We start from the raw sequence: 57,671 nt of genomic DNA, 5'->3' as shown, positions 1-57,671 counted from the left end.
GCCGCGAGGCCAAGTTCGACCTGCAGTTGCACAGCGAGGAAGATCACCAGGGGCGCCTGTCGCTGTCCTTCGACTATGCCAGTGAGTTGTTCGATGCTGACAGCGTGCAGCGTCTGGCAGCGCACCTGATCAGCTTGCTGGAACAAGTGTGCGCAGCGCCGAGGCTGAGCATTGGTGACGTGCAGTTGCTCGATGTCCAAGGTCGCGAGCAGCTTCTGCAGTGGGGGCAGGCTCCGGCTCCGGCGGCACAACAGTGGGTGGTGGAACAGCTCAACGAGCAAGCCCGCACGACACCGCAGCGCGTTGCCCTGGTGTGGGACGGCGGCAGTCTCGACTACGCCAGCCTGCATCAGCAGGCCAACAGGCTGGCGCATTATCTGCGCGACAAGGGGGTCGGTCCGGATGTGTGTGTGGCGATTGCGGCTGAGCGTTCGCCGCAATTGCTCATTGGTATCCTGGCCATTATCAAGGCGGGCGGTGCCTACGTGCCGCTGGATGTCGACTACCCACCGGAGCGTCTGGCCTACATGCTGGCCGACTGCGGCGCCGGATTGTTGCTCAGTCATAGCGATATGCTGGAACGCTTGCCGCACGTAGCAGGCGTCAGCACCCTCGCCATGGATCAGCTCAAGCTCGACAGCTGGCCGAGCCAGCCCCCGGGCCTGCACCTGCATGCCGAGAACCTCGCCTATGTGATTTATACCTCAGGCTCCACCGGGCAGCCCAAGGGCGTGGGCAACACCCATGCAGCATTGGCTGAACGCCTGCAATGGATGCAGCAACGCTATGGGTTGGATGAAACCGATGTGCTGATGCAGAAAGCCCCCATCAGTTTTGATGTGTCGGTGTGGGAATGTTTCTGGCCACTGATCAATGGCTGCCGGCTAGTGCTGGCAGGTCCCGGCGAACACCGTGACCCGCAGCGGATCGCTGCCTTGGTGCGTGAGCATGGCGTGACGACTTTGCACTTCGTTCCCGCTTTGCTGCAGGTGTTCATTCAAGAACCGCTGGCGGCCGCCTGCACTAGCCTGCGTCGATTATTCTCCGGTGGTGAGGCGCTGTCTGGCGCCCTGCGTGACCGCGTGCTGCAGGTGTTGCCAGAGGTGGCGCTGGATAACCGCTATGGCCCGACCGAAACGGCGATCAACGTTACTCATTGGCGCTGCAATCAAGCCGATGGTGCGCGCTCACCGATCGGGCGGCCGCTGGCCAACGTCGTGTGCCGGGTGCTGGATGAACAACTGCAACTTAGCGCCGTCGGTGTGCCAGGCGAGTTGTACCTGGGCGGGGCGGGGCTGGCGCGAGGTTATCTTGCAAGGCCTGGGCTCACCGCCGAGCGTTTCGTGCCGCAACCAGATGGCGATGGTCAGCGCCTCTACCGCAGCGGCGACCGGGCACGTTGGGTGGGGTCACTGGGCGCCCTGGAGTACCTGGGTCGGCTGGATCAGCAAGTGAAACTGCGCGGCTTTCGCGTAGAGCCTGAAGAAGTCGAGGCCTGTCTGTTGAACCAGTCGGGAGTGGACCAGGCCGTGGTTGTGATTCGCCAGACCACGGCTGGCGCGCAATTGGTGGGCTACTACAATGGCAGTGAAAACAACGCCGGGCTGATGACTGCATTGATCCAACAACTGCCGTCCTACATGGTTCCTGCGTTGCTGATGCACATCCCCCAGATGCCCCTTGGCCCGAGTGGCAAGGTCGAGCGCAAGGCGCTGCCGGAGCCGGTCTGGACCACCGGCGAGCACATCGAACCGAGTACTGCACTGGAACAACAGATAGCCGCGATCTGGCGTGAAGTATTGGGGTTGCAGCAGATCGGTCTGCAGGACGACTTCTTTGCCCTGGGTGGGCACTCGTTGCTGGCTACCCAGATCGTTTCCCGCACGCGTCAGGCCTGCAACGTCGAGGTACCGTTGCGGGTGCTGTTCGAGGCCAGTCAACTGCGCGCATTCGTGCGCGAAGTCGAGGCCATCCAATGCAGCGGCTCACACAACCTGCAAGGCGCAATTGCTCGCGTCGATCGTCACCAGGCGGTACCACTGTCGTACTCCCAGCAGCGCATGTGGTTCCTCTGGCAGATGGAGCCAGACAGCCCAGCCTACAACGTTGGCGGCATGGCACGGTTGCGTGGTGTGCTGGATGTCAGCCGCTTCGAGCAGGCGCTGCAGTCCTTGATCGTACGCCATGAGACCCTGCGCACCACCTTTCCGAGCATCGACGGGGTGCCGTACCAGTGTGTGCACCGCGACAGTCAACTGCACATGGACTGGCAGGATTTCTCGGCCCACAACCCGGCACAGCGTGAATCGCTTCTACAGGTATTCGCCGACCAGCAGGCGCACCAGCCGTTCGATCTGGAGCGCGGCCCGCTGCTGCGAGCGTGCCTGGCCAAGACCGGTGAGCAAGAGCACTACTTTGTGTTGACCCTGCATCACATCGTGACCGAAGGCTGGGCCATGGACATCTTTGCCCGCGAACTGGGTGAGCTGTATGAGGCGTATGTCGATGAGCGCGAGTCGCCGTTGCAGGCTTTGCCGGTGCAATATCTGGACTACAGCGTCTGGCAGCGCCAATGGCTGGAAGGTGGGGAGGGGCAACGTCAGCTTGATTACTGGAAGGCCAAGCTGGGTGCAGAGCATCCGGTGTTGGAACTCCCCAGCGACCGCCCTCGGCCTGCGGTGCAGAGCCACCGTGGTGAGCTGTATCGCTTTGACTTGAGTCCGCAACTGGCCGCGCAGGTACGTCAGTTCAATGCTGAGCGCGGCTTGACGCTGTTCATGACCATGACTGCGACCTTGGCGGTGCTGCTCTATCGCTACAGTGCCCAGCATGACCTGCGTATCGGTGCGCCGGTGGCCAACCGTATTCGCCCGGAAAGCGAAGGGCTGATCGGCGCCTTCCTTAATACCCAGGTATTGCGTTGCCAGCTCGATGGGCACATGCGCGTCAGCGAGCTGATCGACCAGGTGCGCCAGACGGTGATCGAAGGTCAGTCACATCAGGACTTGCCCTTCGATCAACTGGTCGAAGCACTACAGCCTGCACGCAGTACTGCTTATAACCCATTGTTCCAGGTGATGTGCAACGTTCAGCGCTGGGAGTTTCAACAGCACCGGCAATTGTCGGGCATGCAGGTGGATTACCTGGTCAACGATGCCCGGGCGACCAAGTTCGATCTCAACCTCGAAGTCACCGACCTGGACCGACGTCTGGGCTGCTGCCTGACCTACAGCTGCGACCTGTTTGACGAGCCACGGATCGCCATGATGGCTGAGCATTGGCAGAACCTGCTGGCGGCAATGCTTGATAACCCAGAGCAATATCTGTGCGAATTGCCGATGCTGGCCAGCGGCGAGCAACGCGCCTTGCGAGCAAGCCTTGAAGGGGACCTTGAGGCAGACCTCGGCCAGACCATCGAAGGCTTGTTCAGCGCCCAGGCGTTGCGGGAACCGCAAGCGATTGCCCTGACTTTTGCCGGCGAGCATTTGAGTTACGCTGAGCTGGACGCCCGATCCAATCAGTTGGCCCGTGTACTGCGCGAGCGTGGTGTCGGCGCGCAGGTGCGAGTCGGCCTGGCACTGGAGCGCTCACTGGAGATGGTGGTGGGCCTCCTGGCGATTCTCAAGGCCGGTGGGGCCTATGTGCCGCTGGACCCGGAGTACCCGCGGGAACGTTTGCTCTACATGATCGAAGACAGCGGCATCAGCATATTGCTGGGCCAGCGCAGTCTTTTCGAGGCATTGGGCGAACTGTCCGCTGATCTTGTCTGCTGGTGCCTGGAAGATGACGTGGCAAGCCTGGCAGAGGTCAGCCGCGAGCCGCTGCGCGCTACCAGCCTGCCGGGGCATCAGGCTTACCTGATATACACCTCAGGTTCCACCGGCAAGCCCAAGGGGGTGGTCGTCAGCCGGGGTGAAATCGCCATGCATTGCCAAGCGGTGATCAACGACTTCGGGATGCGCAGCGATGACTGCGAACTGCACTTCTATTCAATCAACTTCGACGCTGCCACGGAGCGCCTGCTGGTGCCATTGTTGTGCGGTGCGCGGGTGGTATTGCGGGCGCAGGGGCAGTGGGACGCGCAAGAGATCTGCACGTTGATTCGTGAGCAACAGGTATCGATTCTTGGTCTTACCCCAAGCTACGGCAGTCAACTGGCGCAGTGGCTGGCCAGTCGCAACGAAACCTTGCCGGTGCGCATGTGCATCACCGGTGGCGAAGCGCTGACCGGCGAGCACCTGCAGCGGATTCGCCAGGCGTTTGCGCCACAGCAGTTCTTCAACGCCTACGGGCCAACCGAAACCGTAGTCATGCCCCTGGCATGCCTGGCACCTGATCAGTTGCAAGCCGGCCTCGCTAGTGTGCCGATTGGTCGCGTGGTCGGTGCCCGGGTGGCGTACATTCTCGATGCCGATCTGGCCTTGCTGCCCCAGGGCGGCATTGGTGAGCTGTATGTCGGTGGCGCCGGCCTGGCCCAGGGGTACCACGAGCGCCCGGGGCTGAGCGCAGAACGCTTTGTCGCCAACCCCTTCGCCGCTGACGGTGGGCGTCTGTACCGTACTGGCGATCTGGTTCGCCAACGTCCCGATGGACTGGTCGAGTACATGGGTCGTATCGACCATCAGGTGAAAATTCGCGGTTTCCGCATCGAACTGGGCGAAATCGAAACGCGACTGCTGGAGTACCCGGCAATCCGCGAGGCAGTGGTGCTGGCGCTGGACACGGCCGCAGGCAAGCAACTGGCTGCTTATCTGGTCTGTGATCAGGCGCTCGCCGATACCGCCACTCAGGTTGCACTGCGTGATGCACTCAAGGCACATCTACGTTCGCACCTGCCGGACTATATGGTGCCAACCCACCTGATGTTGCTTGAGCAAATGCCCTTGATGGGCAATGGCAAACTCGACCGAGGCGCACTGCCGCCAGCGCATCTGGAACACGCTCATGAACATTACCAGGCACCGCGCAGCGCGCTGGAGCAGCAATTGGCCAATCTCTGGCAGGATGTCCTGAATGTGCAGCGCGTTGGCCTGCAGGACAATTTCTTCGAGCTAGGTGGTGATTCTATCCTGTCGATCCAGGTGGTTAGTCGCGCTCGCCAGTTGGGGCTGCAATTCACCCCGCGTGACCTGTTCCAGCACCAGACGGTCCAGACCTTGGCCTCCGTGGTTCGGTGCAGTGACGACAGTCAGGTTGATCAAGGCCCGTTGAGCGGCCGTGCTGCGTTGACACCCATTCAACACTGGTTCTTCGACAGCGATGTAGTGCAACCACAGCACTGGAATCAGGCTGTACTGCTGGCTCCGACCGAGCGCTTAGTAGCCAGGGTGTTGGAGCAGGCCTTGCAGCGACTGGTCGAGCATCACGACGCATTGCGCCTGCGCTTTACTGTGCAGGATGGCCAGTGGCAGGGCGAATATGTGCTGGGCGGCAGTCGCGAATTGCTCTGGCAGGTGTCGGTGAGCAGTTTTACCGAGTGCCAGGCGTTGTACAGTGATGTGCAGCGCAGTCTCGACCTGGGCAACGGGCCGCTGCTGAGGGCCTTGCTGGTTGAAGACAGCAGCGGCGAACAGCGTTTGTTGCTGGCAATACATCACCTGGTGGTCGACGGTGTGTCGTGGCGGGTGCTGCTGGAAGATTTGCAAGCGCTGTACCGCGCACAGACGTTGGCGGCCAAGACTCGCGCCATGAGCGATTGGGCCGCGCGTCTGCAGGCGTACGCCAGCAGTGACTCGCTGCGTGACGAACAACGCTGGTGGCAAAGCCAACTGGGCGCGGCTCACCAGGAGCTACCATGCGATCATCCGCAAGGAGCGAACCTGCACAAGCAGGCGCGTAACCTCAATGTGCGCCTGGATTCGAACCAGACCCGACAACTGCTCAAGGACGCACCGGCGGCCTACCATACCCAGGTCAATGACCTGCTGCTGACGGCACTGGCACAGGTATTGTGCCGTTGGAGCGGTCAGCCGTCGGTGCTGGTGCAGCTTGAAGGCCATGGCCGCGAACACCTGTTCGACGACATGGATCTGACCCGCAGTGTAGGTTGGTTCACCAGCGCTTATCCCTTGAGCCTGAGCCCTTCGACGGCTGAAGGAGAAGCTGGGCAGGGGGCCTCGATCAAGGCCATCAAGGAGCAATTGCGCCAGGTGCCACACAAGGGCCTGGGCTATGGCGTGCTGCGCTACCTGGGCGATCCGTCGGTACGCGAAAGCATGGCCGCTTTGCCACAGGCGCGGATCACCTTCAATTACCTCGGCCAGTTCGACCAGCAGTTCCAGGGTGATGCCCTGTTCCTGCCAGTGGATGAATCGGTCGGCGAGGCCCATGACCTGGACGCGCCACTGCCTAACTGGATGAGTGTCGATGGTCAGGTGTACGGGGGTGAGCTACAACTGCGCTGGACCTTCAGTGGCGAGCGCTACGACGAGCACACCATCGAACATCTCGCCCAGGCTTACAAAGTGCAACTGCTTGCTCTGATTGAACATTGCCTGGACGATAACAACGGAAGCTTCACGCCTTCGGACTTCCCGCTTGCGCAACTGTCCCAAGAGCAGATCGACAACCTGCCCGTGCCGGCGGCACACATCGAAGATGTGTACCCACTGACGCCGATGCAGGAGGGTTTGCTGCTGCACACCCTGCTTGAACCCGGTACTGGCATTTACTACATGCAGGACCGCTACCGGATCAACAGTGCCCTGGATCCGCAGCGCTTTGCCCAGGCCTGGCGGGCCGTGGTCGGGCGTCATGAAGCGCTACGTGCGTCGTTCAGTTGGAATGCTGGCGAAGCCATGTTGCAGATCATTCATAAACCAGGCACTACAGCGCTCGATTATCAAGACTGGGCCGACCTTGGCGATGACGAACAGGAAGCGCGCTTGCAGGCTTTGCATAAGCAGGAGCGCGAAGCAGGTTTCGATCTGCTGCAGCAGGCACCGTTCCACTTGCGTCTGATCCGCGTGGGTGCAGACCGGTACTGGTTCATGATGAGCAACCACCACATTCTCATCGATGCCTGGTGCCGCTCGCTGTTAATGAATGATTTCTTCGAGCTGTATATGGCCCTGGGCGAGGGCCGCGAAGCTCAACTGGCAGTACCGCCGCGTTACCGCGACTACATCGGCTGGCTGCAGCATCAGAATCTGGATGAAGCGCGCCAGTGGTGGCGGGAAAACCTCCAGGGCTTCGAACGCAGCACGGCGGTGCCGAGTGATCGTCCCCTGCTTCGGGATCACGGTGTCGAAAATGCCGGGATGATCGTCGGCGATTGTTACACCCGCCTGGATGCAGCCGACGGCGCGCGCCTGCGGGAGCTGGCCCAGGCCCATCAACTGACCATTAATACGTTCGCCCAGGCGGCCTGGGCGCTGGTATTGAGCCGCTACAGTGGCGAGCGTGATGTACTGTTCGGGGTCACCGTGGCCGGTCGTCCGGTCAGCATGCCGCAGATGCAGCGCACGGTAGGGTTGTTTATCAACAGCATCGCCTTGCGCGTGAAGTTGCCAGCGGCGGGTGAGCGTTGCAGCGTGCTGCATTGGCTCAAGGGCTTGCTCGAACACAACATGCAATTGCGCGAGTATGAATACCTGCCATTGGTGAGCATTCAAGAGTGCAGCGAGCTACCGAAAGGACAGCCGTTGTTCGATAGCCTTTTTGTGTTCGAGAACGCGCCCGTAGAAGTCTCGGTGCTGGATCGGGCGCAAAGCCTGAATGCCAGTTCCGACTCGGGCCGTACTCACACCAACTTCCCACTGACTGCGGTTTGTTACCCGGGTGATGACCTGGGCCTGCACCTGTCGTTCGATCAGCGCTATTTCGATACCGCGACGGTCGAACGCATGCTGGCCGAGTTCAAGCGTCTGCTGCTGGCCCTGGCCGACGGTTTGTTCGCCGACATCAGCGAGCTGCCATTGCTCGGTGAGCACGAACGGCGCTTTTTGCTCGATGAGTGCAACCGCAGCGAACAGGCCTACCCCCTGGAGCAGAGTTATGTGGCGTTGTTCGAAGCCAGGGTTGCGGCCCATCCGCAGCGTACGGCGGCCCGCTGTCTCGAGGCGACGCTCAGCTATGCTCAACTCAATCAGCAAGCCAATCGTCTCGGGCATGCGTTGGTTGCAGCTGGGGTGACGCTGGACCAACCGGTGGCGCTGTTGGCAGAACGTGATTTGTCATTGCTGGGCATGATCATCGGGAGCTTCAAGGCCGGTGCCGGTTACTTGCCTCTGGACCCCGGCCTGCCGACGGCACGCCTGCAACGCATCGTCGAACTCAGTCACACGCCGGTGCTGGTGTGTACCCAGGCCTGTGCCGAGCAAGGGCGAGCGCTACTGGATGAACTGGGGTGTGCGGGGCGTCCGAAATTGTTGATCTGGGAGCATGTGCAGAGCACGCAAGGGAGGGATTTCGATCCGGGTATCTATAGTGCTCCGGACAACCTTGCATATGTGATCTACACCTCCGGTTCTACCGGCTTGCCCAAGGGTGTGATGGTCGAGCAGCGCGGCATGCTCAACAACCAACTGAGCAAGGTGCCGTACCTGCAATTGGACCAGCAGGATGTGATTGCCCAGACCGCCTCGCAGAGTTTCGATATCTCGGTCTGGCAGTTCCTTGCCGCACCGCTGTTCGGCGCGCAGGTGGCGATTGTGCCCAACGCCATTGCCCACGATCCACAAGGCCTGCTTGAGCATGTCCAGGCCAGCGGCATTACGGTGCTGGAAAGCGTACCGTCGCTGATTCAGGGCATGCTCGCCAACGAACATCGGCAACTGGACAGCCTGCGCTGGATGCTGCCGACTGGAGAAGCGATGCCGCCGGAGCTGGCCTGGCAATGGCTGCAGCGTTACCCGCAGGTTGCGCTGGTCAACGCCTATGGCCCGGCGGAGTGCTCGGATGATGTCGCCTTTTTCCGCGTCGATGCTGATTCGACCCGTGGCAGCTACTTGCCTATTGGTACACCGACCGACAATAACCGTTTGTACCTGTTGGATGACGATCAGGCTCTGGTGCCTATGGGGGCGGTAGGTGAGTTGTGCGTGGCAGGTACCGGCGTCGGTCGAGGCTATGTCAGTGATCCGCTGCGCACGGCCCAGGCGTTTATTCCACACCCCTTCGGCGCGCCTGGGGAGCGTTTGTACCGCACTGGCGACCTGGCGCGTCGACGCGTGGATGGCGTGCTCGAGTATGTGGGGCGTATCGACCACCAGGTGAAGATTCGCGGCTATCGCATTGAGCTGGGTGAAATCGAGGCGCGTCTGCATGAGCAGGCCGAGATTCGCGACGCCGCCGTGGGTGTGCAGGAGGGCGTCAACGGCAAGCACCTGGTGGGTTATCTGGTGGCCAGCGATGCAGGCGCCTACCTTGCGGCAGTGCTGGAACGGATCAAGCAACGTCTGCGCGCCGAGCTGCCTGAGTACATGGTTCCATTGCACTGGGCCTGGCTCAAACAGCTACCGCTCAATGCCAACGGCAAGCTCGATCGCAAGGCACTGCCGAGTATCGATTTTGCAACTCAGCAGCGTCAGGACTACCTGGCGCCGCGCAGCGAGCTGGAACAAACCCTGGCGCTGATCTGGGCCGACATACTCAAGGTTGAAAGGGTGGGTGTGCGCGACAACTTCTTCGAGTTGGGCGGCCATTCCCTGCTGGCGACTCAGATCGCCTCACGGGTGCAGAAGACATTGCAGCTAAATGTGCCATTGCGGGCGATGTTCGAGTGCAGCTCGGTCGAGGAGTTGGCCATCTATGTCGACGGTCTCAAGGGCAGTGAGCTGAGCGATGACAAGGTCGACCGTTTGAGTGATCTGATGGCGGCGCTGGAATCGTTGTAAGGGCTGAAAACCATCGTGGGGCAAGCCTGCTCCCACCGGGTGTGATGATCCCGGTGGGAGCAGGCTTGCCCCGCGATCGCGTTCGCCGAAACCTCAGCGTTTGCCCAGAATTTTCCCCAGCATGTCTGGCCGTGGTGCACCTTGCTGCGCCTGCATTTGCTGTTGTTCATCCAGATAGAAAATCGCCGGCGTTGCCGACAAGCCCAATTCCTCCATCAACGCCAGGTTGGCGTCGAGTTTGGCTTGCACTGCGGTAGGAATCTTATCCAGTGCCTTGAGTGTGCTGGCCTTGCCGGCGCTCTCGTGCTTGTGCAGAGCCTGGGCCGGGTCATTGCTGGCCATCAGCGCTGCCGATTTGCCCGGGCTGTCTTCGCGAATGATGCCGACCATGATATGGCGCAACTGTACTTTGCCCGACTCCACCCATGGCCGGGCCTGTTGCCAGAACATGTTGCAGTACGGGCAGTTAGGGTCGCTGAACAAGTAGACGATGCGTGGCGCATCAGCCTTGCCGTCGGCGATCCAGGCGGTCTTTTCCATTTTTGCCCAGGCTTGCTTGGCCATCGGCGCATACACCAGCTTCTGCAGTGGTGCTTCACTCAGGTCCTGGCCTTGTTCATCGAACAGACTGCCGACCAGCACATGCTTGCCGTCGGGCGTCAGGTACAACGCCATGCCGCGGTTCTGATATTCGGCGGCGTAACCACGCAGGCCGTTGGGAGCATCGAAGCTGCCTTTGACTTTTACGCCCTTGGCCTCGATTTGCTGCACAGCCTTGGGCAGCGGTTCGGCCGCGATGACCTGGCTGGCCAGCAGGCCGAAAGTGAGGCTAACAGGCAGTTTCAACAATGGGTGCATGCGTCGTTCCTTGAGGAGTTGGAGACGGCGGGCGCAGGTGCGCGCTCGAAGGATTGCAGGGCGTGACTGAGGCTGGCCCGCGACAGCTCGCCCAGGTGGCTGCCGACAAGACGGCCGTCGGCGTTGTAGAACAGCGTGGTAGGAAGCGCCATGGAGCCGACTTTCTGCGCCAGTTGGCCACCGCCATCAAACAGCACATGTGACAGGTTGAGGCCGGTGGTGGCGAGAAAGGTGCTGACGGTCTGTGGGGTTTCTCCCTGGTTGACGAACAGGAAGGTGATGTCCGGGTGTTCATGCTGCGCTTGTTGCAGTACCGGCATTTCTCGACGGCACGGTGGGCACCAGGTAGCCCACAGGTTGATAACCAGCGGCCGGCCACTGTAGGTGGTGAGTTGCACCGCTTCGCCGTTGGCCTTCTTCAGGCTGACTTCGGGCAGTTGCGTGCCTTGTTCGTAGAGGTGACTGGCCAGGCTGCCAAGCAACCAGAACAAGGCGCCGCTAAACAGACCCCAACCCAGCGGTCGGCGCAGCGCGGTGCGGCGCCAGCCTTGCCACAGTGCACCGATGATAACCACCAGCAGGCCCGGCCAGAGCAGGAAACCGCCATCGCGCAGGTCGATGATCTGCAGGGGATCTTCGCGGTACATCGACCAGTAGCTCAGTACAAAGCCCAGGCGAGCCCCCAACAGGCCGAGCAGGAACAGGCTGAACAGCACCGACTCCGGGTTGTCGCCGCCGCGCTTGGCAACCCGCCAGCCAACAACGGTGGCCAGGGTCAAGGCACAGATAAGCAGCAAATGGTCGACGGCCATGGTCAACGGCCCGAGGTTAACGGTCAGCATCAGCCTTGACTCCGGGTCTGGGCCCACTGTTCGAGAAAGTTTTGCGCATCGATTTCGCCGGTGATACGGCGGCTGCGTCGCTCGTTACCTTCTGGTCCGATCCAGATAATCGTCGGTGGGCCGGGTACCTGGTAGCGTTGCAGCAATTGGCGGCTGGACGCTGCATCGGCGGTCACATCCAGGCGCAGCAAGCGAATGCCGTTCAATGCGTCCAACACATCGGCGCGGCCGAACACTTGTTTTTCCATGACTTTGCACGACACACACCAATCGGCATAGTAGTCGAGCATCACCCACTGGCCTTGGGCTTTGGCGCTATCGAGTTCGCGTTGCAGGTCGGCCGGTTGACTGACGGTGATGAAGGCATCCTCGTGGACCGCACTGGCAACAGTGCCGCTGCCTGCGCGGAAGGGTTGCAGTGGCTGCCAGGGATCACTGCCGCCGGCGGCTGCGCCGATCACTAGCAGACTGCCCCAGAAACCCAGCAGTACTGGCAGTGCGCGGATTGCCTGCAGTCCATGCAGTGCAGGCCAAGCGGCCCAGGCCAGAGCGATCAGCCAGGCCCCGCCCAGGCCCAGCCACAGCGAAGGTTCGAGTACCGTGCGCAGGGTATACAGCGCCATGGCCAGGAACACGAAACCGAACAGGCCTTTGACCAGATTCATCCACGGGCCCGGACGTGGCAGGTAGCGATTGCCCAGAGTGACCAGGAGCAACAGCGGCAAGCCCATGCCGATGCCTAAGGTGAACAACACCAATGCACCCTGCACAGCATTGCCGCTTTGGGCGATGTACAACAAGGCACCGGCCAGGGGCGCGGTCATGCATGGGCCCATGAGCAGACCGGAAAGGGCGCCGAGCAGCGCCGCCCCATAGACATTGCCGCCACGAGTGCCGTGCCCCGCGCGTTCCAGGCGGTCGCGCAACCACGCCGGCAGTTGCAGCTCGAAGGCACCGAACATCGGCAAGGCGAGCAAGATGAACAGGCCCGCCAGGGTGCCGAGCAACCAGGGTTGTTGCAGCCAGGCCTGCAGACTTCCACCCAGCAAAGCTGCAATTACACCGAGCGCGGCATACACCAGGGCCATGCTCAGCACATAGACGCAGGCCAACAACCAGCCGCGCCGCGCACTGACGCCGTTACCCAGGACCAGTCCGGCGAGAATCGGCAGCATCGGAAGCGAACACGGTGTAAATGCCAACAGCAAGCCCAGGCCGAAGAAGGCCAGCAGGCTCCAGGCCAGAGTCGATTGCTGCAGGTTGCCCGCCAAGGCCTGGTCGCTGGCTTGCTCATCCACAGGCACATTGCTCAGACTGACCAGATTGGTCTGCGGCGGATAGCACAGGCCAGCATCAGCGCAACCTTGCCAGCCCATGCGCAATTGGCCACTGGCGTCTGCCGGCAATAGCAACTCAAGTTCACCTCGATATACCTGGGTATCGCCGAAGTATTCATCATGGTAAGGCAAGGCGTTCGGCAGGGTCGGGTGCTGTTCAGGCGGCAGTCCGTCGAACTTCAGGCGTTTCTGATACAGGTAATAGCCATCGGTTATTTTCCAGTGCAGGCGCATCTGTCCCGAATCCAGCCGCTCACTGCTGAATACAAAGGCCTTTTCTACTGGCAGGAAGTCGCTTTGGGTAAAGGGATTTGCCTGAGCCAGACCGCTGAACAGAAGCATCAGGGCAATCAATAATCTACGCATGTCGAAACCTTGGCAGTGCGATAAGTGTTCGATCCTGGCCGAGCGCGATTAACCGAGTGTTAACCCATGAGCGTCAATTGTCGCCCCGGCCGCGACGATCCGGCGCTGGCACGGCATAATCCTGAGTTAATCCGCCTGCGCTTCACTGTCACTTTTAGTATTGAGACCCATCATGCACGTATTGCTCTGCGAGGATGACGACCTGATTGCCAGCGGCATCGCTGCGGGCCTGACTGCTCAGGGCATGACTGTGGACAGGGTAGCCACGGCAGCTGCGGCGCAGGCCATGCTCCAGGCAGCGGCCTTCGATGTCATGGTGCTGGACCTGGGACTGCCCGATGAAGATGGGCTCAAGTTGCTGCAGCGCCTGCGCCAGCAAGGTGAGAGCCTGCCGGTGCTGGTGCTTACCGCGCGCGATGCAGTCACCGACCGGGTCGATGGCCTGCAAGCGGGTGCCGATGACTATTTGCTCAAACCCTTCGACCTGCGTGAGCTGGCCGCACGCTTGCATACCTTGTTGCGCCGGTCTGCAGGTCGGGCGGTGAATACCATTGAGCACGGCCCGCTCAGTTACGACCCCAGCAGTCGTGAAACCTGCCTGGGCGGCATACCGGTCGACCTGTCGCGCCGCGAGCAGGCATTGTTGCAGGCGCTCCTGCACAACCGCGGTCGAGTGTTGTCCAGCGAGCAGTTGAAGGACAGTGTCTATGGCTTCGGTGACGAGGTGGAAAGCAATGCCCTTAATGTGCATATCCATCATCTGCGGCGCAAGCTGGGCAACGGGATCGTCGAAACTGTGCGCGGGTTGGGCTATCGCCTGGGGCCGGCGCAGTTGCCAGGGGAAGCACAGCAATGAGTTTGCGCGTACGCCTGACGTTGATTCTGGGCACCGCCTTTGTGCTGATCTGGGCGCTGGCGGCAGCCTGGATGCTGCGCGACCTGCGTTACCAAATGATGTTCTCTCTGGACCAGCGTCTGGTGGCTTCGGCACGCATGGTTGCCGGGCTGATCGATCAGTTGCCACAACCACTGGTTGCCAAGGGCGAAGGCACGCAACTGAGTGCCGATCAGCTCAGCGTCCCGGATGGCATGGCCTGTCAGGTCAGTTCCCTGCGCGGTGAGATCATTGCCCGCAACCACGGTCAGGAGCACGCCCTCAATGATGACCGCAGCGGCTTTCGTGACCAGACTATCGAAGGCGCGCGGTGGCGCACCTTTACCTACTACCGCGGCGATGTGCGCATCACCACCGCGGACCGTCATCAGGAGCGCGAGGCTTTGAACCGCTCGATCCTGCTGGCGGCCTCGGCACCGGTGCTGGTGGCATTGCTCGGCAGCCTGGGCTTGCTGTGGATCGGTATCGGCAAGGGGCTGGCGCCGCTCAATCGTATGCGCGATGCCTTGCGCCGGCGTCGGCCGGACGCTCTGGAGCCCTTGCAGGTGCGTGCCTTGCCCAGTGAGCTGCAACCGCTACTGGACACCCAGAACCAGTTGTTCCTGCGTATTGCCCAGACCATCGAGCGCGAACGGCGTCTGACCGACGATGCCGCCCATGAGCTGCGCACGCCGTTGACCGCTATCAAGACCCATCTGCAGGTAGCGCGGATGACCGACGGCGCGGCGCGCGAGCAGGCCTTGGAACATGCAGAACAGGGTGCTGATCGCTTGCACCGGACCTTGGAACAGTTGCTCTTGCTGGCCCGGGTCGAAGGCAGTCTGTCTTTCGAAGACGGTGTGCAGTGCAGTGCCGAGCAGGTGGCGCGTCAGGCCATCCAGGACACCGGCTTGGGTGATTCGCAGCGCATAGCCCTGCAATTGGCCCCGGAGGCTGCCCAGGCATATCTGGATATGCCTTCACCCTTGGCCGTGACGGCCTTGCGCAACTTGCTCGACAATGCGTTGCGCCATACCCGTGGTCCCGAGCCTGTGGATCTGGCGGTGCAGATGGAAAAAGGACAGGTGGTCTTTCAGGTGCGCGACCACGGCGCGGGCATTGCCGAACAGGATCTGGAACGACTCACCGAGCGTTTCTGGCGTAACGGACAAAGCGGCGGTTGTGGTCTGGGCCTGGCCATTGTCCAGGCCATTGTCCAGCGTTGCGCGGGCTCGCTGCACTTCGACAATCGTAGCGACGGCCTACGGGTACAGTTGAATATCCCTACGCGCGCTGTGTAACCCATCGCGGGGCGGGGCAGATCGACGTTTCATTGCTGAAGCGATCGCAGCCCCGCGATAAAAGTATTTTTTTGGCCTAAATCCACTCGCACCTGAAGCGTTTTTCAAGCGATAACACCCCGACACACATCTGCGAGCAGGCGCGTGACGGGTACATCCGCTTGCTTGCGAGGGTTTCCCCCGATGTCAGTCGCTATCAGCCTTGCCCAGCCGTTGTCGGTGTCTTCAGACGTGGCCGCGGTCGAAACGCTTTATCACTTCCAAGAGTCGCCCTTGCTGACTCGCCAAAGCCAGCAGGAGTCCAATGCCCGTAGCTACCCGCGACGCATCCCCCTGGCGTTGAAAAAAGCTCGCGGCCTATATGTCGAGGACGTTGAAGGCCGGCAGTTCATCGATTGTCTGGCGGGTGCCGGGACGCTGGCCCTGGGGCACAATCATCCGGTAGTGATCGAGGCCATCCAGCAAGTGCTGGCCGATGAATTGCCCCTGCATACCCTCGATCTCACCACACCCGTCAAAGATCAATTCGTCCAGGATCTGTTCGGACTGTTGCCACCGGCCTTGCGTGATGAGGCAAAGATTCAGTTCTGCGGACCGACCGGTACCGATGCAGTGGAAGCGGCCTTGAAGCTGGTGCGTACCGCCACCGGCCGCAGCACGGTGCTGTCGTTTCAAGGCGGTTATCACGGCATGTCCCAGGGTGCGTTGAGCTTGATGGGCAGCTTGGGGCCGAAAAAGCCATTGGCGGCACTGTTGAGCAATGGCGTGCAATTTCTGCCCTATCCCTACGATTACCGCTGCCCGTTCGGCTTGGGCGGCGAGGCGGGGGTCAAGGTCAACCTGCATTACCTGGAAAACTTGCTCAACGATCCGGAAGGCGGCGTGCAACTGCCGGCGGCGGTGATTGTCGAGGCAGTGCAAGGCGAAGGCGGCGTCATTCCGGCTGATCTGGAATGGCTGCGCGGGGTGCGACGCATTACCGAGAAGGCCGGCGTGGCATTGATTGTCGATGAAATCCAGAGTGGATTTGCCCGCACTGGTAAAATGTTTGCCTTCGAGCACGCAGGGATCATTCCTGATGTCGTGGTGATGTCAAAGGCTATCGGCGGCAGCCTGCCGCTGGCCGTAGTGGTCTACCGCCAGTGGCTCGATACCTGGCAGCCAGGCGCGCATGCCGGTACCTTCCGCGGCAACCAGATGGCCATGGCCGCAGGCTCGGCGGTCATGAAGTACATCAAAGAACACGACCTGTGCGCCCACGCCCAGGCAATGGGCGAGCGCCTGAGTGGGCATTTGCGGCGTCTACAGGCGCGCTTTGCGCAATTGGGGGACATCCGGGGTCGCGGCCTGATGCTGGGTGTCGAATTGGTCGACCCGGCAAGTGCGAAGGACGCTCAAGGGCATCCGGCGGCATGTGCGCGACTGGCTCCCCTGGTTCAGCGCGAATGCCTCAAGCGTGGGTTGATTCTTGAGCTGGGGGGGCGCCAGGGTGCTGTCGTGCGTTTCTTGCCGCCTCTGGTTATCACTGCTGAACAAGTTGACGAAGTGGCCGTTCGATTCGAGCGTGCTCTGGGCGCGGCGGTGGCAAGTCTGTAGTAGATCGCTGGGCAAGCCCGCCCTACCAAACGGTGCACAACCGGTAGGTACGGGCCTGCTCCCGAATTTGAGAATCTGCTGGTCGATGTCCTTGCCTAGAAAGAATTCACCTTGGAAACCCATGCTCGTGCGTATGGATTAGCTGTCACCCCGGCGCTTAAATTTCCTTCGGCTCGATACGTTCTAGCTTGGATACCGCCTGCTTTGATGGCGCAAACGGGTAGAACAATGACGATATCGCGGCGAGGTTTCATGGCGGGGCTGGCAGTAGCAGGCGCAGCGGTGCCCGCAGCCTACTATGCGCATAAGAAACTGAACCACGATCCTGAGGACGATATCGTTACCCCAGGTGAAGCCAGTGTCGAGTTGGCCGACCTTGCCGGCCAGCAATTGGCAGATCAGTTGCGTGGCGTGTGGGACTTGCGCTTGTCCGGCAGCCAGGCTGCGATTGCAGGCTTGCCCGAACACGGCCTGCAACTTTACCTGGACGTTGCCACCAAAGGTCGAGGTTTGCGCGGCTTCGTCGATGAGAAGAGCCGTCTGGAAGGGCCGGGGCCAGTGGCTTACCGAGTGCTGGGCGATCTGGTTGGCGCCTCCAGTGCGCAGATTCGTTGGCGTCTGTTGAGTAATCAGGGCGGCCCAGGCTATGAGTGTGTCGCCACGTTGGATGAAGTGTGGGGAAATTTCGCCAATGCCGGCAGCGCCAGCTTGAGTGGTCACCTTCAGCCTTTGCAGCGTTCTCTGGCGTTGCCGCTGTTGGACAGCCATTTTGTCGCGGTCAAACGGCCGTTTCCCGAGGCGCGCGAGCGGTTGCCCTATACCCCGGAACTCCAGGCTTGGGTGGTGAGTGCCGAGCATCGTTTGTTTCACCAGCTCTGGCATGCGACACGTGACAAGTGGCACAACCTTTCTGAACGAAAACAGGGGGCCTTGCGCGGGCTGGGATGGCAGCCCGGACCGCGCGACCATGAGCGCGATGCCCGCGGGCCGCGCAAGCATCGCAACGGCTCGGGTATCGATTTTCTGTTCATGCACCGGCATATGCTCGGTGCCGCGCGCACCCTGCAGGATTTGCCATCCTGGCCACATTTCCCCAGGCCAAGGCCTGCGGTCGAGCAGGACCGCCAAGGTTTTGCTCGCTACTTTGACAACCATGACGGAAATTGCGTACCGCCCACCTGGCTTGCGCCGGACGATGAGGCGTATGGGCAATGGGTATCTGCGATCAAGGCCGGGGAAACCTACTGCAGCAATTTTCAAGTCTGGGAATCCCAGTATCAGGATCCGCACTACCTGTCGAAGCTGACACTCGGTGCGTTTGGTTCGGAGCTGGAGATGAACCTGCATGACTGGTTGCACATGTGCTGGGCCTCAGTGCCCCGTGATCCGGTCAATGGTGCGCCAGTGCCGTTTGCGCGTGATCCTTCCGATTTCGGTTCACGTTGGTTCGCAGCGCAGAACGACTTTCTCGGCGACCCGTTTTCGTCCCATGTGAGTCCGGTGTTCTGGGGCTTTCATGGCTGGATCGATGATCGTATCGATGACTGGTATCGCGCCCATGAACGCCACAATCCAGGCCAAGTTCAACGGCTTGAGGTCAATGGTGTCCAATGGTTTGCCCCTGGGCGTTGGGTCGAGGTGGACGACCCGTGGCTTGGGCCCGTGACTCATGGTTGCAGCACTGTGCCAGGAACGTTCCCGGGCAAGTCGGTGGAGATGGATGTGGAAACCATGAAGCTTGCCTTGCGCATCACCTTTGGCGATGAGGACAATATTGGCAATTGGGTCCGGCGTGTGCCGCAGCGCCCGTGGTATGCCCGCCACTTGTCACTGCGCGGGATCGTTTCCTGAAGCAATTGCGGGGCACAGGTTTGCCCCGCGAAGGTCTGTCAGCGACTGACTTGCCAACCGCCTCCCAACGCTTTGTACAGCGCCACGCTGCCTTGCAGCCGGGCCAGGTGCAATTGCACTTGTTGGTCTTGCGCCTGGTAGAGCGTGCGCTGCGTTTCCAGAACAGTCAGCAAGGTTTCGGCCCCGGCCTGGTAGCGGCTTTCGGATAGCGTGAAGGCGGTGCGTGCCTGTTCGACTTCCTGATCCTGCCACTGGCGCTGCTCGTCTACACCGCTAATGCCATTGAGCGCCTTTTCGACGTCTGCAAAGCCGGCAACGATGCTGCTGCGATAGTCCTGCAACAACTCCTCTTGCCTGGCGCTGGCCTTGTCCCGTTCGGCGCGCAGGCGGCCATTGTTGAAGATCGGCGCGGCCACGCCCGCGGTCAGTGCGTAGTAGGGGCTGCGCAGTATCTGTGAAAAGGTTTCGGCTCCCGAGCCAAGGTCGGCACCCAGGGTAAGACTGGGCAGCATGGCTGCGCGTGCTACCTGGACATTGGCCTGGGCTGCAGCCAGGCGCGCTTCGGCTGCGGCGATATCGGGTCGGCGGGCTAACAGTTGGCTGGGAACGCCGCTTCCAATTTCGGGCCAGCGCACCGCGTGCAACGACTCCTGAATCGGTGCCAGCTCTTGCACAGGCTCGCCAAGCAAGGTGGCCAGGGTGATGCGCGCTTCCTGCAATTGCTGCTCGAACAATGGCACCTGACGTGCTTGACCGGCCACCAGGCTGCGTTGTTGGGCCAGTTCCAGGGCCGTGGCTGAACCTGAGTCGTAGCGGGTCTGTACCAGGCGCAGCACGTCACGAGCGTTGGCCAGGTTGAGCTGGGCAATACGTACCTGTTCGGCCAGCGCCAAACTCTGCAGGTAGCTGTCTGCAACCCCGCTCAGCAGGGTCAGTTCCACCGTCTCACGGTCGTATTGGCTGGCATCCAGATCGAGCAGGGCGCTGTCGCGCGCGGCGACTTTGCCACCCCAGAAGTCGACTTCGTAGCTGGCACTCAGGCGAGTGCTGAACGTGGTGCTGGTGCGTTCACTGTTATTGCCATCGTCCTGGTTGAAATCTGTACCGCGCATCTGGTGCTGACGACGGCCGTCCAGGCCAAACTTGACCTCCGGCAGCAGCGGTGCGCCAGCGATAACCGCCGAGGCCTGTGCCTGGCGAACTCTGGCCACTGCGGCGGCAAGATCGAAGCTGTTGTGCCGCGCGTGTGCAATCAGTCGATTGAGCGGGGCGCTGGAGAATTGTTGCCACCATTGCTGTTGCGGCAGCGACACAAGCAGATTGCTGCTGGGGCCTTGCCATTGTTTGGGTGCCTCCAGGCCGCTTTGCGGCGGTGTGCGGTTGTAGCTGCAGGCAGCGATAAGCAAGCTGATGGACAACACACTGAGGCGGCTGGGCAGGTTCATTGATTATTCGCTGGTAAGGGCTTTGACTGGGTCGAGACGGGCGGCCTTGCGCGCCGGCATGAAGCCGAACACCACGCCAGTGGCCACTGCGCAGGCAAAGGCGCCGAGTACGGCCGCCAGGGAAAAGGCCACGGCAATGTTGCCAAGCAGCAATACGCCACCAATCATCAGGGCCAGGGCAATACCGGTAATGCCGCCGACCATTGACAGCAGTACCGCCTCGCTGAGGAACTGACGCAGAATATCGCGCTGCCTGGCACCAGTGGCCATGCGGATTCCGATCTCACGCGTGCGTTCGCGTACGGTCATCAACATGATGTTCATCACACCAATGCCGCCAACCAGCAGCGAAATCGCAGCAATCGAGCCGAGCATCAGCGACAGAGTGTTCTGGGTTCGCGCTTCAGCCTGGATCAGAGCGGCGTCGTTGCTCAGCTCATAGTCGTGCTTGCCGTTGTGCAGCTTGCGCATCAGTTTGTTGATTGCAGCTTCGGTTTGCGCAACGCGTTGGGAGTCGCTGGCAGCGATGGTGACGTATTCCGGGTTGCGGCTGCCGAACAGGCGAATGGCAGCCGCGGAGTAGGGCACCACGATACGCTCGTCGCTGTCCTGGTCGCCGGAGCTGGCGCCTTTGCCTTTGAGGATGCCAACGACCTGGAACGGTACGTTCTCCACCAGGATGTACTGGCCGATCGGGTTGATCTGCGTACCGAACAGCTTCTCTTTGACCTTCTGGCCGATCACGGCGACAGCCGCGGCGGCGCGTTCGTCGGCCTCGGTAAAAAAGCTGCCCTCGACCACCGGCCAGTTGAATATTTCGGAGAAGTAGGTGTTGTTGCCACCCACATAAAACTGTTGGTTGTTGTTGCCGTAACGCACCATCAGGGTGTTGCCGATCACCGGCATGATCATCTTGACCTGGGGCAGGCTACCAACCGCAGCCACATCGTCGAGGGTGACGATGCCGGCAGGTTCGCGTAGGGTCGGTGCGCTGCCACTTAGGTAGAGAATGTTGGAACCAAATGCGGCCATTTGCGCCATGACCTGGCGCTTGCTTCCTTCCCCAACCGCGAGCATGACTACAACCGAAGCCACGCCGATAACGATGCCGAGCAAGGTCAGCGCGGTGCGGAAGCGATTGATCCACATGACCCGCCAGGCGGCTTGCAGTGACTCGAGCAGCTCGCCTTTCCAGGCACCGCTGTGGGTAGCACCTTGATCCAGGCGTTGGCGCAGGTCTTCGGCCTGCAAGCCTTCGTGATGTTCCTGTGCATTGGAGTTTTCATGGGCCGAATCGCTGAGGATCAAGCCATCGCGGATCTCGATGATCCGTTTGGCCCGTGCCGCCACTTCGCGATCATGAGTAATCAGGATAACTACATGGCCTTGGCTCGCCAGTTCATCCAGCAACGCCATGACCTCGGCACCGCTTTGGCTGTCGAGGGCGCCGGTAGGTTCGTCGGCAAGAATGATGTGGCCGCCGTTCATCAATGCCCGCGCAATCGACACTCGTTGCTGCTGACCGCCTGAGAGCTGATGCGGACGGTTGCCGGTACGGCTGGCCAGGCCCAGGCGTTCGAGTAAGGCCGCTGCGCGAGCGTGACGTTCATCAGCGGGGGTCCCAGCATAGATGGCCGGCATCTCGACATTCTCCTGAGCCGAGCCCGAGGCAATCAGGTGGTAGCCCTGGAAGACGAAACCGAAGGCTTCGCGGCGAAGCCACGCCAGTTCATCGCTGTCCAGGTCGGCAACGTTCTTGCCGGCGAACAGGTACTGGCCTGATGTCGGCCGATCAAGACAACCGAGGATGTTCATCAGCGTTGACTTGCCGGAGCCGGAGGCACCGACGATGGCGACGAACTCTCCGGGATGGATGGCCAGGCTGATGCCACGGACCACCTCGACCTTGGGCGTATCGACGCCGCCGTAGGATTTGCGAATGTCGCACAGCTCGATCAGCGGGGTGCTCATTCAACCTCCGCTGGCAGCAGGTGCGCCGATCAACAGTCGCTCACCTTCATTCAAGCCCTCCAACACCTGTACCCGCAGACGGTCGCTCAGCCCCGTGCGAACCTGGCGTTGCTCGACCTTGCCGCTGGCATCGAGCACCTGGGCAATCTGCAGGTTCTCATTGCTGGCGTCTTCGTCGAGGGCTGCCACCGGTACGGTCAGCACTTTGCTGGCGCGACCGGCAACGAAGAATACCTGGGTGGTCATTTCAGCCATCAGCGCGTTGTCGGGGTTGTCGACGTCCAGCAGTACGGTGTACAGCACCACTTTACCGCCGGCGCTACCACCACTGGCGCTGGCCGGGCTGCCGCCGCCTTGATTGGACTGGTCCAGGGGTTTGGGCGGCACGGGAAGAATCTGGCGCACAGTGCTGGTCCAGCGCCGCTTGCCGCCGGCGAGGGTGGTGAAGTAGGCCGCCATGCCGGGTTTGACATGGCCGATGTCGGCTTCGGACACTTCGGCCCAAACAGTCATTGGCGACAATTTGGCAATACGCAGTATCAATGGTGTCTGCTGCTGGGCGTTGAGGGTTTGACCTTCGCGGGCATCGACAGCGACGACGGTGCCGGACATCGGTGCATAGATGCGCGTGTACCCCAGCTCGGCTTCGTCACTGCGCAGACTGGCCTGGGCCTGGCGGATCTGCGCGCGGTACATGTCGATACGTGCTTGGGTCACCTTGAGCTGTGCCTGGGCGCTTTGCACATCTTCTTCGCGGGTCGCGCCGCCGGCAGCGAGATTGCGCTGGCGCTTGTACTGTTGCTCGGCGAGTAGGTACTGGGCTTGCTGTTCTGCGAGCTGCGCCTTGAGGTTGTCGATCGAGAAGCGCCCTGCATCGAGCTTCGCTTGCTGGGTAGAAGGATCGATCTCGACCAGCAACTGGCCAGCCTTCACCTGATCGCCCACCTCCACATGCAATTTGCGGATCTGTCCGGAAGCCTGTGCACCGACGTCCACATAGCGCCGAGGTTGCAAGGTGCCCAAAGCCGTGACACTGCTTTCGATGTCATTGCGCGTCACGCTGACAGTGCTGAGCGGGTCGGCGCCGGGGGAAAGGATTTTCCATGCAAGCAAGGCGCTCAGGCTGAGCAGGCCGAGGCCGCAGAGTATCAGCCGGCGTTTTTTTGAAGGACGTCTCATGCAGAGTTCCAGCCAAAGGGATGGGGCGTGGCGTCGTGTTGCCAGGCAACCACGACATACACGTAAAGCTTCAGGTAAACGAGATTCTCGCGACAGAATTTACCGCGACGGGAAGGCACGACAGCAAGGCTTGGTTACGAATAATTATAATTTGTATTTGGGTTTAGTGCCATCACTCAAATTTCTCCCAGGCTGTCCTTGATTTATGCGGGTTTCCCTACAACTATCAATGAACACCTTGTGTCTGGCGAAGTGCCTGCCACCAGCCTGAAGTTGATTTATTGGCGCAGTACGGTCGAGGAGTGCCTTTAACGCTTATTTGCCTTGGTCAATGACGATGCCAGACAAATCCCTGCGGATACTGATTGCCGATGAGCATCCGATGCAATTGATGCAGTTGGAAAAAATGCTCAATGGCATGGGCTACTACCGCATAGCGCCTGTGGAGTCTTTCGAGGACTTGCAGCGATTGGTGCAGGGCGCGTTGCAACCATTCAATCTGCTGGTTGGCAATATCGACCTTGCCAGTCATGTCGGGGTCGATCTTGAGCGTTATTGCCAGGTTAATACGCAGATTCAGCACGCCTTGCTTTATGAGTCTCAGCACCTGAAGGTTCCGGCCATTCCCAGTGGTCAGCGCCAGTCGGTCAATGTCAGCCTGCCTAAAGTGCCAGACAACGAAACCATGCAAAGCTTCATGGCGATCATTGATATGCCCAGGGTGATCGGGCAGTTGCCGGGGGTCTATGAGCATGGAAACCATCGCGGCTATGCACCGCGACGGGCAAGCTTCGCGCATTCTATTTTCTCTCGCTGATCGATAGCCGTAGCCTCCGCCAGCACATCCCGATGGGGTGTTTTGCTATCCTCTTGCGTTTGCCCTCGCGCCAGCAAGCGTGCGGATGCCTATCGATTGACGGATTGCTTCTATGACAGCCACCTCGCCTGCGCCTGCGTTACGCCTGACGCGCAGTCATCACAAGACCCTGAGCCTGGCAGCATTGGGCGGTGCCCTGGAAATCTACGATTTCATCATTTTCGTGTTTTTCGCCCTGACCCTGAGCCAGTTGTTCTTCCCGCCAGAAATGCCGGAATGGCTACGTTTACTGCAGAGTTTCGGGATTTTCGTCACCGGCTATCTGGCGAGGCCGTTGGGCGGCATTCTCATGGCGCATTTTGCGGATCACCTGGGGCGCAAGAAGGTCTTCAGCTTGAGCATCCTGATGATGGCGTTGCCTTGCCTGCTGATCGGGGTGATGCCTACTTATGCCGATATCGGCTATTTCGCGCCGCTGATTCTGCTGGCACTGCGTATTTTCCAGGGCGCGGCAGTGGGTGGCGAAGTGCCAAGTGCCTGGGTGTTCGTTGCCGAGCACACTCCGGCCGGCCGCCGCGGCTATGCCTTGGGCTTCCTCCAGGCAGGTCTGACCTTCGGCTATCTGCTCGGTGCCTTGACTGCCACGCTGTTGGCGCAGATGTTTACCGCCCAAGAGATCCTCGATTACGCCTGGCGCTTTCCGTTTCTGTTGGGTGGGGTATTTGGCGTGATCGGGGTGTGGCTACGCCGCTGGTTGAGTGAAACCCCGGTTTTCCTGGCCATGCGCGACCGCCGTGAACAGCCGGTGGCCTTTCCGCTGCGTACGGTGTTGACTGAACACCGCCGTGCTTTGCTTCCAGCGGCGCTACTCACCTGCGTGCTGACATCGGCAGTGGTGGTGTTGGTGGTGATAACCCCGACCGTCATGCAGCAACGCTTTGGCATGAGCGCTGGTCATACCTTCGCCTTGAGCAGTATGGGGATTGTCTTTCTCAATATTGGCTGTGTATTGGCCGGGCTGCTGGTCGACCGCATCGGTGCATGGCGGGCACTGATGATCTACAGCCTGCTGCTGCCGCTGGGTATCGCGGCCTTGTATACCAGTCTGGTGAGTGGCTGGCAGTGGCCTGGGTTGGCCTACGCGGTAGCCGGTCTGGCTTGCGGGGTAGTGGGAGTGGTGCCTTCAGTGATGGTCGGGTTGTTTCCGGCGCCGATCCGCGTTTCGGGCATCTCCTTCACCTACAATATCGCCTATGCACTATGGGCCAGTACTACGCCGCTGATGCTTATAGCGCTGATGCCCTGGAGCCCCTGGGTATGCGTTGGGTTCAGTCTGATTATGGGCGCTGTGGGACTGCTCACGGCATGCTACTTTGCGACACGAGAAACATTGGACTACGAGGCAGACGCGGTGCGCTGCTGAGTAGGCGGGCGTAATACGCAGTCGGAAAAAAGCCCCCTGGCCGCAAGGCGAGGGGGCTTTTTGTTGGGTGCTGACTTACATGTTCGGGTAAGTCGGGCCACCAGCGCCTTCCGGCGTTACCCAGGTGATGTTCTGCGAAGGGTCCTTGATGTCACAGGTCTTGCAGTGCACGCAGTTCTGGGCGTTGATCTGGAAGCGTTTGTTGCCGTCTTCCTGGGTCACCACCTCGTACACACCTGCCGGGCAGTAGCGCTGGGCGGGTTCGTCGTAGAGCGGCAGGTTGGTGCCGATCGGAATTCCTGCGTCGGCCAGTTTCAGGTGGCACGGCTGCTCTTCTTCATGGTTGGTGCTGGAGAGGAACACCGAGCTGAGCTTGTCGAAGCTCAGCTTGCCGTCTGGCTTGGGATAGTCGATTTTCTTCGAATCGGCGGCAAGCTTCAGGCAGGCGTAGTCCGGCTTGGTGTCGTGCAGGGTGAACGGCAGCTTGCCACCGAACCAGTTCTGGTCGAGGTAGTTGAACGCAGCACCGAGCATTGGGCCGAACTTGTGCATTGCCGGGCCGAAGTTGCGGCTGGCGAACAGTTCTTCGTGCAGCCAGCTGGCTTTGAAAGCCTCGACGTAGCTGTTGAGCTGATCGCCACCTTCACTGCCCGCGAGCAATGCATCGGCCACCGCTTCAGCCGCCAGCATGCCGGATTTCATCGCAGTGTGGCTGCCTTTGATCTTGGCCACGTTCATGGTGCCCAGGTCGCAGCCGATCAGAGCGCCACCAGCGAAGACCATTTTCGGCAGCGAGTTCAGGCCGCCTTTGGCCAGGGCGCGAGCGCCGTAGCTGATGCGCTTGCCGCCTTCGAGGTACTGGCTGATCACTGGGTGGTGCTTGAGGCGTTGGAACTCGTCGAACGGCGACAGGTAGGCATTGCTGTAGGACAGGTCGACGATCAGACCGACTACTACCTGGTTGTTTTCCAGGTGATAGAGGAACGAACCACCGGTGTTCTCCTTGGCCATTACATCCAGCGGCCAGCCAGCGGTATGCACAACCAGGCCTTGCTCATGCTTGGCCGGATCGATTTCCCAGATTTCCTTCAGGCCGATGCCGTAGTGCTGCACGTCGGAGTCGCTGTCCAGGTTGAAACGCTTGATCAGTTGCTTGCCCAAGTGGCCGCGGCAGCCTTCGGCGAACAGGGTGTACTTGCCACGCAACTCCATGCCTGGGGTGTACAGGCCGTCTTTCGGATTGCCTTCACGGTCGACACCCAGGTCGCCCGTGATGATCCCGCGCACGACACCGTTTTCGTCGAACAGCGCTTCCTGGGCGGCGAAGCCTGGGTAGATTTCCACACCCAGGTTCTCGGCCTGCTGGGCCAGCCAGCGGCACAGGTTGCCCAGAGAAATGATGTAGTTACCTTCGTTGTGCATGGTCTTGGGCACGAACAGGTCAGGCACCTTGACCGAGCTGCCGGCATCCTTGAGCACGTAGATGTCGTCGCGTTTGACTTCGGTGTTGAGCGGGGCGCCGAGTTCTTTCCAGTCCGGGAACAGTTCGTTCAGGGCGCGTGGTTCGAACACCGCGCCGGAAAGGATGTGGGCACCGACTTCCGAGCCTTTCTCGACCACGCAGACGCTGATTTCGTTACCGGCTTCGGCGGCCTTCTGCTTCAGTCGGCAGGCGGCGGACAGGCCCGCCGGGCCAGCGCCGACGATGACCACGTCGAATTCCATGTATTCGCGTTCCACAGGTTCTCTCCTACTCAAGGCTCATCGGTTTTTCTTTGTTGGCGGGTGTCAGGCGGTCATTATTCGGTACGCTTGAGCTGTAGCTCGAGTGCTGACGGACTACACCGCTTTCTCTTGGCCGCGCATTATATCTACACCACTGGCGGGGTCCAATACAAACGTTTGTTTGAATTTGCCGCAGGCCAGTAAAATCAAAGACGCGCGGCGTGAATCTGGCCGGATTGCCGTATTGACCGGATTGGGCGTTACGGTCAAGATACGAGCGGTTTTGCGCTCGCCGTAGGCTGACCGCAGGATGCAGGTACACCCCTAAAAACCAGGCGAAAAGCAGGGCAGCAGGGCTTCGGCCCGCTTTGTAGTGGAGTTTACACGCCACGACAGAAAATGACCCATGGGTTTTGCTGCGACATGGTCGAATTGAGACTGCTGGGTCAGGGTTAAATTCTATCGGCTGCAATCGTTTTTAGAGGTGCCCTTGTACCCACGCGCAATCGCCGGGTTTGCCCCAGGCGACATTCTTTTCACCGGAGAGTAACGAGGAATCCATGAAGGTTCTTGTAGCTGTCAAACGAGTGGTCGACTATAACGTCAAGGTTCGCGTCAAGGCGGACAACTCCGGCGTCGACCTTGCTAACGTCAAGATGTCCATGAACCCCTTCTGCGAAATCGCCGTAGAAGAAGCCGTACGCCTGAAAGAAAAAGGCGTGGCGAGCGAGATCGTCGTCGTTACCGTCGGCCCTGCCACTGCCCAGGAGCAATTGCGTACTGCCCTGGCACTGGGTGCTGATCGTGCGGTGCTGGTCGAGTCGGCAGACGAGCTGACCTCGCTGGCCGTGGCCAAGCTGCTCAAGGCTGTCGTCGACAAGGAACAGCCTCAGCTGGTGATCCTTGGCAAGCAAGCCATCGACAGCGACAACAATCAGACCGGCCAGATGCTGGCTGCGCTGACTGGTTTCGCCCAGGGTACTTTCGCCTCCAAGGTTGAAGTCGCTGGCGACAAGGTCAACGTCACCCGTGAAATCGACGGCGGCCTGCAGACTGTAGCGCTGAGCCTGCCTGCGATCGTCACCACCGACCTGCGCCTGAACGAGCCGCGCTATGCGTCGCTGCCGAACATCATGAAGGCCAAGAAGAAGCCGCTGGAGACCGTTACTCCAGACGCGCTGGGCGTTTCCACCGCCTCCACCAACAAGACCCTGAAAGTCGAAGCGCCAGCTGCACGCAGCGCGGGTATCAAGGTCAAGTCGGTTGCTGAACTGGTCGAGAAACTGAAGAACGAGGCGAAGGTAATCTAAATGACTATCCTGGTTATCGCTGAACACGAAAACGGTGCCGTAGCCCCGGCCACTCTGAACACTGTTGCTGCCGCCGCGAAAATCGGTGGTGATATTCACGTACTGGTCGCAGGCCAGAACGTGGGTGGTGTTGCTGAAGCCGCCGCGAAAATCGCTGGTGTTGGCAAGGTGCTGGTCGCCGACAACGCCGCCTACGCCCATCAACTGCCAGAAAACGTCGCACCACTGGTCGCCGAATTGGGCAAGGGCTACAGTCACGTACTGGCGCCTGCCACCTCCAACGGCAAGAACATCCTGCCACGCGTCGCCGCGCTGCTGGACGTTGACCAGATTTCCGAGATCATCGCGGTTGAATCGGCCGACACTTTCAAGCGTCCGATCTATGCCGGTAACGCCATTGCCACCGTGCAATCGAACGCTGCGGTCAAAGTTATCACTGTGCGTGCCACCGGTTTCGACGCCGTTGCTGCTGAAGGTGGTTCGGCTGCGGTCGAGGCTGTTGCTGCTGCTCACGACGCTGGCAAGTCGGCGTTCGTTGGTGAAGAGCTGGCCAAGTCCGATCGTCCTGAACTGACTGCTGCCAAAATCGTCGTTTCCGGCGGTCGTGGCATGCAGAACGGCGACAATTTCAAGCATCTGTACGCACTGGCCGACAAGCTGGGCGCTGCAGTAGGTGCTTCGCGCGCCGCGGTCGACGCCGGTTTCGTACCGAACGACATGCAGGTCGGCCAGACCGGCAAGATCGTTGCGCCACAGCTGTACATCGCCGTCGGTATCTCCGGCGCGATCCAGCACCTGGCCGGCATGAAAGACTCCAAAGTGATCGTTGCGATCAACAAGGACGAAGAAGCGCCGATCTTCCAGGTTGCCGATTACGGCCTGGTCGCTGACCTGTTCGAAGCAGTACCTGAGCTGGAGAAGCTGGTTTAATCCAGCCGCTTCACTTATAAAAGAGCCCGATCCATTCGGGCTGTGCGAGCAAGCCTTGCACAGCCCGGTCGATCGGGCTTTTTAATTCAGGGTAAAAAGGGTAGGGAGTTGTTGCATGGGATGGCTTGGCCGAATGACCCCGGCGCTGATGGTCGCTGCGTTGCTGACGCCATTGCAGGTTTGGGCGGTAGGTAAATGCGAGCGTCTGGTGGCCACTGGCAGCCCGGATGCTCCGCCTTATTCATGGCGCGACCCGCAAGACCCCAAGCACCTGATCGGCGCTAACGTCGACCTTTTCAAGCAGGTCGCCAGGGAACTGGGCCTGAAGGTCGAGGTGCTCGACAGCGGTACGCGCAGTGATGCGCTGGAAGAGGTACGCAGTGGGCGCGTGGACCTGCTGATCGATTCGCCTTTCACGGTGGCCGAACTCACCGCTGTGGATTACATCCACCCTTCGTTGCTGAGCAACGAGTATGTGGTCTGGACTCGCCACGATTCGTCGGTTGTCTACGATACGTTGTCCGACCTGCAGCACTACCAGGGCAGTGTTTCGGAAAAAGCGCGCATGACCCCCGAGTTTTCATCCTATGCCAAGAGCCAACTGAAAATTGCGCCGGCGCAGAACCTGACCCAGGCGTTTCAGCAGTTGTTGCTGGGGCAGGTCGACTACGTATTGGCTGGACGCTACGCCGGTATGGCAATGGCCCAGAGTCTGGGCATGAGCAACGCGCTAATCGCTCGCGGTTTGCCTTTGGACCGACCCGGGCTTTATCTGGCGCTATCGCATAATTCCGCATGCAATGACGCCTGGTTGCGCGGACAACTGGCAAAAAAACTGACAGAATTGCCGGCCTCCGGCGTGTCCCAAACGGTACTGCAACGCAACGTCGAGCGCTGGAAGGCGCAGATGCAGGCACCGTTGGATGCCCCTAAACAGTAGGAAGATTGTGTGAGAATTCATTCACTATTTGCCGCCGTGGCGCTGCTGGCCCTGGCTGGATGCGCCAATGACCCGGCTCCTAATGAACAGTTGCGCCTCTCCGAGCAGGCGCTGGCGCAAGCCAAGGCTGTCGGTGCGACCGATGAGGTACCAGAGCTGAAGATGGCCGAAGACAAAATGGCCCGAGCTCAGGTCAACATGAGCAACGAATCCTATCGTGATGCGCGCATGCGCGCTGAACAGGCCGAACTCGATGCGCGCCTGGCCGAAGCACGGGTGTTGACCAGCAAGAGTAAAGAGCAGCTCGATCTGCTGCAGTCGCGGGTCAATCGCCTGCGTAAACAGTTGGGAGAGCAACCGTGACTGCAATCAAACCTATGGCAGCCTTGCTGCTGGTCGGACTTGTCGGCCTGCAAGGTTGCGCCAGCCAGCGCAGCGAGTCGGCACTCGACGAAGCGGCGGCCAAATTCCAGACGGTCAAGGACGACTCCGACGTGTTGCGCAGTGCGCCGCGTGATGTCATTCGCGCGGGTGAGTCGTTGGCGCGGGCAGATCGCTTGTCCAGTTATCTGGGAACGGGATCCGATGTTCGCCACTATGCTTACTTGAGCCAGCGCTACAGTGATATCGCGCGTGAGCACAGTAACCTGGTACTCAACCAGGAGCGCCTGGCCAAGCTTGAGCTGGAGCGTCAGCGCCTGCAGTTGGCGTTACGGGAGGCCAAGCTTGCCAGTGTACAGCAGCAGGGCAAGTGGCTGGAGGCGCAGATCGTCAGTCTGGCGACCACCCAGAGTGATCGCGGATTGGTCATGACACTGGGTGACGTGCTATTCGATACCGGTCGTGCGGAGTTGAAAAACTCGGCCAATCGCACCGTCCTCAAGCTGGTGCAGTTCCTGCAACTCAACCCTAAGCGCGTTGTGCGCATCGAAGGGTACACCGATAGCACCGGTGCTTCGGACGACAATCTCAAGTTGTCCCGTGACCGCGCGCAGGCTGTTGCGGATATGCTGGTCGATCTTGGGGTGGACGAGAAACGTATCCAGGTTGAAGGGTACGGCGATCAGTACCCGGTCGAGGCCAACGCTTCGGAGCGGGGCAGGGCGCAGAACCGTCGAGTGGAAATCGTTTTTTCCGACGAAAAGGGCAAGCTCGGCGCCGCGCGCTGAACCCCTTGAGAAACCCGGTGGGCTTTCCCTCACCGGGTTTTTTTGTGGGCGTTCGAAACGAACAGTGGGGCTGTCACGCAACTGTATTGTCGACTATTCTGCAATCTGTCCCAGTACACTTTGCAACTGTTACGGTATTCTGGCTTGATATTCGAGTCATACAACAATAACTACATCGCCTGCGTGTCGAGAACCGATCATGACCAACCTGCTGCTTTATCAGCGTATCGCCCAGCAACTGGCCGAAGACATTCGGCGTGGCGTCTATCAGCCGGGTGAGCGGGTGCCGTCAGTGCGAAAAATGAGTTCGCAGCTCAATGTCAGTCACGCCACGGTGCTGCAGGCATACGCCAACCTTGAGGATCAGGGGCTGATCCGTGCGCGCCCGCAGTCTGGTTATTACGTTCACCAGACCCCCGCATTGACTGCGCAGACCCCGGACATCGCTCGCGTAGAGCGACCCGGCCTGGTCACGCGCAGCAGCATCATTCAGCAAGTATTGGCTGAAGCGCGGCGCGACGGCGTGTTTCCCTTCGGTGCGGCGGTGCCTCACGTTGACTATTTGCCGGTGCGAGCGCTGCACCAGCAGTTGGCCAAGGTCACCCGGTTTCACAGCCCTCGGGCCTTCAGCTACATGTTCAGTCCTGGGTTCGAGCCCTTGCGCCGGCAGATCGCCATTCGTATGCGTGATGCGGGCGTGGTGGTCGACCCCAGTGAAGTGGTGGTTACTCACGGCTGTGTCGATGCGTTGCAGATGTCGCTTCGGGTGTTGACCAAGCCAGGTGACCTGATTGCTGCCGAATCGCCAACTTATTATGGGTTGTTGCAGCTGGCCGATCTTCTCGGGCTCAAGGTCATCGAAATTCCAAGTGATCCATCTACAGGGATCAGTTTGGAGGCCCTGCAGTTAGCGGCGAATCAATGGCCGGTCAAGGCGTTGGTGTTGACGTCCCGGTTGAGTAACCCGCTCGGCGGCACGATTCCTGAAGATCGGCAGAAACAGTTGCTGCGTTTGGCGTCGGACTTCGACATTCAGATCGTGGAAGACGACATTTACGGTGAACTCATGTTCGAGCAGGGCAAGACCAAGGCTCTCAAGGCGTTCGATCGCCTGGGCCGGGTGATCTATTGCTCAAGTTTTTCCAAGACGTTATCGCCTGGCGTGCGCATCGGCTGGATGATTGCCGGTAAGTACCAGGCCGAAATCCAGCGTTTGCAGACGTTCACAACACATTCCGCCTGCAGCGTTACCCAGATGGGTGTTGCTTCCTACCTGGAGAATGGTGGCTACGACCGACACTTGCGATATATCCGACAGGAGTACCGAAAAAACCTCAGTGCCTATCAGCTGGCGGTGCAGCAGCACTTTCCTGAAGGTACGCAGATGACCCGGCCGACAGGAGGTTTCATTCTGTGGGTCAGCCTGCCTGGCCGGGTCAATACCCAGGAGCTGCATGTGCGCGCGCTGCAGCAAGGCATCAGCATTGCACCTGGGTTGATTTTCAGTAATACCGAACAGTTCAACCACTGTATTCGCCTGAACTGCGGTATTCCCTGGAATCGTGAGGCGGAGCGAGCTCTGATGACCCTGGGTATGTTGGCCAGCCAGCTGTGTCAGGAGTCGGGTGCGGCCAATTATTTCTAGCTTGCCAGCCCTCTCGGGAGCGAGGAGCATATGCATATTTTGCGGACGATGTTCGGTAACTATGAAAGCCTTGACTCGGGTTGTCCTCCTTTGTCTGCTGGGGCTTATGCCTTGCGCCGGTGCTGTGATGGCCCAGACCTCACCTGCCGATGGGGTGACGAAGCACGCAAACACTGCAACTAAAGCCAAGCCTGCCCCGGTGACTAAAAAGCAGGTGAAGCCAGTCCACCATAAAGCTGCAAAAAAGGGCAAGGCAGCTCCAGCACCGCTGCCAGAGGCAAAACTCGATCTGCGATTACCGACTGAAATGGTCAAGGATCTCAAGCCGGTAACCCAGGATACGGTGACCACGCCCAAGCCACTTCTGCCGTACCTGTTTGGTGAAAAGCCGCCTTCAGACAGCCCGTTCCAGCTCAACGGCAGGCTGCTGAGTAACGAAATGCAGCTACAGTTGCGTAACGATGCCCGCCAGGATATCGAAGGCGCCGCGATCGAATTCGAGTTCCGCCAGTAGTTGCCGAACTGACTCGTTGGTCATGAGTGACGGCGTGATTTTTCATCTTGCCAGTAATTTCAAACGACCGTTTAAGCGGGTACTATCCGGGTTCATTCATCATTTGCTGTACCGAGGATTCTGTTTTCATGAACTGTCGTGAAGGATGTGGCGCTTGCTGCATCGCACCGTCCATCAGCTCTCCGATTCCGGGTATGCCCAAAGGCAAGCCGGCGGGGGAGCGCTGTCTGCATCTGTCCGTGATCAATCTTTGTGGGTTGTTTGGCAAGCCTGAGCGCCCCGCGGTATGTGGCGGTTTCAAGGCCGATGTGGATGTCTGCGGCAGTGATCGCGATGATGCGATAAGAATTCTTGGGTGGTTGGAGCAAGTGACGGCAGCTTGAAACGCAGGTCTTCGACAATAAGGAACAACACAATGGGATCGTTTAAGCGCATTGCAGTGATTTTCGGGTTGAGCGCTATGCTCGCGCCTATGGTTCAGGCCGAAGATTGGAAGGTGGCCAAGGACGAAGACGGCATCAAGGTCTCGCTGGGCGAAGTTGCCGGTTCCGAATACAAGGCGTATCGCGGCGTGACGCTGATCAAAGCGCCATTGGCAAAAATCAAAGCGCTGCAGGAAGACGTCGTAGGTGCTTGCGCCTGGATTCACGAGTGCAAGTCGCAAAAGCTGCTCAAGGCCGAGGGTGACCAGAGTTGGACCTACACGCAGTTCAACACCCCATGGCCGGTTACGCCGCGTGATTCCATTTTGCACGTCACCACCACCGAAGACGCCGATGGCAGCTTGACCCGTAAGCTCGAAGGGGTGCCCAAGTACCTGCCGGAAGAAAAGGGCTTCGTACGTGTAACCAAAGTCGAAGGCTTCTGGAAGTTGACACCTAAAGACGGCGGAACCGAGGTGACCTACCAGGTTCACACTGAGCCAGGTGGTAGCGTGCCTTCAATGGTTGCGAACAAATTCGTCGTGGATGCGCCTTTCAATACCTTGAAAGCGTTGAAGGCTAAAGCGGAAAGACCCTGAAACAAGGTAGTCCTGGCCCCATCTGGGGGCCAGGCGCGGGATTATGGCGAAGGCGTTTAGTCGATCCGTTCGATCTCCTGTGTGCGGTGGCTTCCCAGTTTGGTGATGACCTCGTTGCGTATCGATGAGTAGTCAGCTACAAGGGTCAAGGTGCTGCTGTTTACTCGAATGTACGCCGATTGATGGGGTGATGCGCTGTGTTTTTGGTTAAGCCAGTCGCCTGTAAAGACATCATCGTCATCGAAGCTCACGGTGTTGAGTAGTAGCTGATTGGTCGCAAGCGCTACGGCAACGCTTATTCGAGCTTCCGTCATGTGCGGGCGTTTCCTCAGGCAGTAAGGCTTAAGGGAGTCTTTGCATGCTTGTGATAGCTGCATAAGCGCTGCCTCCAGTTGTATGCCATCCGGTTTGTCCAGGGTCGCGGAGGCGACCGAGTTGAGGGAGAAAGGCGCTTTGGCAACCTCTGTGGTGCTCTCAGATCCAGTGACGATCCAGCCCAGCTGATTAATGGTTTTGTTAGCGATTTTTCGCCAAAGTTCAGGGGTGTCGAAGGGGTCGTACTGCTTGTTGGCGTAGAGTTGTGCGAGTAGGACACAGTCAAGCATGTCCCGCAGGTTTGTCGCGTTCGGGTTGGGTGGGGTGATAAATATCGTGCCTGCAACTCTGAACAGTCTAGCGGTGACCTCGTTCATGATGTCCCCTCGATAACCGGTGGGTCATCATAGTTTGATGTTTTCAAAGAAACTGTTGGAGCTTTCGCCCAGCGCTTTTTTGATCCCCGCCTCGACTTGCTGATAGTGCGAATAGTTCAGTGTCCACTCGTTGGCTACGTGTTGAAGATCAACTTCTTTCAGTGACCAATCCCAGAACAAAAAACTGCCGCTTGTGGTTGAGTGCTCGAAAACCATTGAGTGGTCATACATCACAACGTCATCATCGCGCTGCAAGCAGGGCAGAATGTCGAACGTGCCTGATTTGCCGCGGACCGAAGCCTTCTGCAATTTCAGCGAGAGCTCGTTGTCGCCCTTGAGCGTGCTGATTGCAGCATTGGTGATTTCCAGCAGCAGCGCTGCGTTGGGGCCGGCTGCCAATTGGATGAGTTCGAGAGCCACTGATTCCATGGTTACGTCGAGGTCGGCGCCATGATACTCAGTCAGTTTGTTGTCAGAGCCAATCCACCCTGCATGGCGTAAGGTCTCGATGTAAGTGTTATACCAGTCCATGCGCTCGGTCAGCATGTCGTGCTTGGCGTTGGCCGCGCGTTGTGCAATCTGGGTTGAGTATTTGACGACTTCTTTGTATTTGGTGTCGAGGTTGGATGTAAAGGTGATCAGTTTGTTGTCTTGGATGCCTGCGGCGCTGTCGACGGTATCTGCTTGTAATGGCGCTGCATTTCTAGTGCTCTGCAGTGCCGACCTGGTTAGGCGCGGCGCTGGCAGATGCAGTTGCTCCAGGTAGTTCAGGCTGGTTTGGATATCCATTTCTGCGTTCCTTATATCGAGGAGATTGAGTGCGCGTTGACGTTGCGCGGGACAATGCTCTCGATTTGGCGAAAAGGCCGGCAGCTGGAACGCTTTCCGTGATCGAATAAGAATGAATTAATCGGTACAGTTGCCAAAAATCTACGGGCACTTCGAAACTGTGTTTCATTGATGAAAAAATCAAGCACATAAAAAAGGCTGCCCAAGGGCAGCCTTTTTCGTGTTCGGCGCGAGGCTTACTTACGGTCTTCCAGCTTGACGATGTCGCGTTGCTCGTAGCCGGTGTACAGCTGGCGAGGACGGCCAATCTTGTACGGGCTGGAGAGCATTTCTTTCCAGTGCGAGATCCAGCCGACGGTGCGCGCCAGGGCGAAGATCACGGTGAACATGCTGGTCGGAATGCCGATTGCCTTGAGGATGATCCCCGAGTAGAAGTCGACGTTCGGGTACAGCGAGCGTTCGATGAAGTAAGGATCGGTCAGGGCGATCTCTTCCAGGCGCATGGCCAGTTCCAGCTGCGGATCGTTCTTGATGCCCAGCTCGCGCAGAACTTCGTCGCAGGTCTGCTTCATCACGGTGGCACGTGGGTCGCGGTTTTTGTAAACGCGATGACCGAAGCCCATCAACTTGAACGGATCGTTCTTGTCCTTGGCCTTGGCGATGAATGTGTCGATGTTCGAGACATCGCCGATTTCATCGAGCATGGTCAGTACTGCTTCGTTGGCACCGCCGTGAGCGGGGCCCCAGAGAGCAGCGATGCCGGCAGCGATACAGGCGAACGGGTTGGCACCCGAGGAGCCGGCGAGGCGCACGGTGGACGTCGAGGCATTCTGTTCGTGGTCGGCGTGGAGGATGAAAATCTTGTCCATCGCCTTGGCCAGCACCGGGCTGATCGGTTTGATCTCGCACGGGGTGTTGAACATCATGTGCAGGAAGTTTTCTGCGTACGACAGGTCGTTGCGCGGGTACATCATGGGTTGGCCCATGGAGTACTTGTAGACCATCGCTGCCAGGGTCGGCATCTTGGCGACCAGGCGAACCGCGGAAATTTCGCGATGCTGCGGGTTATTGATGTCCAGCGAGTCATGGTAGAACGCCGAAAGTGCGCCAACCACGCCGCACATGACGGCCATTGGGTGAGCGTCGCGGCGAAAGCCGTTGAAGAAGGACTTCAATTGCTCGTGCACCATGGTGTGATTTTTCACGGTGCTGACGAACTGGGCCTTCTGCTCGGCATTCGGCAGTTCGCCGTTGAGCAGCAGGTAACAGGTCTCGAGGTAATCGGATTGTTCGGCGAGTTGCTCGATTGGATAGCCGCGATGCAGCAGGATACCCTTGTCGCCGTCGATATAAGTGATCTTCGACTCGCAGGACGCGGTCGCCATGAAACCAGGGTCGAAAGTGAAGTGACCCGTGGCCCCCAACCCTCTAACGTCGATAACATCGGGACCAACGGTGCCGGTTAAAATGGGCAGCTCGACGGGGGCTGCGCCCTCGATGACCAACTGCGCTTTTTTGTCAGCCATGTGGCCTCCTATTAATGCTTGAAATCATCAGACAGACCCCCCACGCAGGGCCCGCACCACTATAGTGAGATAAATTCGAATGTCAATTTGCCTAAAGCACGGTTGTAATGGGGCTTTGGCGTGGTTTTTCCTCGAAATTGCCGCCCGTTTACGCCTTTTATCAGCTAAAGGCAATGCGCTATTTGGGCTAGGGGCTTGCGTTGTCATTAGTAGCCTAACTGTCTATAATCGGCACCCGACCGCCAGGGGCTTGCAAGCCCGTGTTGCTGGGGTCGTCACTCCCTGGGTGGTGGGTACCTGACCAGTACACTTACCAACAACTTTGCCCTGCTTGCTAGGGGCTCTTCAGTGTGAAAAAAGCCGTGAAAAGCCAACGACCTGTAAACCTAGACCTAAGGACCATCAAACTCCCCATTACCGGCGTTACGTCATTTCTTCACCGTGTTTCCGGCATCATCCTCTTCCTGGGCTTGGCCATCATGCTTTATGCATTGGATCAATCTCTGGCTTCCGAGGAAGGTTTTGCCGAGGTGAAGGCGTGCTTGACCAGTCCGCTGGCCAAATTCGTTGCATGGGGCCTCCTGTCCGCTTTGCTGTATCACTTGGTAGCCGGTGTGCGCCACTTGATCATGGACATGGGCATCGGTGAAACGCTGGAAGGCGGAAGACTGGGCTCGAAAATCATCATCGCCATTTCCGTGGTGCTGATCGTGCTGGCAGGAGTTTGGATATGGTAACCAACGTCACGAACCTCTCGCGTTCGGGCCTCTATGACTGGATGGCGCAGCGTGTTTCTGCGGTCGTTCTCGCGGCTTATTTCATTTTCCTGATCGGATACCTCGCCGCGCACCCGGGCATCGACTATGCCCAGTGGCACGGTCTGTTCTCCAACAACGCGATGCGTATTTTCAGTCTGCTGGCCCTCGTTGCCCTGGGCGCTCACGCCTGGGTCGGCATGTGGACCATTGCTACCGACTACCTGACGCCGATGGCGCTGGGCAAGTCGGCGACTGCTGTACGTTTCCTGTTCCAGGCGGTATGTGGTGTCGCGATGTTTGCGTACTTCGTCTGGGGTGTGCAGATTCTCTGGGGTATCTGATTCATGGCTAACATTCCTACGATTTCATTCGACGCCATCATCGTTGGTGGCGGCGGTGCCGGCATGCGCGCTGCGCTGCAGCTGGCCCAGGGCGGTCACAAGACTGCCGTGATCACCAAGGTCTTCCCGACCCGTTCGCACACTGTATCGGCCCAGGGCGGTATCACCTGTGCCATCGCTTCGGCCGACCCGAACGATGACTGGCGCTGGCACATGTACGATACCGTCAAGGGTTCCGACTATATCGGTGACCAGGACGCTATCGAATACATGTGTCAGGAAGGCCCGGCTGCGGTCTTCGAATTGGACCACATGGGTCTGCCGTTCTCGCGTACCGAAACCGGCCGTATCTATCAGCGTCCATTCGGCGGTCAGTCCAAGGACTTCGGTAAAGGTGGCCAGGCTGCCCGTACCTGTGCTGCATCCGACCGTACCGGTCATGCACTGCTGCACACCCTGTACCAGGGCAACCTGAAGGCAGGCACTACGTTCCTGAACGAGTACTACGCGGTTGACCTGGTGAAAAACCAGGAAGGCGCGTTCGTTGGTGTGATCGCAATCTGCATCGAAACCGGCGAAACCCTGTATATCAAAGCCAAGGCCACCGTATTGGCTACTGGTGGTGCAGGTCGTATCTACTCGTCCACCACCAATGCCCTGATCAACACCGGTGACGGTATCGGCATGGCCCTGCGTGCAGGCGTGCCGGTCCAGGACATCGAAATGTGGCAGTTCCACCCGACTGGCATCGCCGGCGCTGGTGTACTGGTTACCGAAGGGTGCCGTGGTGAAGGTGGATACCTGATCAACAAGCACGGCGAGCGTTTCATGGAGCGTTATGCGCCCAACGCCAAAGACCTTGCAGGTCGTGACGTTGTGGCCCGTTCCATGGTTAAAGAGATCATTGCCGGTAACGGCTGTGGTCCTAACGGCGACCACGTGATGCTCAAGCTCGATCACCTGGGCGAGGAAGTGCTGCACAGTCGCCTGCCAGGCATCTGTGAGCTGTCCAAGACCTTCGCTCACGTCGACCCTGTCGTTGCTCCGGTTCCTGTTGTTCCAACCTGCCACTACATGATGGGCGGCGTCGCCACCAACATTCATGGTCAGGCGATGACCCAGGACGCCGACGGCGTAGACCAGATCATTCCTGGTCTGTTCGCAGTAGGTGAAGTGGCGTGCGTATCGGTTCACGGTGCAAACCGTCTGGGTGGCAACTCGCTGCTCGACCTGGTTGTTTTCGGTCGTGCGGCTGGCCTGCACCTGGAAAAAGCGCTGAGCGACGGTATCGAGTACCTCGACGCCAGCGATACCGACATCGATGTTGCCCTGAGCCGTTTGAAAAAGCTCAACGAGCGCAACACTGGCGAAGACGTCGCTACCTTGCGTCGCGAGCTGCAAAGCTGCATGCAGAACTACTTCGGTGTATTCCGTACTGGCGAATACATGCAGAAGGGTATCGAGCAGCTGGCGCAACTGCGTGAACGCATTGCCAACGTCAAGATCAACGACAAATCCCAGGCCTTCAACACCGCGCGTATCGAAGCGCTGGAGCTGCAGAACCTGCTGGAAGTCGCTGAAGCCACTGCAATCGCTGCAGAAGTTCGTAAAGAATCCCGCGGTGCTCATGCCCGTGAAGACTTTGAAGACCGTGACGACGAAAACTGGCTGTGCCATACCCTGTACTTCCCGGGCGAGAAGCGTGTTGCCAAGCGCGCCGTTAACTTCGCACCGAAAACCGTACCGGCGTTCGAGCCAAAAGTCCGGACTTACTAAGGGGTGGTCGCTATGTTGCAAGTCGAAGTCTATCGTTACAACCCCGATACCGACTCTGCGCCGAAAATGCAGACGTTCCAGGTCGATACCGGTGGCAAAGACCTGATGGTGCTGGATGTCTTGGCACTGATCAAAGAACAGGATGAAGGTTTCTCGTATCGTCGTTCTTGCCGCGAAGGTGTTTGCGGCTCCGACGGCATGAACATCAACGGCAAGAATGGTCTGGCCTGCATCACGCCGCTGTCGGCAGTGGTCAAGCGCAACAAGCTGATCATCCGTCCGCTGCCTGGATTGCCAGTCATTCGTGACCTGGTCGTTGATATGAGCATCTTCTACAAGCAGTACGAGAAGGTGAAGCCATTCCTGCAGAACGACACGCCGGCTCCGGCCATCGAGCGTCTGCAGTCGCCGGAAGAGCGTGAAAAGCTGGACGGTCTGTACGAGTGCATCTTGTGCGCTTGCTGCTCGACTTCCTGCCCATCGTTCTGGTGGAACCCTGACAAGTTCCTCGGTCCAGCTGCACTGTTGCAGGCTTATCGTTTCCTGGCCGACAGCCGTGACACCAAGACCCAGGAACGTCTGGCTTCTCTGGACGATCCGTTCAGCGTATTCCGTTGCCGCGGAATCATGAACTGCGTAAACGTTTGCCCTAAAGGTTTGAACCCGACCAAGGCAATCGGTCACGTACGTAACATGTTGCTGCAAAGCGGTACCTGATTTTAAAAGTGTTGTACCCGTAGCACACCGAGGTGCGGGCCCTTGCCCGCACCAAGGTGAAACCCGAGCGAGGGCCCAAAAAGCCCAAGCTTTTACCTATGAAGATATGAGACCAGCAGGGGCTTCCGGGCTGGTACCCGGAAAATCTGTGAGATTCTTGGTGGCTTGGTTCGGTCGCTGCATTCGGACTTTTCCAGGCACGCTGTGGTTCTCGCCGATCCGTCCCCTAATCGAGGGTGACCAAGCATGCAAGAAAGCGTGATGCAGCGCATGTGGGAAAGCGCCCACCTTTCAGGTGGTAACGCTGCATATGTGGAAGAGCTCTACGAGCTTTACCTGCACGACCCTAACGCTGTGCCAGAAGAGTGGCGCACTTACTTCCAGAAGTTGCCCGCCGAAGGCAGCACCGCTACCGATGTATCGCACTCGACAATCCGCGACCATTTCGTACTGCTGGCAAAGAACCAGCGCCGCGCCCAACCGGTTTCCGCCGGAAGCGTGAGCAGTGAACACGAGAAGAAGCAGGTTGAAGTACTGCGACTGATCCAGGCCTACCGTATGCGCGGCCACCAGGCTGCCAAGCTCGACCCCCTGGGGTTGTGGCAGCGCCCTGCGCCAGTAGACCTGTCGATCAATCACTACGGCTTGACCAATGCCGATCTTGATACGACCTTCCGTGCCGGCGACCTGTTCATCGGCAAAGAGGAAGCGAGCCTACGCGAAATCTTCGACGCTTTGCAGCAGACATATTGCCGCACCATTGGCGCCGAGTTTACCCACATCGTCGACTCCGAGCAGCGCAGCTGGTTCCAGCAGCGTCTGGAGAGCGTTCGTGGTCGCCCGGCAGTCTCTGCAGATGTCCAGAGTCACCTGCTTGAGCGCGTGACGGCAGCAGAAGGCCTGGAGAAATACCTGGGCACCAAGTACCCGGGCACCAAGCGGTTCGGTCTGGAAGGTGGTGAAAGCCTCATTCCAATGCTGGACGAGTTGATTCAGCGCTCCGGCTCTTACGGTACTAAAGAAGTTGTTATCGGCATGGCCCACCGCGGTCGTCTGAACGTGCTGGTAAACACCTTCGGCAAGAACCCGCGTGACTTGTTCGACGAGTTCGAAGGCAAGAAAAAGGTCGAGTTGGGTTCCGGTGACGTTAAATACCACCAGGGCTTCTCTTCCAACGTAATGACCGCCGGTGGTGAAGTTCACCTGGCCATGGCGTTCAACCCTTCGCACCTGGAGATCGTCTCGCCAGTGGTTGAAGGCTCGGTGCGCGCCCGTCAAGACCGTCGTAACGACAGTGTTGGCGACAAGGTATTGCCGATCTCCATCCACGGTGATGCGGCATTCGCCGGTCAGGGCGTGGTCATGGAAACCTTCCAAATGTCGCAGACCCGCGGTTTCAAGACCGGCGGTACTGTGCACATCGTGATCAACAACCAGGTTGGTTTCACCATCAGCAACCCGCTGGACTCGCGTTCCACCGAGTACGCCACCGACGTTGCCAAGATGATTCAGGCGCCGATCCTGCACGTCAACGGTGATGACCCGGAAGCAGTGCTGTTCGTGACCCAACTGGCTGTCGACTACCGCATGCAGTTCAAGCGTGACGTGGTTATCGACCTGGTCTGCTACCGTCGTCGCGGCCACAACGAGGCGGACGAGCCCAATGGCACCCAGCCGCTGATGTACCAGCAGATCGCCAAGCAGCGCACGACTCGCGAGTTGTATGCCGAGGCCCTGACCCAGTCGGGTCGTCTGGACGCTGAGCGCGTTCAGGCCAAGGTCGACGAGTACCGCAATGCGCTGGACAACGGTCTGCATGTCGTGAAAAGTCTGGTCAAAGAGCCGAACAAAGAGCTGTTCGTTGACTGGCGTCCGTATCTGGGCCACGCCTGGACTGCGCGTCACGACACTCGCTTCGACCTGAAGACCCTGCAAGAACTGTCGGCCAAGCTGCTGGAGCTGCCAGAAGGCTTCGTGGTACAGCGTCAGGTTTCGAAGATCTACGAAGATCGCCAGAAGATGCAGGCCGGTGGCTTGCCAATCAACTGGGGCTACGCCGAAACCATGGCTTACGCCACCCTGGCATTCGAAGGTCACCCGATTCGCATGACGGGCCAGGATATCGGTCGCGGCACCTTCTCTCACCGCCACGCGGTGTTGCACAACCAGAAGGACGCCAGCACTTATATCCCGCTGCAGAACCTGTACAAAGGCCAGCCACGATTCGACCTGTACGACTCGTTCCTGTCCGAAGAAGCGGTTCTGGCTTTCGAATACGGTTACTCGACTACCCAGCCAAATGCGCTGGTTATCTGGGAAGCTCAGTTTGGCGACTTCGCCAACGGTGCCCAAGTAGTTGTCGACCAGTTCATCACCAGTGGCGAGCACAAGTGGGGCCGTCTGTGCGGTCTGACCATGCTGCTGCCTCACGGTTATGAAGGGCAGGGGCCAGAGCACTCCTCGGCACGTCTGGAGCGTTACCTGCAGCTGTGCGCTGAGCACAACGTTCAGGTTTGCGTACCGACTACGCCGGCTCAGATCTACCACCTGCTGCGTCGTCAGGTTATTCGTCCGCTGCGCAAGCCGCTGATCGTTCTGACACCAAAGTCGCTGTTGCGCCACAAGCTGGCCATCTCGACGCTGGAAGATCTCGCCGAAGGCTCGTTCCAGACTGTGATCCCGGAAATCGATACCCTCGATCCGAAAAACGTCACTCGCCTGATCCTGTGCAGCGGCAAGGTCTATTACGATCTGCTGGAAAAACGTCGCGCCGAAGGCCGTGAAGACATCGCTATCGTGCGTATCGAGCAACTGTATCCGTTCCCTGAGGACGATCTGGTCGAGATCCTCGCGCCGTACACCAATCTCAAGGATGTGGTGTGGTGCCAGGAAGAGCCGATGAACCAGGGCGCTTGGTACAGCAGCCAGCACCACATGCGTCGTATCCTGACCCGCCACAATAAAGAGCTGGTTCTGGAATACGCCGGTCGTGATGCTTCGGCAGCGCCTGCTTGTGGTTACGCTTCGATGCACGCCGAGCAGCAGGAAAAACTGCTGCAAGATGCCTTCACTGTTTAATGCCATCGCGCACTAGAAACCGAATTTAAGGAACCACTGATAATGGCTATCGAGATCAAAGCCCCTACTTTCCCGGAATCGGTTGCCGATGGCACCGTTGCCACTTGGCACAAACAACCGGGTGAAGCCGTCAAGCGTGACGAGCTGATCGTCGACATCGAGACCGACAAAGTCGTTCTGGAAGTCCTGGCTACTGCCGACGGCGTATTGGGCGCTATCGTCAAGGGCGAAGGCGAAACCGTCCTGTCCGACGAAGTCCTGGGTTCGATCGAAGAAGGTGGTGTCGCTACCGCTGCTCCAGCCGCTGCCGCTGCACCTGCACAGGCTGCTGCTGCTCCTGCCGCTGCGTCGGACGAAGACGCCATCGGCGCTCCCGCTGCTCGCAAGCTGGCCGAAGAAAACGGCATCGCGCTGAACAGCGTCAAGGGCACCGGTAAAGACGGTCGCATCACCAAGGAAGACGTGGTCGCTGCCATCGAAGCGAAGAAAAACGCTCCGGCTGCCGCGCCTGCCGCCAAGCCTGCCGCTGCCGCCGCCGCGCCGATCGTTGCTACTGGCGATCGCACCGAGAAGCGCGTGCCGATGACCCGTGTACGTGCAACCGTGGCCAAGCGCCTGGTTGAAGCACAGTCGAACATGGCCATGCTGACCACCTTCAACGAAGTCGACATGACCGAAGTCATGGCCCTGCGTTCGAAGTACAAGGACCTGTTCGAGAAGACCCACAACGGCGTCCGCCTGGGCTTCATGTCGTTCTTCGTCAAGGCTGCTACCGAAGCACTGAAGCGCTTCCCGGCTGTCAACGCCTCGATCGACGGTTCCGACATCGTCTACCACGGTTATGCGGATATCGGCGTTGCCGTTTCCAGCGACCGTGGCCTGGTGGTACCGGTTCTGCGTAACGCCGAGCTGATGAGCCTGGCTGAAATCGAAAACGGCATCGCCACCTTCGGCAAGAAGGCGCGTGACGGTAAGCTGTCGATCGACGAAATGACCGGTGGTACTTTCACCATCACCAATGGTGGTACCTTCGGTTCGATGATGTCGACTCCGATCGTCAACCCGCCACAGGCTGCTATCCTGGGCATGCACAACATCATCCAGCGTCCTATGGCCGTTAACGGTCAGGTCGTTATCCGTCCGATGATGTATCTGGCACTGTCCTACGATCACCGCCTGATCGACGGTAAAGAGGCAGTGACCTTCCTGGTGACCATCAAGAACTTGCTGGAAGACCCAGCTCGTCTGCTGCTGGATATCTGATTGAGCAGCTGCAAGCGGCAGGCTACAAGCGCCAAGCCTGTAAGGTATGCGCTTTAGCCTGTGGCTTGCAGCTTACTGCTTGCCGCTTGAAAGAGGATTTTTTGAATGACGCAAAAATTTGACGTTGTGGTGATTGGTGCAGGTCCTGGCGGCTACGTAGCTGCCATCAAGGCTGCGCAACTCGGTCTTAGCACTGCCTGTATCGAGAAGTACACTGACGGTGAGGGTAAACTGGCCCTCGGCGGCACCTGCTTGAACGTGGGTTGCATTCCGTCCAAGGCGCTGCTGGACAGCTCCTGGAAGTACAAGGAAGCCAAAGAAAGCTTCAACGTCCACGGCATCTCCACTGGCGAAGTCAAAATGGACGTCGCTGCGATGGTTGGCCGTAAAGCTGGCATCGTCAAGAACCTGACCGGCGGTGTTGCCACCCTGTTCAAGGCTAACGGCGTTACTTCGATCCAAGGTCACGGCAAGCTGCTGGCTGGCAAGAAAGTCGAAGTCACCAAGGCTGACGGTACCACTGAAATCATCGAAGCCGAAAACGTGATCCTGGCTTCCGGCTCGCGTCCGATCGACATTCCGCCGGCGCCGGTCGACCAGAACGTCATCGTCGACTCCACTGGTGCCCTGGAGTTCCAAGCCGTACCTAAGCGTCTGGGCGTTATCGGTGCCGGTGTTATTGGTCTGGAGCTGGGTTCGGTCTGGGCTCGCCTGGGTGCAGAAGTGACTGTTCTGGAAGCACTGGATACCTTCCTGATGGCTGCTGATGCTGCCGTTTCCAAGGAAGCCCTGAAAACCCTGACCAAGCAAGGTCTGGACATCAAGCTGGGCGCTCGCGTTACCGGCTCCAAGGTCAACGGCGAAGAAGTCGAAGTGACCTACACCGATGCCAACGGCGAGCAGAAGATCACCTTTGACAAGCTGATCGTTGCAGTCGGCCGTCGTCCGGTGACCACCGATCTGCTGGCAGCTGACAGCGGCGTAACCATCGATGAGCGTGGTTTCGTTTTCGTTGATGATCATTGCGCGACCAGCGTACCGGGCGTTTTCGCCATCGGCGACGTCGTTCGTGGCATGATGCTGGCCCATAAAGCCTCGGAAGAGGGCATCATGGTTGTCGAGCGCATCAAGGGCCACAAAGCCCAGATGAACTACGACCTGATTCCATCGGTTATCTACACTCACCCGGAAATCGCGTGGGTAGGTAAAACCGAACAGTCCTTGAAGGCTGAAGGCGTTGAGGTTAACGTGGGCACCTTCCCGTTCGCGGCCAGCGGCCGTGCGATGGCTGCCAACGATACCGGTGGTTTCGTCAAGGTTATCGCCGATGCCAAGACCGACCGCGTTTTGGGTGTACATGTAATTGGCCCATCGGCTGCCGAACTTGTGCAGCAGGGTGCAATCGCAATGGAATTCGGCACCAGCGCCGAAGACCTGGGCATGATGGTTTTCTCCCATCCGACCCTGTCCGAAGCGCTGCATGAAGCCGCACTGGCAGTGAATGGCGGTGCCATTCACGTAGCCAACCGTAAGAAGCGTTAAACAATAAGAAACCACGGCGGGTGGCCCGTCGTGAGTCTTGCGTGCATGACTCACCGCGGAAAGTCCGCCGGACTCGAACTCCCGGAGCATACCGGGGGCATGTGGTCACAGGTGGCGCGGCACTCCAAAAGAGCGCAGCGCCGAAGCGCAGTACCTAACGAAGACGGTAAAAAGCATGAATCTTCACGAGTATCAGGGTAAGCAGCTGTTCGCTGAATACGGCCTGCCAGTTTCCAAGGGTTTCGCAGTCGACACCCCAGAAGCTGCCGCAGAAGCCTGCGACAAAATCGGTGGCACCGAGTGGGTTGTCAAAGCCCAGGTTCACGCCGGTGGTCGCGGTAAAGCGGGCGGCGTCAAGCTGGTTCGCAGCAAAGAAGACGCCAAGGCGTTCGCTGCGCAGTGGTTGGGCAAGCGTCTGGTAACCTACCAGACCGACGCCAACGGTCAGCCAGTGACCAAGATCCTGGTTGAATCCTGCACTGACATCGCCAAAGAGCTGTACCTGGGCGCTGTAGTAGATCGTTCGAGCCGTCGTATCGTATTCATGGCCTCCACCGAAGGTGGCGTGGATATCGAGAAAGTCGCTCACGAGACTCCTGAGAAGATCATCAAGGCTACTATCGATCCACTGGTTGGCGCTCAGCCATTCCAGGGTCGTGAACTGGCTTTCCAGCTGGGTCTGGAAGGCAAGCAAGTTGCACAGTTCGCCAAGATTTTCGTCGGCCTGGCCAAGCTGTTCAAAGAGCACGACCTGGCCCTGCTGGAAGTAAACCCGCTGGTCATCAAGGCCGACGGCGACCTGCACTGCCTCGATGCCAAGATCAACATCGACGCAAACGCCATGTACCGTCAGCCTAAGCTGAAAACCTTCCACGACCCGTCGCAAGACGATCCTCGTGAAGCTCACGCAGCCAGCTTCGAGCTGAACTACGTGGCCCTGGAAGGCAACATCGGCTGCATGGTCAACGGTGCTGGCCTGGCCATGGGTACCATGGACATCGTCAACCTGCACGGCGGCAAGCCAGCCAACTTCCTCGACGTAGGTGGTGGTGCTACCAAAGAGCGCGTTACCGAAGCCTTCAAGATCATTCTGTCCGACAGCAATGTCGCGGCCGTACTGGTCAACATCTTCGGCGGCATCGTTCGCTGCGACATGATTGCCGAAGGCATCATTGGCGCTGTGAAAGAAGTCGGCGTTAAGGTACCGGTTGTTGTTCGCCTGGAAGGCAACAACGCTGAACTGGGTGCTAAAGTACTGGCAGAAAGCGGTTTGAACATCATTGCTGCAACCAGCCTGACCGACGCTGCTCAACAAGTTGTCAAAGCTGCGGAGGGCAAGTAATGAGCGTCCTGATCAATAAAGACACCAAAGTCATCTGCCAGGGCTTCACCGGCTCGCAGGGTACTTTCCACTCCGAACAAGCCATCGCCTACGGCACCAAGATGGTTGGCGGCGTGACCCCAGGCAAAGGCGGTACCACTCACCTGGGCCTGCCGGTGTTCAACACCGTCAAGGAAGCCGTTGAGGCTACCGGTGCTGACGCTTCGGTCATCTACGTTCCAGCTCCTTTCTGCAAAGATTCGATCCTGGAAGCTGCGTTCGGCGGCATCAAGCTGATCGTCTGCATCACCGAAGGCATTCCTACCCTGGACATGCTGGATGCCAAGGTCAAGTGCGACGAGCTGGGTGTTACCCTGATCGGCCCTAACTGCCCAGGCGTCATCACTCCGGGCGAGTGCAAGATCGGCATCATGCCAGGTCACATCCACTTGCCAGGCAAGGTCGGTATCGTTTCCCGTTCCGGCACCCTGACCTATGAAGCGGTCAAGCAGACCACTGACGCCGGTTTCGGTCAGTCCACCTGCGTTGGTATCGGTGGTGACCCGATCCCAGGTTCGAACTTCATCGACATCCTGAAACTGTTCCAGGAAGACCCGAAGACCGAGGCGATCGTCATGATCGGCGAGATCGGCGGTTCGGCTGAAGAAGAAGCCGCTGCCTACATCAAGGCTAACGTGACCAAGCCTGTCGTTTCCTACATCGCTGGTGTTACCGCTCCTGCGGGCAAGCGTATGGGTCACGCCGGTGCAATCATCTCCGGCGGCAAAGGCACTGCAGACGAGAAGTTCGCTGCGCTGCAAGACGCGGGTGTGAAAACCGTGCGTTCGCTGGCAGACATCGGCAAGGCCCTGGCCGAACTGACCGGCTGGGAAGCCAAGAAGTAATAGCTTCTCAGTAAACAAAAAGGCCACCTTCGGGTGGCCTTTTTGCGTTTGCACGGCATCAATTGGTGATGGCTAGTGTAGTTGGGTGTTACCAAGTGACACCCGGATTGCTGTCATCGAGGCGACAAACTTTTTCGCACATCGGACAACTCGTCAGGCAGCCATGCGCAGTGGGTGCAACTTGGTTACACTGTCTGCACTTTCGTGTCGGTCCCCCAAAAGGGTGCTGGCATGCTTTAAAGGGCCTGTCTCATCCGGACGGGCTACATATTTCCCTCACCCAAGGGGAAATCCCTCTCTAAATCCCGATTTCAGAAGTGTGGTATTTCCTTAATGAAAGTCTTGAAAGGCCAGGATGTCCTGGCGCTTGGTTTTATGACGTTCGCGTTGTTCGTTGGTGCGGGCAATATTATCTTTCCGCCGATCGTCGGTCTGCAGTCCGGTCCACACGTGTGGACGGCGGCGCTGGGCTTTCTGATCACCGCGGTAGGTCTGCCGGTTATCACCGTGATCGCCCTGGCCAAGGTGGGCGGCGGTATGGACGCGCTCAGTAGTCCAATCGGCAAGGTCGCTGGCGGGTTGCTTGCAGCGGTCTGCTACCTGTCTGTCGGTCCCCTGTTCGCCACGCCGCGAACCGCGACGGTTTCCTTCGAAGTAGGTGTGGCACCGCTGACCGGCGAAAGTCCGACCGCGTTGTTTATCTACAGCCTGGTGTACTTCCTGGTGGTTCTGGCCGTGTCGATGTACCCCGGCAAACTGCTCGATACCGTGGGTCGTTTTCTTGCGCCACTGAAGATTATCGCCCTGGCGGCGTTGGGCATAGCCGCGTTCATGCTGCCGGCCGGTACCACGGGGGAAGCGTTGCCAGCCTATGAGGCGTCGGCATTTTCCCAGGGCTTTATCAATGGTTACCTGACCATGGATACCCTTGGTGCGCTGGTATTCGGTATCGTCATCGTCAATGCCATCCGCTCCCGGGGCGTCGAATCGCCAAGGCTGATCACTCGTTATGCCATCATTGCCGGCCTGATCGCAGGTGTCGGTCTGGCGCTGGTCTACATCAGCTTGTTTCGTCTGGGCGCCAGTAGCCATGAGATTGCTGCCGGGGCATCCAATGGCGCCGCTGTACTGCATGCTTATGTGCAGTATACCTTTGGCTCACTGGGCAGCGGCTTCCTTGCGGTGTTGATCGCGCTGGCTTGCCTGGTGACTGCAGTTGGCCTGACATGCGCGTGTGCCGAGTATTTCAGCCAGGTGTTGCCGTTGTCCTATCGGGTTCTGGTAGTGATCCTGTGCGGCTTCTCGCTGCTTATCTCGAACCTGGGCCTGACCAAGCTGATCATGTTCTCGATCCCGGTGCTGACGGCAATCTATCCGCCGTGCATCGTGGTGGTGGGCTTGAGCTTCTGCAAAGAACTGTGGAACTCGCAGGTGCGTATCCTGGCGCCGGTTATGCTGGTATCGCTGATCTTCGGTATGGTTGACGCCATCAAGGGCACCAGCCTGGGTGTGAATCTGCCAAACTTCCTGGCCCACTTGCCGCTCAGCGAGCAAGGTCTGGCCTGGTTGGTTCCGTCGGTAGCAACCTTGGCAATCGCCATCGGCTGCGACCGCTTGCTGGGCAAGCCGCGCGAAGCGCTGGCCTGAGAATAGGCCCTCATCTGGCGCCGGCCACAAGCCAAAGCGCGCCAGCCTGGGCATATTTACAAGCCCCGCATCCTGAAAGGGATGCGGGGCTTTTTCGTTGTGCGGAATCGGACGTGTCTTTTTCTTCGGCTAAGCGTCGAAAGCCGGTCAATGCGTATTACTGTGTTCGAACTTATTTACCGGGACCTCGCATGAGTTTCATTCAAAATAATCTGATTCATCTGCTGGCAGCCTGTTGGTTTGTTGTGTGCTGGGGCGGCTATACCCGCTATGCGACCTGGAAGGGGCGCGACACAGCCTGCCTGGCCAGCGTGTTGCACCTGTACCGCGAAGACTGGATGCGCCGGATGTTGATGCGGGACAACCGTATTGCCGATGCAAGTGTTGTGGCTAACCTTGAGCGCAACGCTTCGTTTTTTGCTTCCAGTACGCTGATTATTCTTGCGGGCATTCTTACTGTGCTCGGCGCTTCTGATCGCGCCGTGTCGTTACTGGCTGACTTGCCGCTGGTTCAGCAGGCGACTCAAGGCATGTCGGAAGTAAAGCTGCTGTGCTTGGCCACGGTGTTTGTTTATGCCTTTTTCACCTTCAGTTGGTGCATGCGTCAGTATAACTTTGCGGCCATTTTGGTGGGGTCGGCGCCAATGGTGGGTGAGCGTCATGTCAACGAACTGGAGCGCAAGGCATTTGCCCAGCGTGCAGCGCGGGTCATTTCAATGGCTGCCAACCAGTTCAACTTTGGTCTGCGCTCTTATTACTTTGGCATGGCCATGCTCAGTTGGTTTATCAGTCCATGGTTGTTCATGCTGATGAGTGCGGGTGTTGTCCTTGTGCTGTACCGGCGCGAGTTTCACTCCGATGTGCTGGAGGTGATGGTATATACCCCGACTGAGGTGCCAGGGGTGGAAACAGCAAAAGACGCTGGGCTTAACTGAAACGTTACAGCGTTGAGTCACGAATATAAAAAAACCCGACAACTGTCGGGTTTTTTCATTCCAGGGCGCTTGCTTACTTGGCAGGCTCGGCTGGAGCGGTTTCTGGCGCGGGGGTGACCGGTGCAGCAGGAGCGGCTTCTTCAGCGGCTTTCTGTTGCGCTTCAGCACTGTCTTTGGCGGCTTCAGCGTTTTCTTTTGCAGCCTCGTTCACTTTATCCTGAGCTTCGTCCATCTTCTGCTGGGCGTTCTCGGTGTGTTGCGCAGCATCCTGAGCCTTGTCTTCGCTGGCTTTATCGCAAGCAGCGAGACCCAGGGCGGCGGCCAGCATTACGGCAAAAGCAAAAGGTTTACGCATGGGGTGTTTCTCCTTGTGGAAATAAGTTACTTGTTCCTTTGAGCTCAAGTAACGGATAGAAGTTCCACATACATTACAGATATATAACTCCCGGATCTACATAGACTTTTTTTGGGGCGTGTGCATTGTCTCAATAACCACAAAGGCTTTAGTGATATGAGTGACACTCCATTGATGGCCATGGCAGAGCGCTTTCTCTGTGCTTTACCTCATTGCCAGGTTTTACAGATGCGTGTGCATCACGTGGACAACCAGGGTATGACGCTGGTGCTGCCTTATTCGCCAAAAATTATCGGCAATCCACAGACCGGGGCTATTCATGGTGGTGCCCTGACGACATTGATGGATACCACCTGCGGCATGGCCACGCTATGTGTACTGCCAGCGTTCGAAGTCTGCCCGACCCTCGATCTGCGCATCGACTATATGCATTCAGCCAAGCCTGGCCTTGATGTCTACGGTTATGCGCATTGCTATCGGGTTACCCGCGATGTGATTTTCACTCGCGGCATGGCGTATCAGGACGATCCCGAGCAACCCATTGCGCAGGTGGTGGGTACCTTTATGCGTTTGGGCAAAAATGTGAAGGGCGGGTTGAGTTTTGGCAGTTCGTTGAAGGAGCGCGGGCAATGATTCCCCCAGAGGTGCATTTGCAGTTACGCAAGGCGCATGCTGAAGGTAACTATCAGCCACTGTTGCAGTTGATTCCCTATGCAGGGTTGATAGGCATTCAGTGCAGTCGCGAGGGCGACGATCTGTTGTTTTGCCTGCCGGCCAGCCGGGAAAACATTGGCAATCCCTTGCTGCCCGCTATTCATGGGGGGGTTATTGCCGGCTTCATGGAATTGTCGGCAGCCTTGTATCTGTTGATTTTCAGTGAAAGCGCTACGATTCCGAAAATCATCGATTTTTCCATCGACTATCTGCGTGCGGGGCACTTTCGCGACACTTATGCTCGCTGCCAGTTGTGGCGCCAAGGGCGACGGGTGACCAACGTGGCGATAACCGCATGGCAAGGCAGCGAAGCTGAACCGATTGCCACGGCGCGTGCGCATTTCAAGATCGAAGAAGTCGGCATGCCCTTGAAATAGTTTCTCGTGCCCCCATCTGCATGACATCCCGCCGTGAAAGCAGGCTTGGGCCGATGTGTCCGCCTGCCGAACGACTACTGCCATCAGATTGGAGTGTTGAATACCATGAGTGTGGAAACTCAAAAAGAAACCCTGGGCTTCCAGACCGAGGTCAAGCAGCTGCTGCACCTCATGATCCATTCCCTGTATTCGAACAAGGAAATCTTCCTTCGCGAACTGATTTCCAACGCCTCCGACGCGGTCGACAAACTGCGTTTCGAAGCACTGGCCAAGCCTGAGCTGCTCGAAGGCGGCGCCGAGCTGAAAATTCGTGTCAGCTTCGACAAGGATGCCAATACCGTTACCCTCGAAGACAACGGCATTGGCATGAGCCGTGAAGACGTGATCACCCACCTGGGTACGATCGCCAAGTCCGGCACTGCCGACTTCATGAAGAACCTCACCGGCGACCAGAAAAAAGATTCGCACCTGATCGGTCAGTTCGGTGTGGGCTTCTATTCGGCATTTATCGTCGCCGACAAGGTCGATGTGTTCAGCCGTCGTGCCGGCGCTCCGGCTGCCGAAGGTGTGCATTGGTCCTCCAAGGGCGAGGGCGACTTTGAAGTGGCCACCGTAGATAAAGCCGACCGTGGTACCCGTATTGTTCTGCATCTGAAAAAAGGTGAAGAAGAATTCGCTGATGGCTGGCGTCTGCGCAACATCATCAAGAAGTATTCCGACCATATCGCGCTGCCAATCGAGTTGCCAAAGCAAGTCGAAGCCGCAGAAGGCGAGGAGAAGCCGGCCGAGGAATGGGAAACCGTCAACCGTGCCAGCGCTCTGTGGACCCGTCCGCGCACCGAGATCAAGGACGAGGAATACCAGGAGTTCTACAAGCATATCGGTCACGATTTCGAGAACCCGCTGGCCTGGAGCCACAACAAGGTCGAAGGCAAGCTTGAATACAACTCGCTGCTCTACGTGCCGGCACGTGCGCCGTTCGACCTGTATCAGCGCGAGGCGCCGCGCGGTCTGAAGCTGTACGTTCAGCGCGTGTTCGTCATGGACCAGGCCGAGTCGTTCCTGCCGCTGTACCTGCGCTTTATCAAAGGTGTGGTCGACTCCAACGATCTCTCGCTTAACGTTTCGCGGGAAATCCTGCAAAAAGATCCGATCATCGATTCGATGAAATCGGCACTGACCAAGCGCGTGCTGGACATGCTCGAGAAGCTGGCCAAGAACGAGCCTGAACAGTACAAGGGCTTCTGGAAAAACTTCGGCCAAGTCATGAAGGAAGGTCCGGCTGAAGATTTCGCCAACAAGGAGAAGATCGCCGGCCTGCTGCGCTTCGCTTCCACCAGCGATGAAAGCGGCGAGCAAAGCGTGTCTCTGGCAGACTACCTGGCTCGCGCCAAGGAAGGTCAGGACAAGATCTACTTCCTTACCGGTGAATCCTACGCGCAGGTCAAGAACAGCCCACACCTGGAAGTCTTCCGCAAAAAAGGCATCGAGGTGCTGCTGCTCACTGATCGTATCGACGAGTGGCTGATGAGCTACTTGAACGAGTTCGACGGCAAGAGCTTCGTCGATGTCGCCCGTGGCGATCTGGATCTGGGTAAGTTGGACTCTGAAGAGGACAAGAAAGCCCAAGAAGAAGTTGCCAAGGAAAAAGAAGGGTTGGTCGAGCGCCTGAAAGCTGCCTTGGGCGAGAGCGTCAGTGAAGTGCGTGTATCTCACCGCCTGACCGACTCGCCAGCGATCCTGGCCATCGGTGAGCAGGACTTGGGCTTGCAGATGCGCCAGATCCTGGAAGCCAGCGGACAGAAGGTGCCGGACTCCAAGCCGATCTTTGAATTCAACCCGGGCCACCCGCTGATCGAGAAACTGGACAACGAGCAGAGCGAAGATCGTTTCGCCGACTTCTCGCACATCCTCTTCGATCAGGCTGCCCTGGCAGCGGGTGACAGCTTGAAGGATCCGGCGGCGTACGTTCGTCGCCTGAACAAGCTGCTGGTCGAATTGTCGGCTTAAGTAGAGTCAGGGAAAGCCCGCTTCGGCGGGCTTTTTTCATGGTGCAAGGAGGACTGCATGAGCAAGGTTACCGTCGAATCGCTGGTCTATCATGTTGCCGGCAAAGCCTATGAGAGTCGCTTGTTTTATACCCAGGGGGCCAAGGAACAGCCTGGTTTGCTGATGGCGCCGAACTGGATGGGGGTTGGCGAAGGTGCCGAGCGCATCGCCAGGGATGTCGCTGCCCAAGGCTATGTGGTGTTGCTCGCCGACATTTATGGGCAGACCCTGCGGCCGTCGAACATGGATGAAGCGGGCGCGGCGATGACGCCGTTGAAAGATGACCGGGTTGAGCTGCGCAAGCGCCTCAAAGCGGCACTGGATCAGTTGTTGGGGCAATCCAGGGCGGTGCTTGAGCCGGGTAAGCTTGCTACCTTTGGTTTCTGTTTTGGCGGTTGCTGCGCCTTGGAACTGGCGCGTGCCGATGAGCGCCTGCAGGTGGCGGTGTCGTTTCACGGTACGCTGGATACGCCGTTGCCGGCCCAGGAAGGCAAAGTGAAGGCGTCGATGCTGGTGCTGCATGGCGCAGCTGATCCGTTTGTGCCTACAGAGCAGCTACCGGCGTTCGCTGCCGAGATGGATGCGGCCAAGGTTGACTGGCAACTGGTCAGCTATGGTGGTGCGGTGCATTCGTTCACCGACACGGCGGCCAATATCCCTGGCAAGATGAAGTACGACGCGCGCATCTCCAAGCGGGCTTTCCGGGCTATGTACAACTTGTTGGATGAAGTGTTCAAGGCCTAGGGGTTCGTCGGTTCCATCCCGTGGGAGTTAGTCGCCCGCGACGGGGCTGCTGTGCAGCCCTTCGTGAGGAATCCATTCCCACGGTTTATACATTGTCCGTTGCCAGTGCCGCCCAGGCTCAAGGCAGTTCGATTCGTTCACTTTCCCCCGGCACCCTTGGCCAGTCCCCAGCGGCCCAGCGGGCTCGAGCCTGATCTATAAGCGCGGGATCACTGGCAACAAAATTCCAGTTCATTCGTCGTGGTCCATCCAGTGGGTCGCCGCCAAACAGCACCAATTGGCTCTCGCTCTCGGCATACAGGCTCATTTCTTCACCCTCTGGCAGTATCACTAAGCTATGCGGTTCTACGGCTTGATCGTTCAGCAGCACTTCGCCATCCAATACATAGAGGCCGCGCTCAATATGCTCGGTCGGCACGCTCAGGGTGGTTGCAGCCTGCATCTGAATCAACGCATAGAGCGTTGGCGAAAGCACTGGCACCGGTGATTGCAGGCAGAATCCATTACCTGCGATCAAACGAATGTTGACGCCCAGACTGTCGCTCGTCGGCAAGCTCGCAGCAGGATGATGGCTGTATTGCCCGGCTCCTTGTTCCTTGTCTTTTGGGGAAGCTAGCCAGACTTGCAGGCCATGCAGGCGTGAGCCGCTTTCCAACAGGTCCGCCGGGGTACGCTCGACATGGGCAATAGCGCTGCCAGCGGTCATCCAACTGACGTCTCCGGCTTTGACCCGCTGATCGGAGCCGAGACTGTCCTTGTGCAGCAGTTCCCCTTCGAACAGGTAGGTGAGGGTGGACAGGCCGATATGGGGGTGCTGGCGGATATTCACACCTTTGCCTGCGGCGTAGTCGGTTTCGAGCATGTGGTCGAAAAAAACGAACGGCCCGATGCTTCGGCACTGGGCTGAAGGCAGGGGGCGCAAGATCGGTTGTCCTTCGACGGATTCGGCGCGCGGGCGAATGACCAAAAGATTACTCACAGTGGGCTCCAGTCCAGGGGTGATGGACTTGAGCATAACCTGTTACAGGCAGTGCTTGAACTGCGCGGTAGCTTGGCCGGTCTACCTTGTCTTAGACGTCAACAAGGAACGTGCAATGTTTGCCAGAACCCTGCTTACCAGAACCCCGCTTACCAGAAATCGGCATGCCAGTACCCTGGTTGGCATCCTGTTGCTGGGCTTGGGTCTGCAGAC

Annotated in this window: 44 protein-coding genes (2 of these 44 cut by a window edge); 32 read left to right on the top strand and 12 right to left on the bottom strand. The window is 58.8% G+C overall.

Going from position 1 to position 57,671, the window contains the following annotated elements:
• On the top strand, positions 1-9,836 hold the 3' portion of the coding sequence (locus tag D3Z90_RS18645) for a non-ribosomal peptide synthetase (RefSeq protein ID WP_136477412.1). 3,127 nt of this gene lie to the left of the window's left edge; 9,836 of the gene's 12,963 nt are visible here — the last part of the coding sequence; its start codon lies beyond the left edge, outside the window; its stop codon occupies positions 9,834-9,836.
• 93 nt (positions 9,837-9,929) lie between these two features.
• Here D3Z90_RS18645 and dsbG read toward each other — a convergent pair whose 3' ends face one another.
• The 3 genes from dsbG to dsbD are packed head-to-tail and all read right to left on the bottom strand — an operon-like array spanning position 9,930 to position 13,239.
• Complete coding sequence (gene dsbG, locus D3Z90_RS18640) at positions 9,930-10,694, bottom strand: thiol:disulfide interchange protein DsbG (RefSeq protein ID WP_136477411.1); 765 nt, start codon at positions 10,692-10,694, stop codon at positions 9,930-9,932.
• Positions 10,679-11,536: a TlpA disulfide reductase family protein gene (locus D3Z90_RS18635; protein WP_136477410.1), complete on the bottom strand. Its 858-nt coding sequence runs from the start codon at positions 11,534-11,536 to the stop codon at positions 10,679-10,681. The genes dsbG and D3Z90_RS18635 overlap by 16 nt, the downstream gene beginning before the upstream one ends.
• Positions 11,536-13,239 carry a protein-disulfide reductase DsbD gene (gene dsbD, locus D3Z90_RS18630; RefSeq protein ID WP_136477409.1) on the bottom strand — a complete coding sequence of 568 codons (1,704 nt, stop codon included), beginning with the start codon at positions 13,237-13,239 and terminating at the stop codon, positions 11,536-11,538. The genes D3Z90_RS18635 and dsbD overlap by 1 nt, the downstream gene beginning before the upstream one ends.
• A 172-nt stretch (positions 13,240-13,411) precedes the next feature.
• Between dsbD and D3Z90_RS18625 the strand changes: the two genes are divergently transcribed.
• The 4 genes from D3Z90_RS18625 (at position 13,412) to D3Z90_RS18610 (ending at position 18,861) form a co-directional block, all read left to right on the top strand.
• Complete coding sequence (locus D3Z90_RS18625; protein ID WP_136477408.1) at positions 13,412-14,095, top strand: response regulator transcription factor; 684 nt, start codon at positions 13,412-13,414, stop codon at positions 14,093-14,095.
• Entirely contained in the window at positions 14,092-15,414 is a 1,323-nt protein-coding gene (locus tag D3Z90_RS18620; RefSeq protein WP_136477407.1) for an ATP-binding protein, read from the top strand. The genes D3Z90_RS18625 and D3Z90_RS18620 overlap by 4 nt, the downstream gene beginning before the upstream one ends.
• 183 nt (positions 15,415-15,597) lie before the next feature.
• Positions 15,598-17,010, top strand: a complete 1,413-nt coding sequence (locus D3Z90_RS18615; protein WP_136477406.1) for an aspartate aminotransferase family protein — start codon at positions 15,598-15,600, stop codon at positions 17,008-17,010.
• 228 nt (positions 17,011-17,238) lie between these two features.
• Positions 17,239-18,861 (top strand): twin-arginine translocation signal domain-containing protein, encoded by a 1,623-nt coding sequence (locus D3Z90_RS18610; protein ID WP_136477405.1) that lies wholly within the window; start codon positions 17,239-17,241, stop codon positions 18,859-18,861.
• A 38-nt stretch (positions 18,862-18,899) separates the two neighbouring features.
• On the opposite strand, the gene D3Z90_RS18605 is transcribed toward D3Z90_RS18610, so the two are convergent.
• From D3Z90_RS18605 to D3Z90_RS18595, 3 genes are read right to left on the bottom strand one after another with little or no spacing between them, the layout of a single operon-like run.
• Positions 18,900-20,306: an efflux transporter outer membrane subunit gene (locus D3Z90_RS18605; protein WP_136477404.1), complete on the bottom strand. Its 1,407-nt coding sequence runs from the start codon at positions 20,304-20,306 to the stop codon at positions 18,900-18,902.
• Positions 20,307-20,309: 3 nt separating this feature from the next.
• Positions 20,310-22,277, bottom strand: coding sequence for a MacB family efflux pump subunit (locus D3Z90_RS18600; RefSeq protein ID WP_136477403.1), 1,968 nt, complete (start codon positions 22,275-22,277; stop codon positions 20,310-20,312).
• A complete protein-coding gene (locus D3Z90_RS18595) occupies positions 22,278-23,456 on the bottom strand; it encodes an efflux RND transporter periplasmic adaptor subunit (RefSeq protein WP_136477402.1) in 1,179 nt (392 codons plus the stop codon).
• 337 nt (positions 23,457-23,793) lie between these two features.
• Between D3Z90_RS18595 and D3Z90_RS18590 the strand changes: the two genes are divergently transcribed.
• Together D3Z90_RS18590 and D3Z90_RS18585 are read left to right on the top strand one after the other, a co-directional pair.
• Entirely contained in the window at positions 23,794-24,273 is a 480-nt protein-coding gene (locus D3Z90_RS18590; RefSeq protein WP_136477401.1) for a histidine kinase, read from the top strand.
• A 112-nt stretch (positions 24,274-24,385) separates the two neighbouring features.
• The gene (locus D3Z90_RS18585) at positions 24,386-25,696 is read left to right on the top strand and encodes an MFS transporter (RefSeq protein ID WP_136477400.1); all 1,311 of its coding nucleotides are present in this window, start codon (positions 24,386-24,388) and stop codon (positions 25,694-25,696) included.
• A gap of 75 nt (positions 25,697-25,771) precedes the next feature.
• Here D3Z90_RS18585 and D3Z90_RS18580 read toward each other — a convergent pair whose 3' ends face one another.
• Positions 25,772-27,436, bottom strand: a complete 1,665-nt coding sequence (locus tag D3Z90_RS18580) for an electron transfer flavoprotein-ubiquinone oxidoreductase (RefSeq protein ID WP_136477399.1) — start codon at positions 27,434-27,436, stop codon at positions 25,772-25,774.
• Positions 27,437-27,981: 545 nt separating this feature from the next.
• On the opposite strand from D3Z90_RS18580, the gene D3Z90_RS18575 reads away from it, so the two are divergent.
• The 9 genes from D3Z90_RS18575 (at position 27,982) to D3Z90_RS18535 (ending at position 34,950) form a co-directional block, all read left to right on the top strand.
• Positions 27,982-28,731, top strand: a complete 750-nt coding sequence (locus tag D3Z90_RS18575) for an electron transfer flavoprotein subunit beta/FixA family protein (protein WP_136477398.1) — start codon at positions 27,982-27,984, stop codon at positions 28,729-28,731.
• Positions 28,732-29,661 (top strand): electron transfer flavoprotein subunit alpha/FixB family protein, encoded by a 930-nt coding sequence (locus tag D3Z90_RS18570; RefSeq protein WP_136477397.1) that lies wholly within the window; start codon positions 28,732-28,734, stop codon positions 29,659-29,661.
• 115 nt (positions 29,662-29,776) lie between these two features.
• A complete protein-coding gene (locus D3Z90_RS18565) occupies positions 29,777-30,601 on the top strand; it encodes a transporter substrate-binding domain-containing protein (RefSeq protein WP_168198487.1) in 825 nt (274 codons plus the stop codon).
• Positions 30,602-30,610: 9 nt separating this feature from the next.
• On the top strand, positions 30,611-30,964 hold the full coding sequence (locus D3Z90_RS18560) for a DUF4398 domain-containing protein (protein WP_136477396.1): 354 nt from the start codon (positions 30,611-30,613) through the stop codon (positions 30,962-30,964).
• 14 nt (positions 30,965-30,978) lie between these two features.
• Positions 30,979-31,770: an OmpA family protein gene (locus D3Z90_RS18555; RefSeq protein ID WP_136478998.1), complete on the top strand. Its 792-nt coding sequence runs from the start codon at positions 30,979-30,981 to the stop codon at positions 31,768-31,770.
• A 199-nt stretch (positions 31,771-31,969) separates the two neighbouring features.
• Positions 31,970-33,415 (top strand): PLP-dependent aminotransferase family protein, encoded by a 1,446-nt coding sequence (locus tag D3Z90_RS18550; RefSeq protein WP_136477395.1) that lies wholly within the window; start codon positions 31,970-31,972, stop codon positions 33,413-33,415.
• Positions 33,416-33,542: 127 nt separating this feature from the next.
• The gene (locus tag D3Z90_RS18545) at positions 33,543-33,929 is read left to right on the top strand and encodes a translation initiation factor 2 (protein ID WP_256658254.1); all 387 of its coding nucleotides are present in this window, start codon (positions 33,543-33,545) and stop codon (positions 33,927-33,929) included.
• 128 nt (positions 33,930-34,057) lie between these two features.
• Positions 34,058-34,312 (top strand): YkgJ family cysteine cluster protein, encoded by a 255-nt coding sequence (locus tag D3Z90_RS18540; protein ID WP_136477393.1) that lies wholly within the window; start codon positions 34,058-34,060, stop codon positions 34,310-34,312.
• Positions 34,313-34,344: 32 nt separating this feature from the next.
• Positions 34,345-34,950, top strand: coding sequence for an START domain-containing protein (locus tag D3Z90_RS18535; RefSeq protein WP_136477392.1), 606 nt, complete (start codon positions 34,345-34,347; stop codon positions 34,948-34,950).
• Positions 34,951-35,006: 56 nt separating this feature from the next.
• On the opposite strand, the gene D3Z90_RS18530 is transcribed toward D3Z90_RS18535, so the two are convergent.
• The 3 genes from D3Z90_RS18530 to gltA form a co-directional block, all read right to left on the bottom strand.
• Complete coding sequence (locus tag D3Z90_RS18530; RefSeq protein ID WP_136477391.1) at positions 35,007-35,642, bottom strand: hypothetical protein; 636 nt, start codon at positions 35,640-35,642, stop codon at positions 35,007-35,009.
• A 27-nt stretch (positions 35,643-35,669) separates the two neighbouring features.
• Complete coding sequence (locus D3Z90_RS18525) at positions 35,670-36,431, bottom strand: hypothetical protein (protein ID WP_136477390.1); 762 nt, start codon at positions 36,429-36,431, stop codon at positions 35,670-35,672.
• A 236-nt stretch (positions 36,432-36,667) separates the two neighbouring features.
• Entirely contained in the window at positions 36,668-37,957 is a 1,290-nt protein-coding gene (gene gltA, locus D3Z90_RS18520) for a citrate synthase (RefSeq protein WP_136477389.1), read from the bottom strand.
• Between the two features lie 350 nt (positions 37,958-38,307).
• On the opposite strand from gltA, the gene sdhC reads away from it, so the two are divergent.
• The 11 genes from sdhC (at position 38,308) to D3Z90_RS18465 (ending at position 52,240) form a co-directional block, all read left to right on the top strand.
• The gene (gene sdhC / locus D3Z90_RS18515; RefSeq protein ID WP_178084192.1) at positions 38,308-38,694 is read left to right on the top strand and encodes a succinate dehydrogenase, cytochrome b556 subunit; all 387 of its coding nucleotides are present in this window, start codon (positions 38,308-38,310) and stop codon (positions 38,692-38,694) included.
• Complete coding sequence (gene sdhD, locus D3Z90_RS18510) at positions 38,688-39,056, top strand: succinate dehydrogenase, hydrophobic membrane anchor protein (RefSeq protein ID WP_128324478.1); 369 nt, start codon at positions 38,688-38,690, stop codon at positions 39,054-39,056. Before sdhC ends, sdhD begins: the two co-directional genes overlap by 7 nt.
• 3 nt (positions 39,057-39,059) lie before the next feature.
• Positions 39,060-40,832 carry a succinate dehydrogenase flavoprotein subunit gene (gene sdhA / locus D3Z90_RS18505; protein ID WP_136477388.1) on the top strand — a complete coding sequence of 591 codons (1,773 nt, stop codon included), beginning with the start codon at positions 39,060-39,062 and terminating at the stop codon, positions 40,830-40,832.
• 12 nt (positions 40,833-40,844) lie between these two features.
• Positions 40,845-41,549 carry a succinate dehydrogenase iron-sulfur subunit gene (locus D3Z90_RS18500; RefSeq protein WP_045188779.1) on the top strand — a complete coding sequence of 235 codons (705 nt, stop codon included), beginning with the start codon at positions 40,845-40,847 and terminating at the stop codon, positions 41,547-41,549.
• 246 nt (positions 41,550-41,795) lie between these two features.
• Entirely contained in the window at positions 41,796-44,627 is a 2,832-nt protein-coding gene (locus D3Z90_RS18495) for a 2-oxoglutarate dehydrogenase E1 component (RefSeq protein ID WP_136477387.1), read from the top strand.
• A 42-nt stretch (positions 44,628-44,669) separates the two neighbouring features.
• Positions 44,670-45,890 carry a 2-oxoglutarate dehydrogenase complex dihydrolipoyllysine-residue succinyltransferase gene (gene odhB / locus D3Z90_RS18490; RefSeq protein ID WP_136477386.1) on the top strand — a complete coding sequence of 407 codons (1,221 nt, stop codon included), beginning with the start codon at positions 44,670-44,672 and terminating at the stop codon, positions 45,888-45,890.
• 105 nt (positions 45,891-45,995) lie between these two features.
• Positions 45,996-47,432 (top strand): dihydrolipoyl dehydrogenase, encoded by a 1,437-nt coding sequence (gene lpdA, locus D3Z90_RS18485; RefSeq protein ID WP_136477385.1) that lies wholly within the window; start codon positions 45,996-45,998, stop codon positions 47,430-47,432.
• Between the two features lie 175 nt (positions 47,433-47,607).
• Positions 47,608-48,774: an ADP-forming succinate--CoA ligase subunit beta gene (gene sucC, locus D3Z90_RS18480; protein ID WP_010224674.1), complete on the top strand. Its 1,167-nt coding sequence runs from the start codon at positions 47,608-47,610 to the stop codon at positions 48,772-48,774.
• A complete protein-coding gene (gene sucD / locus D3Z90_RS18475) occupies positions 48,774-49,658 on the top strand; it encodes a succinate--CoA ligase subunit alpha (RefSeq protein ID WP_016393102.1) in 885 nt (294 codons plus the stop codon). Before sucC ends, sucD begins: the two co-directional genes overlap by 1 nt.
• A gap of 333 nt (positions 49,659-49,991) precedes the next feature.
• Entirely contained in the window at positions 49,992-51,305 is a 1,314-nt protein-coding gene (gene brnQ, locus D3Z90_RS18470) for a branched-chain amino acid transport system II carrier protein (RefSeq protein WP_136477384.1), read from the top strand.
• A 191-nt stretch (positions 51,306-51,496) separates the two neighbouring features.
• On the top strand, positions 51,497-52,240 hold the full coding sequence (locus D3Z90_RS18465) for a DUF599 domain-containing protein (RefSeq protein ID WP_136477383.1): 744 nt from the start codon (positions 51,497-51,499) through the stop codon (positions 52,238-52,240).
• A 73-nt stretch (positions 52,241-52,313) separates the two neighbouring features.
• Here the strand turns inward: D3Z90_RS18465 and D3Z90_RS18460 are convergent, their stop codons facing one another.
• Positions 52,314-52,595 (bottom strand): hypothetical protein, encoded by a 282-nt coding sequence (locus tag D3Z90_RS18460; RefSeq protein ID WP_136477382.1) that lies wholly within the window; start codon positions 52,593-52,595, stop codon positions 52,314-52,316.
• Positions 52,596-52,751: 156 nt separating this feature from the next.
• Here D3Z90_RS18460 and D3Z90_RS18455 point away from each other — a divergent pair, with 156 nt between their 5' ends.
• The 4 genes from D3Z90_RS18455 (at position 52,752) to D3Z90_RS18440 (ending at position 56,479) form a co-directional block, all read left to right on the top strand.
• Entirely contained in the window at positions 52,752-53,228 is a 477-nt protein-coding gene (locus D3Z90_RS18455) for a PaaI family thioesterase (protein WP_136477381.1), read from the top strand.
• A complete protein-coding gene (locus D3Z90_RS18450) occupies positions 53,225-53,686 on the top strand; it encodes a PaaI family thioesterase (RefSeq protein WP_136477380.1) in 462 nt (153 codons plus the stop codon). Before D3Z90_RS18455 ends, D3Z90_RS18450 begins: the two co-directional genes overlap by 4 nt.
• 105 nt (positions 53,687-53,791) lie before the next feature.
• A complete protein-coding gene (gene htpG / locus D3Z90_RS18445; RefSeq protein ID WP_136477379.1) occupies positions 53,792-55,696 on the top strand; it encodes a molecular chaperone HtpG in 1,905 nt (634 codons plus the stop codon).
• A 57-nt stretch (positions 55,697-55,753) separates the two neighbouring features.
• Positions 55,754-56,479 (top strand): dienelactone hydrolase family protein, encoded by a 726-nt coding sequence (locus tag D3Z90_RS18440; RefSeq protein ID WP_136477378.1) that lies wholly within the window; start codon positions 55,754-55,756, stop codon positions 56,477-56,479.
• 118 nt (positions 56,480-56,597) lie between these two features.
• Here D3Z90_RS18440 and D3Z90_RS18435 read toward each other — a convergent pair whose 3' ends face one another.
• Positions 56,598-57,458: a pirin family protein gene (locus tag D3Z90_RS18435; protein ID WP_136477377.1), complete on the bottom strand. Its 861-nt coding sequence runs from the start codon at positions 57,456-57,458 to the stop codon at positions 56,598-56,600.
• 115 nt (positions 57,459-57,573) lie between these two features.
• Between D3Z90_RS18435 and D3Z90_RS18430 the strand changes: the two genes are divergently transcribed.
• A protein-coding gene (locus D3Z90_RS18430) for an amidohydrolase family protein (RefSeq protein ID WP_136477376.1) crosses the window boundary here: on the top strand, positions 57,574-57,671 show its beginning. 955 nt of this gene lie beyond the right edge of the window; the window shows 98 of its 1,053 coding nt (coding positions 1-98); its start codon is at positions 57,574-57,576; its stop codon lies off the right edge, out of view.

Origin of the sequence: Pseudomonas sp. DG56-2, assembly GCF_004803755.1 — a bacterium.
GTDB lineage: Bacteria > Pseudomonadota > Gammaproteobacteria > Pseudomonadales > Pseudomonadaceae > Aquipseudomonas > Aquipseudomonas auratipiscis.
Note: the sequence above shows the minus strand (reverse complement) of the source record. Positions and strands in the feature narration are given on the sequence as shown.

Excerpts from the sequence above, each read along its gene's own strand:
- sdhA (WP_136477388.1), top strand. The coding sequence starts at position 39,060 with ATGGCTAACATTCCTACGATTTCATTCGACGCCATCATCGTTGGTGGC.
- gltA (WP_136477389.1), bottom strand. The coding sequence starts at position 37,957 with ATGGCTGACAAAAAAGCGCAGTTGGTCATCGAGGGCGCAGCCCCCGTC.
- D3Z90_RS18585 (WP_136477400.1), top strand. The coding sequence starts at position 24,386 with ATGACAGCCACCTCGCCTGCGCCTGCGTTACGCCTGACGCGCAGTCAT.
- D3Z90_RS18610 (WP_136477405.1), top strand. The coding sequence starts at position 17,239 with ATGACGATATCGCGGCGAGGTTTCATGGCGGGGCTGGCAGTAGCAGGC.
- D3Z90_RS18575 (WP_136477398.1), top strand. The coding sequence starts at position 27,982 with ATGAAGGTTCTTGTAGCTGTCAAACGAGTGGTCGACTATAACGTCAAG.
- D3Z90_RS18550 (WP_136477395.1), top strand. The coding sequence starts at position 31,970 with ATGACCAACCTGCTGCTTTATCAGCGTATCGCCCAGCAACTGGCCGAA.
- D3Z90_RS18590 (WP_136477401.1), top strand. The coding sequence starts at position 23,794 with ATGCCAGACAAATCCCTGCGGATACTGATTGCCGATGAGCATCCGATG.
- D3Z90_RS18525 (WP_136477390.1), bottom strand. The coding sequence starts at position 36,431 with ATGGATATCCAAACCAGCCTGAACTACCTGGAGCAACTGCATCTGCCA.
- D3Z90_RS18625 (WP_136477408.1), top strand. The coding sequence starts at position 13,412 with ATGCACGTATTGCTCTGCGAGGATGACGACCTGATTGCCAGCGGCATC.
- D3Z90_RS18500 (WP_045188779.1), top strand. The coding sequence starts at position 40,845 with ATGTTGCAAGTCGAAGTCTATCGTTACAACCCCGATACCGACTCTGCG.
- odhB (WP_136477386.1), top strand. The coding sequence starts at position 44,670 with ATGGCTATCGAGATCAAAGCCCCTACTTTCCCGGAATCGGTTGCCGAT.
- D3Z90_RS18620 (WP_136477407.1), top strand. The coding sequence starts at position 14,092 with ATGAGTTTGCGCGTACGCCTGACGTTGATTCTGGGCACCGCCTTTGTG.
- D3Z90_RS18540 (WP_136477393.1), top strand. The coding sequence starts at position 34,058 with ATGAACTGTCGTGAAGGATGTGGCGCTTGCTGCATCGCACCGTCCATC.
- D3Z90_RS18465 (WP_136477383.1), top strand. The coding sequence starts at position 51,497 with ATGAGTTTCATTCAAAATAATCTGATTCATCTGCTGGCAGCCTGTTGG.
- D3Z90_RS18440 (WP_136477378.1), top strand. The coding sequence starts at position 55,754 with ATGAGCAAGGTTACCGTCGAATCGCTGGTCTATCATGTTGCCGGCAAA.
- D3Z90_RS18595 (WP_136477402.1), bottom strand. The coding sequence starts at position 23,456 with ATGAGACGTCCTTCAAAAAAACGCCGGCTGATACTCTGCGGCCTCGGC.
- D3Z90_RS18495 (WP_136477387.1), top strand. The coding sequence starts at position 41,796 with ATGCAAGAAAGCGTGATGCAGCGCATGTGGGAAAGCGCCCACCTTTCA.
- D3Z90_RS18605 (WP_136477404.1), bottom strand. The coding sequence starts at position 20,306 with ATGAACCTGCCCAGCCGCCTCAGTGTGTTGTCCATCAGCTTGCTTATC.
- lpdA (WP_136477385.1), top strand. The coding sequence starts at position 45,996 with ATGACGCAAAAATTTGACGTTGTGGTGATTGGTGCAGGTCCTGGCGGC.
- D3Z90_RS18615 (WP_136477406.1), top strand. The coding sequence starts at position 15,598 with ATGTCAGTCGCTATCAGCCTTGCCCAGCCGTTGTCGGTGTCTTCAGAC.
- sdhD (WP_128324478.1), top strand. The coding sequence starts at position 38,688 with ATGGTAACCAACGTCACGAACCTCTCGCGTTCGGGCCTCTATGACTGG.
- D3Z90_RS18555 (WP_136478998.1), top strand. The coding sequence starts at position 30,979 with ATGGCAGCCTTGCTGCTGGTCGGACTTGTCGGCCTGCAAGGTTGCGCC.
- D3Z90_RS18450 (WP_136477380.1), top strand. The coding sequence starts at position 53,225 with ATGATTCCCCCAGAGGTGCATTTGCAGTTACGCAAGGCGCATGCTGAA.
- sucD (WP_016393102.1), top strand. The coding sequence starts at position 48,774 with ATGAGCGTCCTGATCAATAAAGACACCAAAGTCATCTGCCAGGGCTTC.
- htpG (WP_136477379.1), top strand. The coding sequence starts at position 53,792 with ATGAGTGTGGAAACTCAAAAAGAAACCCTGGGCTTCCAGACCGAGGTC.
- D3Z90_RS18570 (WP_136477397.1), top strand. The coding sequence starts at position 28,732 with ATGACTATCCTGGTTATCGCTGAACACGAAAACGGTGCCGTAGCCCCG.
- D3Z90_RS18545 (WP_256658254.1), top strand. The coding sequence starts at position 33,543 with ATGGCCCAGACCTCACCTGCCGATGGGGTGACGAAGCACGCAAACACT.
- D3Z90_RS18635 (WP_136477410.1), bottom strand. The coding sequence starts at position 11,536 with ATGCTGACCGTTAACCTCGGGCCGTTGACCATGGCCGTCGACCATTTG.
- dsbG (WP_136477411.1), bottom strand. The coding sequence starts at position 10,694 with ATGCACCCATTGTTGAAACTGCCTGTTAGCCTCACTTTCGGCCTGCTG.
- D3Z90_RS18565 (WP_168198487.1), top strand. The coding sequence starts at position 29,777 with ATGGGATGGCTTGGCCGAATGACCCCGGCGCTGATGGTCGCTGCGTTG.
- sucC (WP_010224674.1), top strand. The coding sequence starts at position 47,608 with ATGAATCTTCACGAGTATCAGGGTAAGCAGCTGTTCGCTGAATACGGC.
- D3Z90_RS18530 (WP_136477391.1), bottom strand. The coding sequence starts at position 35,642 with ATGAACGAGGTCACCGCTAGACTGTTCAGAGTTGCAGGCACGATATTT.
- dsbD (WP_136477409.1), bottom strand. The coding sequence starts at position 13,239 with ATGCGTAGATTATTGATTGCCCTGATGCTTCTGTTCAGCGGTCTGGCT.
- brnQ (WP_136477384.1), top strand. The coding sequence starts at position 49,992 with ATGAAAGTCTTGAAAGGCCAGGATGTCCTGGCGCTTGGTTTTATGACG.
- D3Z90_RS18600 (WP_136477403.1), bottom strand. The coding sequence starts at position 22,277 with ATGAGCACCCCGCTGATCGAGCTGTGCGACATTCGCAAATCCTACGGC.
- D3Z90_RS18535 (WP_136477392.1), top strand. The coding sequence starts at position 34,345 with ATGGGATCGTTTAAGCGCATTGCAGTGATTTTCGGGTTGAGCGCTATG.
- D3Z90_RS18455 (WP_136477381.1), top strand. The coding sequence starts at position 52,752 with ATGAGTGACACTCCATTGATGGCCATGGCAGAGCGCTTTCTCTGTGCT.
- D3Z90_RS18460 (WP_136477382.1), bottom strand. The coding sequence starts at position 52,595 with ATGCGTAAACCTTTTGCTTTTGCCGTAATGCTGGCCGCCGCCCTGGGT.